Genomic DNA, 49837 nt, shown 5'->3' with positions numbered 1-49837 from the left:
AGCTCCTGTGCGAGTTTGATCACAGCAGCGTCTCTATCAGGCTCGACGATTGGAGTGCCCGTGCCCTGAGCGACTGATGCTCGAATTGCTTCAATGGCCTGTTGTCGTGTCATTGGCGCCTAACACCCAAGTTAAGCCGAGGCGCGCAGTGGAGCCAACCACATGGCAAGCTCTATCTGCCATGTGGTTGGTGGAACGAAGCGGCTTCGGCTTGAACGCATTGTTAGGCGCGCTCGCCGGAGGCCAGCCGACGTGTACGGTTGCTTTTTACGAAGACAAGCCAAAGACCGGCTAGCGCGACACCGACTCCCAAGAGCAACTGCATAGCTAGCGTTCCAGGACCTAGAGCGACGGCATCGACGATGCCGGGATGATTGGGATGTGTAAATCGAGAAACGACGCCAACGACGCCGCCTAGTCCCGCCAAGACGAGAATCAAGCCGATCAGCTTCTGAGTCATCCACATCTGTCATCTCCAGGGCGCAATCGACGCGCCTAACACCTTGAGTTAAGCCGCCCCGCAGCGGCGACGTTTGATGGCCGGAAGCGTACCAGCACCCGTCAACTCAAGAGAAGCGGCGAAGCGGGGTCGGCTTGAACGAACTGTTAGGCGGCAACAGAGCGTCTACGTCGCGGTGCCTTGGTGGTAGACCAATTGCCACTGCTCCTGGGTGAGCTGCCAGATGGAACAACGCCTGGAAGTTGTAGATTGGGCGCCAGAGCGCTTGGTTACAACGTAAGTGACTAAGCCGACAGTGGGGGAGAGCAGCTTGACCTGTAGATCGTCCGCTCTGAACGTGACACCGGCCTGGATGGGCAAGGCAGCTAGCACCTCGCGCTTTCCGAAAGTTGCCCCGCTAGCGCCGACCTCGGTGAACTCATCGGAGATGAGCTTGGTAAGAACGGTCTTGTCATTGCGTCCCGACGGACTCAGCAGGATTAGCTCCAGCTCTTCCAACAGCTTGAGGGGATCATCCATTGCCGCCTAACGCCTAAGTTAAGCCGAGGCGCGTAGTGGAGAAAAGCACATGGCAAGCTGTACCTGCCATGTGGTTTGCGTAACGAAGCGGCTTCGGCTTGAACGCATTGTTAGGCCGCCCCGCCCGACAGCCTGCCCCAAGACTGCCGAAGCCCCACAAGGTGGACGATGCCGATCAGCAGGCAGATTGCAGAGCTTACGACCCAGAACGTCATGCTGTTTCCCGGGAAGTACGCCATGACCGGCGCGAACGCGACGCCCCGGACAATGTAGATGGCGGTAATTGCGCAGAGGGCGGTACGGCGCAACGGCAGCTTGCGAATCACGCCGGCTCCGGACAGGGCGTAAGCACTCCACGCAGCAAGAACGCCGGCAATGACCAGGGTAACGGCGGTGGGATACCAGTGGCCGGCCAAGTACAGCTGCGCCATCTGCTCTCCGGCGCCCAAGAGCCGAAAGAGCGGAGCGCCTACTACCAGACACGCAAGATGCATCAGCGCGGCGAGCCCGCTAAGGGCAGCGCCGAGTACCAGAAGCTTGTTGGTTGGACTGGCCATGAACTCCCCAGCGGCCTAACACCAGAATTAAGCCGTGCCGCGAAGCGGCATCGGCTTGAATGACTTGTTAGGTTTCAGGCTATTGGCCGCTGGGACTGCCAGTGCACTGATACTGGATGTCAACCCGCCTAGCGCCGCAATTGCCGAACCCCCTGCGGGAGGTGCACGTGGTCTTGGCAGAGCCAAAAGAGTCAGCGCCAGAGTAGCCCCAGACTTTGCAACGTTGCTCCGCCATTTCCTGAGCCTTTTGCGCCTCGTACGAAGCCCTCTCAAACTCGTTGCTCTCATATGAAAGTGTGACCACGCCATCGGCGCGGCTCGCACTTGTCACGAGCAACTCCTTCTGAGTAGCGCAGCCAGAGAGCAATAGTGCACCGCACACAACGGATAACAGTACGAGCCTCATTTCCTTCCCCCTTATGATGAAGTCACGATTACGAAACCTAACGCCAGAGTTAAGCCGCGCCGCGAAGCGGCGTCGGCTTGAACGATTTGTTAGCTTTCACTTGCGCTGACGATATGCCTTGCGCGCTCATAAAGCTCATCAAACGTAATCACTTCGGGTTGATGCAGGTTGCGGCGATAGAGTTCAAAGGACCTGAGCTGCGCTTCGCTCACTCCATGGTCTCCTACAAATTCGTCTAGGCTTCCAACGACAACAAAGGACTTTGGCGAGAAGTTGAATGCTTCCTCTGCAGTTGGGAAGCCCTCTTTGTCGGTGAGTTGCAGCTTGCCAGAGATGGATTCGCTTGCGTAGGAAACCGTGCCTTGTACCTGCGCTACTGCGCCGGAGAGCTGTTCCGAGGGCGGCCAGCAGCCGGCTCGATACGCAGCCGATCCCAGGAGTTTCGTCTTGTGAGTCTTAATTTCGACGAAGCATAACGTCGAGGCAATCGCCTTCGTTCTCAAAAGCGCATCGACGCGCTTCCCAGGTTGTCCGATCCGATAGCCGCGAACGACCTGCTCAAGCTTCTTCTCATCTAGTCCTGAGGAGTAGATGTAGCTAAGCCCGTAGCCAAATATCCACGGATTCTTCTCGAAGAATTGCTGCCACAAGGCCTCGTCTTTGCATTTCTTTTTCTGCTTTAGATCATCAAAGTAGCTGTCGTCGGCGAGAAGCTTTGCAAAAACCTCAAGTTGGCGCTTGCGATATCCGAGCGCCACAACGTCGCTCTTGGTCACAGAGTTACGCAAAGCCTCGGCTATAAGCTCTTCGTTATCTGTGACCAACTCCTTGGCTTGATGTGAGGTAAGCGCAATTCTTCGCAACTCCGCATCGGAAATGTTTATCGACCCACCATGGGTAAAGTCAACGGAGTGAATATTTGCCAGGAATTCGCAGAATCGACCGATCTCGGCACCCACGAATGAGAAGCCGGATCCGTATGGCATTCCAGTTTCCGTCGTGAATTTCTGCACCGTGAGAACGAATACGCCCCTAGTGTCTTCTAGGAATTTTGCCGTGATGTGAGTTGCCGCGTCCGGCTTCTTTCGTAGGACGACTTCATCGCGCTCCTTGGCATAGTCATAGCCATCGGCAGATGGTAGAACTTTCGAGGCAATGCGCACCAGACGTGTCTTGTCGCCGAAGGCCGGCAGTGCAGGGCTTATGTACGTCTTACCGGGCTTTGGGTTCTGGTAATTGTCCATGTTCCCCCGAAATGTTCGCCGTGAAAGCTAACACCTAAGTTAAGCCGAGACGCGTAGTGGAGCGAAGCACATGGCAAGCTGTACCTGCCATGTGCTTTGCGGAACGAAGCGGCTTCGGCTTGAACGCATTGTTAGGCGTCATTATTTGTGAGTTCCGCGCTAACCCGTGGATGTTCGCGTCCCGGTGGCGCATACATGGTAGTGACGCGACCTGTGACGCCTTTGCCCGCATCGAGACGTTTAGCTACAGAGCGAGCCGTGCCCTCGCGAAGGTAGCCGATCTGCACCCGGCCGCCGCCGAACAGGCCCAGAATCCGGGGTGCCTCCACCAACACTGCAACTGCGTTTGCATCATGCGGATTGTTTGGCTCTCTCTCCAAGTGGAGAGGAGTCCCGGGCTTGCAGTACCTGCGGATCAGATCTGCCCGACTGCGCCCGTCCGCATTGTTAAATCCTGTGCCTACAACTACGACTGCCTTGCCCATGATGCCTAACACCAGAGTTAAGCCGAGACGCGTAGTGGAGCGAAGCACATGGCAAGCTCTACCTGCCATGTGGTTTGCGTAACGAAGCGGCTTCGGCTTAAACGACTTGTTAGGCCGCGGCCACTACGGCTCATCAGCTACCTCCTGGAAGTCTTGCACGCCAATGGGAACAAAGCGGCGCTCGCCTGATGGGGCAACGCTTATAGTGCCGGTAAATATGCCACTGATGGAGCGCCATGTGAGGTGGGGCGCCTGAGTCGTCAGTGCGCGCAGGAAAAGGGCCACGCTTTGGTCTGCCGAGTCTGATGGAGAGCCCAATCGTAGCCCCGAGTTTGGGCATGCTGGATCTGACAGCGTGACGCCGTGATGTAAGTCTGTGGAAGCCACGGCCTGGAAGGAAATAGCAGAGCCAGGCAGATCAGCAAGCGACCCATGTAATGACCCAGTAATTTCCTGCTCAGGTGTTATTTTGCGAAGGAGACACCCATGAGCGTGATGATGGAAGAAGAGATCAAGCGTTGGACGGCGCGGCGCAAGTCGGCGCTGGTGCTGGAGATCATCCAGGGAAAGACCACTGTTTCGGAGGCGAGCCGTCAGTTCGATCTGGCGCCATCCGAGATCGAGGATTGGATGGAATACGGCAAAGCGGGCATGGAGAACGCCCTGCGGGCCAAGCCGGAGGATGTGCGCGAGCAGTACGAGCGCCAGCTCAAGGATCTGCAGGAAGCCTACGGCGAGGCCATGCTGGAGCTGCGCGCGCGAAAAAAATTGCAGTCCCTGTTGGGCAAGGACGAGAGTTGATCAGCTCGATCCGGCAGGGACTGAAGAACGACGGTTTTGAGGTTTCGATCAGCAAGCTCTGCCGCTGGTTCGGGGTGCCCCGCCGGACGGTGTACTACCGGCCGACCAAGGCGCCGCCGAAGGTGCGGCCGGAACTGGCAGAGCTGATCAAGCAGCTGATCGAAGAGGAGCCATCGTTCGGATATCGCACGGTGGCCGGACTGTTGGGGATGAACAAGAACACCGTGCAGCGGATCTTCCAGCTCAAGGGCTGGCAGGTTCGCAAGCGCGCGGTCGGCCAGCGCCCGCGGATCCAGGCCTTGCCGTCCGTGGCGAGCGCACCCGATGAGCGTTGGGCGACCGACCTGTGCCGCATCTGGGGCGGCCGGGACGGATGGCTGACACTGGCCCTGGTGGTCGACTGCCATACCCGCCAGCTGCTGGGCTGGCAGCTCTCCCGCAGCGGCAAGGCGAGCACGGCGGCCGCGGCCCTGGAACAGGCCCTGATCACTCGCTACGGCTCGCTGGGGCGGGTCCCTGCCCCTTTCCTGTTGCGTTCGGACAATGGACTGGTCTTCACCAGCCGCCACTACACACGCCTGGTGCGCAGCTATGGCCTGAAGCAGGAGTTCATCACCCCGCACTGCCCGCAGCAGAACGGGATGGTGGAGCGGCTCATCCGCACCCTGAAGGAGCAATGCGCGCACCGCCACCGCTTCGAGACGCAGCAGCACGCGATGCGCGTGCTCAGTGACTGGATCCAGTTCTACAACTTCCGGCGCCCGCATCAGGCGCTGGGCATGAAGACACCCGCTGAAGCTTATGCTTTAGCGGCCTGACCTGAGCAGAAACCGCTGGGTCATTACACCCAAGCTGACAAAGGGTCGTAGTGCGTGCTACCGGCTCGCCGGCAAGTGCTGAAACCACTCCACTGGACATCACGAACGCGGCAGCAATGATTCCGGCGATCAGCGTCGTCCTGAGACATTTCATGAATTCACCGCGCCCCATGTGAGCGGCCTAACACCTGAATTAAGCCGACCCGCGAAGCGGGTTCGGCTTGAATGAACTGTTAGGCGGCAAACTAACCAAGCCAGACACGCCACCTACCCTATAGATCGGCGGGGCGCTGCCGCAATCCCCTGACGTCCAATGGCCCAATCTTGGCTGCCAAGTATGCCAATGATGAGAGGACTACGAACCCCGAGACAATCCCGATTGTGACGCCACGAGTGAGTACAAGGAAGAGCGCAAGTAGCGCGATTGGCATGTTTGTAAAGAAATGAAATGCCAACTCAAAGGTTAGCTTGAAGCCGACGCGCCAGCCGCACGACGGGCACCTGGGGCGTCGGAATAGTGCAAGCTGGTATACCGATATAGTCTCGGCCTTACACTGTGGGCAACGACGTTTCATGATTGCCGCCTAACACCTAAGTTAAGCCGACCCGCGCAGTGGAGTGGACCAGGTGGCAAGCTTAATCTGCCGCCTGGGCCGCGTAACGAAGCGGGTTCGGCTTGAACGCATTGTTAGGCGGACACCCGCGATGCCCGCCACTCCTTGAAGAACTGCTCATTGTCAGCGATTAGTTCTGAAAGGTCTCCTTGAGCGTCCAGTTGTTGAAGTGCATCGCGTGCGATCCGCATAGCGTCGTCGCCCTCTTGAATCGTGATGCTGCTGTTCTTGAGAGTGGATCCAAGCGTGTCGATCGCGGACTGGATTGCTTCCTGCCGTTCAACCAGTCCTGCGTTCCGTTGCCTTGTGGTTCCGTTGGCCACAAGTCTTCGATAGGTCATGAGAGCCGCCAGGACTGCGGCGACAAGAGCTACGGGAACGAGAAATTCCATGATGGCCGCCTAACACCAGAATTAAGCCGCGCCGCGACGCGGCGTCGGCTTGAATGAATCGTTAGGCCGCGCCTGCGTCACCGAATCTCAATTTTCTCAAGAACTGAGAGCCGGCGAGCGAACTGGCCAGATGATGCTGCGGTCACCCACACATGTGCGTATCGACCTGCGTGATCTATCTCAATCAAAGTCTCTTGCGAGAAGCTTGGCGGCTCACGAAAGAAGTAGTGTTCGGAAAGTTCGTACCAGGTTACGTGGTGCCCACCGACCATCCCTTGGCCTAGAGCCTTATCAGCCGACGGCTCCAGCCTGGGACTTTCGCCAAGGTAAATCCCAAATGCCTTCTCACCAGATGGCATCTCGATTGCATAGCAGACACCGATATCTCCAGCTTTCCCATAGTCCCATCTCATATGGGAATCCATCGGAAGTACTGGGCAGCCTTTGTCTAGAGCGGTAGCGCCACCCGAGACCTGCAGAAGGATCACTATCAATGTGGCGAGAAACGTCATAAGCGGCCTAACGCCTAAGTTAAGCCGCGCCGCGCAGTGGAGCAAAGCACATGGCAAGCTGTTCCTGCCATGTGGTTTGCGTAACGAAGCGGTGTCGGCTTGAACGCATAGTTAGGGCCCAGTGCGGGAAACCGCGGGATCAGCGGCCTCGGCTGCGCATTGTGGTCTCTTGCGCCCTTCTAGGAGGCCGCAAGCCTTGAGCTGCGGGACTGCCAAAGAGAGGTCCGAGGGCATCGCAGACGTTACCGCAGTGAGACGGCACTGCTCCGCCTTGAACGTCGCATATAAATCGCCATCTAGATCCTGATGCTGGTAAAGCTCATCAACGATCTGGTGCATCAGTTGGAGCTGAGCATTCTTGGGGTTTTCCGGGTCATCTGCGAAATGATCTCGAGGCGGCAACGGGTAGCGGAGCTGCTCTTCGGTCAGCCCTTCGCCGCGGTAAGCGGCCGCGTCCACAGCAAGCTTGCGGACAGCGTCGCAGTCGGTGGCGGCCAAGGCGGAAGCGTTCACCAGAAAAAGGGCTGCGGCTATGAGTAATCTTGTCATGGGCCCTAACGCCAGAATTAAGCCGCGCCGCGAAGCGGCGTCGGCTTGAATGAATTGTTAGGCCGCAGCTTGCCATAGGCCAGCGATGCCAACATTGCGCCCACAGCGTTTGCAACCAGGGTCTTGATGCCGTAAGCGAGGTGACCCGAAACGGTCATTGCAAGGAATACGGCACCGAGAAACGCAGCAATTGACCATGAAGCGCGAGCTCGAAACACCAGGAGCGCCGCAATCTGGACGATTAGCGCGACAAGCGCCGCTCCAAGCCCCAGCACGACAACGGTCTCCCAAATGGTCAGTGACACCCACGACGGCATTACGGATGCGTTGGTGTAGCCCAGTGCTTGGATTGATGCAAAATACGTAGCGATACCTGACAAAACGCCCGCGACGATGCTCTTAATCGGTCCTTGCATGATCCCTTCCTTGCGGCCTAACGCCTAAGTTAAGCCGAGACGCGTAGTGGAGCGAAGCACATGGCGAGCTGTACCTGCCATGTGATTTGCGTAACGAAGCGGCTTCGGCTTGAACGCATTGTTAGGCCTCCCCTAACGGGCCACGTGAACTGTGAAGCTCCATAGCAGAGACGTCAAAGAAGAGGCCATCACCAGTGCGGCGTACCGCTCCGGTAACCCGCACCTCCGCTTCTACGACGCAATACCCCTCTCCGCGCTTCTGGCATTCATGCTCCCACCGTGACCAAAGTGATGTCGCTGAAGGTGAGTTGTTGGTCCCCACTTCAATGGTGTTGCGAACGGGCCCACAGCTCTTGTCAGTGAGCAAGGAGAAGTGTCGCCTGTCGCTTCGGTAGGTCGCGTCGATGCTCACAACCTGACCTGAGAATGCACTTGAGTTGGCTCTCAGCTCACACACGTTTGTTCGGACGGCCGCAGTTGTTCCAAGGTCTTGGACTAACGCGGCACTCACCATATAGGCCAGTTGGAGGAGGGCTTGGAACATGGATTTCTCGTTGTGGAAATGCGCCAGAAGCCGCAGCCAAGAGGCCTAACAACAATTCGCCCCCTGAAATGGAGCGTAGTCCCAAGTATGACCTGCGTGGCGGGGCAGTCCAATAGGAAAAATCCTACCGCTGCTCAACAGGTTGGATGACTGTCTGAGCTTTTCCCTGGCACTAGTCTGAAAGCGTTATCCGGTGCGCAAGGAAGCGCTATGGGCTTAGGCGGCCGAAAAGAGGGTGTAACGGGGCAGGAAGGGAGTGCCGCAACCGGCGAGCCCCGCCTACTGGATCAGGTGCGGGCCCGGCTGAGGGTGCGCCACTACAGCCTGCGGACCGAGCAGGCCTACGTGGGCTGGATTCGCCGCTTCATCCTGGCCAACGGCAAGCGGCACCCGAGGGAGCTGGAAGGGCGGCACGTCGAGGCGTTTCTGACCGGGCTGGCGACGCGGGGGCGGGTGGCCGCTTCCACCCAGAACCAGGCGTTGGCGGCGCTGCTGTTTCTGTACAGGGACGTGCTGCAGGTCGAATTGCCCTGGATGGATTCGGTTGTTCGGGCCAAGCGGCCGCGACGGCTGCCGGTGGTGCTGTCGCAGACGGAAGTGCGGCGCCTGCTGTCGGCGGTGGATGAGCGTGCCTGGCTGATGGTGGCCCTGCTGTACGGCACGGGGATGCGGTTGATGGAGTGCCTGCGGCTGCGGGTAAAAGACGTAGATTTCGAGCGGCGGGAGATCCTGGTCCGGAGCGGCAAGGGCGGCAAGGACCGCCGGGTGCCGTTGCCTGACAGCGTGCGTGAACCGCTGCTGGCCGCGATCGAGCGGGTGGGGATTATCCACGAGGCTGATCTGGCAACCGGGTTTGGTGCGGTGTGGCTGCCCGCTGCGCTGGAGCGGAAATATCCAAACGTTGCCGTCGAATTTGGCTGGCAATATCTGTTTCCCTCGCCGCGGCTCTCCACTGATCCCCGTACCGGGGTCACGCGGCGTCACCACCTGGACGACAGCGTGTTGCAGCGCTCGGTGCGTGCGGCGCGGCAGCGGGCGGGAATCATCAAGCCGGCTACCTGTCACACGTTGCGCCATTCTTTTGCTACCCACCTTCTGGAGTCGGGCTACGACATCCGCACCATCCAGGAGCTGCTTGGTCACAAGGATCTGGCAACCACCCAGATCTACACCCATGTGCTCAACCGCGGTGGACTGGCGGTACGCAGCCCGCTGGATCTGTGATGGGCATGAAGTCCTCGCCTCGCAGGCAGTCGCCGTTCGCGCTGGTGCTGGTGGCGGCGCTGTTGGCAGGTGCGACGCTGGCGCTGCGCCTGCCAGCGTTGCCAACAGCGGGCTGGATGTGGCTCGGGGCTGTGGCCGGATTGGCGGGGTGGCTGTTCGGCCGGCGGATGGCGTTGCGGGTGCCCGCGGCGTTGCTGGCCGGCTTCATGTGGTGTGGGCTGCACGCGACGTGGGCGCTGGCGCTGCAGCTTCCGGTGGAGCACGAGCGCGCCGATCTGCAACTCACCGGGCGGGTGGTGCAACTGCCCGAGCACGATGCAGATCGCACCCGCTTCATGTTCCGGGTGGAACGGTCCGCGGAAAATCCGAAGTTCCTGCAGGGCAGGGCGCTGCGGCTCTCCTGGTACGACGGCTGGGGCGATGAGGTGTCGCGTCGCGACGAGATCGAGCCTGGCGGCCGCTGGCGATTCACGGCGCGTGTGCGGGCGCCACGCGGGCTGCGCAATCCGGGCTGGTTCGATGGTGAAAAGCAGGCGCTGTCCCGGCGCATCGCGGCCGTCGGCTATGTGCGTGACAAAGACCCGGTGGAGCGATTGGGCGATGCGCGCGGAATGGACGCCTGGCGCGATGCAATGGCCACGCGGATCGACAATGCGGTGACCAGCGAATCATCGCGCTATGTGCGGGCGCTGGCGCTGGGCGATACGCGCAGGCTGGCGGAGGCGGACTGGGAGGCGCTGCGGGCCACGGGGCTGACCCACCTGATTGCGATCTCCGGCTTCCACGTGGGGCTGGTGGCAGGGTTCTTCGCGCTGCTGGCTGCGGGCATCTGGAAGCTGCTGCCCGGATTGGGCCGCTGGTTGCCGCGACCCCAGGCGGCGGCGATCGTGGCTTTCGCGGGGTCGCTGGTGTACGCGGCGGTTGCCGGTTGGGAACTGCCGACCGTGCGCACGGTATTGATGATTGGCGTGGTGGTGGTCGCACGGTTGTCGCGGCGCTCGCTGCGGGTGGCTGATTCGTTGGCACTGGCGGCGGCTGCGATCGTGCTGGTGGATCCGCTGTCGCTGCTCACGGCCGGCTTCTGGCTGAGTTTTGCCGGTGTGGCCTGGCTGGTGTGGTGCCTGCCGCAGGTGGCCGAGCAGCGTCTGGTCCCGGGCTTCCTGGGTGCGCAGTGGGTGGCCACATTGGGGCTGCTGCCCTTGACCGCGGTGCTGTTCGGCCAGGCTTCGCTGGCCGGGCCGCTGGCCAACCTGGTGGCCATTCCCTGGTGGAGCCTGGTGGTGGTGCCGCTGTCTCTGCTGGGCACGGGCCTTGAAGCGCTGCACGCCGGGCTGGGCGGCTGGGCGTGGCGACTGGCTGCGTGGTGCTTTGACCTGTCTTGGCCCCTGTTCGGCTGGCTGGCGGACAGCCGGTTTTCGCTGTGGTGGCTGCCCGAGGCCCGCTGGATTGCGCTGCCGCTGGCCCTGATTGGCGCGTTCTGGCTGCTCCTGCCGCGCGGTGTGCCCGGCAAGCCGCTGGCGGCGCTGCTGTGGCTGCCGCTGCTGTGGCCCGATCGGGAGCTTCCCCTGCATGGCGAGGCCGAGCTGATGGTGCTGGACGTGGGGCAGGGCCTGTCGGTGCTGCTGCGGACCGCCAATCACGCCTATCTGTATGACATGGGTCCGGCCGTCCCCGATGGCTACGACGCCGGTGAGCGGGTGGTGGTGCCGGCGCTGCTGGCGCTGGGCGTGCGCAGGCTGGACGGAGCCGTTGTCAGTCACGGCGATGCCGATCATGCCGGCGGCCTGGGCGCGGTGATGCGCCGCTTCCCGACCCGCGCGGTGTTTGCGCCGCACGGGTCGCCGGTGGAGGCCGCGCCCTGTCTGGCCGGAACCGTATGGGAAGCCGACGGCGTCCGCTTCAGCTTCCTGCACCCGACCATGCATTTCCCCTATCTGGGCAACGAGGCCAGCTGCGTGCTGCGGGTGCAAACCGTGCACGGCGTGGCGCTGCTGACCGGTGACATCGGCCACGTAGTCGAGCGCGAAATGACCCGGCGCGATCCCGGATCCGTCCGCGCTGATCTGGTGTTGATGGGCCACCACGGCAGCCGCGGCTCGTCCGATCCCATGTTTATTGCCGCCACCGGCGCCAGCCATGCGCTGGTATCGGCGGGCTACGGCAACCGCTTTGGGCATCCGGACGGCGGTGCGGTGCAGCGCTGGCAGCAGGCCGGCGCCCAGGTGCTGTCCACGGCCACTGGGGGCGCCCTGCGCCTGCGTCTGACGGAAGGCGGCGTGACTGCAGAGCAGCGGCGGCTGGTCCATCGCCGGTTGTGGGATGCGGATCACCGTTTGGCAGCAGCATCGGCCACGGAGGAAGAGGGGTAATCCGCCGGCGGCCAGCCTACCCGGCCGGATAACGGCCTGGCCGCCGCCCTACGCTATCCTATTCGCCGGTTTTATCAGGCCCGCGGGGCCCTGGGGATAGACGTGCTGGAACTGGTCAAGGCTGGCGGCTGGCCGATGATTCCGCTGCTGATGCTGTCGGCGGTGGGGTTGGCGATCGTGGTCGAGCGCCTGTGGGCGCTGCGGCGGCAGGCGGTGATGCCGGCCGGGCTGGGTGCGGAAGTACGCAGCTGGGCCGGGCGCGGGCGGCTGGATCCGGCCCATATCGATTCCCTGCGCAACAATTCTCCGCTGGGCGAACTGCTGGCAGCGGCGCTGGATGTACGCAACCGCCCGCGCGAGGAGATCCGCGAGCGGATCGAGGACACCGGCCGGCACCTGGTGCATCGCATGGAGCGTTATCTGGACGGGCTGGCCACGATTGCCTCCACCGGTCCGCTGCTGGGGCTGTTCGGCACTGTGGTGGGCATGATCCAGATGTTCCTGGGGGCAATGGAATACGGCGTGGGCGATGTCAGCCAGCTGGCCGGCGGCATCGGCAAGGCGCTGGTGTGCGCGGCCATGGGCATGGTGGTGGCAATCCCGGCGCTGATGTTCCACCGCTGGTTCCGCAGCCGCATCGATACCTACATCGTGCAGATGGAAAAAGAAGCCATCCTGCTGCTCGATGTCATGGATCCGCGCTCACGCCGGGTCGGCGCCGCCGCCGCCACGGCTGCTGAAGCGGCGTCGCCCGCCAACCCGCTTCCCGCACGGAGCTGATCCACCGTGCGCATCCGCGACCGCCGTGCCGAGTCCGAGCCCGAGATCAACCTCGTGCCGCTGATCGACGTGATCCTGGTGCTGATCATTTTCTTCGTGGTCACCACCACTTTCGATACCAGCTCGGTGCTCAAGCTGCAGCTGCCCAGCGCCAGCAGCGACCAGACCGAAGCGCCCAGCCAGGCGCTGAGCGTGCTGGTCAACGCCGAGGGCCGTTACTTTATTGATGAACACGAGGCGCTGCGCACCGATGTGGAATCGCTCAAGCGCACCATCATCGAAGTCGCCGGTGACGATCGCCAGCGTCCGGTGCTGCTGCGGGCCGATGCCCGCACTCCGCACCAGGCTGTGGTGACGGCGATGGAAGCACTGGGCCAGCTCGGCTTTCGCCAGGTGTCGATCGCCACCGCGCCCGACCAGGCGGTGGCGCCGTGAGCGCGCAGGCGAAAGAACAGGCGGTGGAAGAGCAGCAGGCGGCCTGGCCGATCTACAAGCGCCTGCTGGGTTACGCCTGGCGCTACTGGCCGCTGCTGCTGGTGGCGCTGGTCGGCATGATCATCGAGGCCATCGCTGGCGCTGCCTTCGTGCAGCTGATGGACCCGCTGGTCAACGACGGCTTTGTGGATCCGCAGCCACGCATGGCGGTCCTGTTGCCGTTGGCAATCGTCGGGCTGTTTGTGATGCGCGGCATCGCCACCTTCGCCACCGACTACGGCATGGCCCGCGCCGGCCGCAGCGTGGTGCGCGACCTGCGCGAGCTGGTGCTGGCCAAGTACCTGCGCCTGCCCAGCGCCAGTTTCGACCGCGAGTCCGTGCCGGTGATGGTCAGCCGCCTGAACTTCGATACCGAGCAGGTCACCCAGGCCAGCGCGGACGCACTCAAGGTGATCGTGGCCGATGGCCTGACCATCCTGCTGCTGCTGGTGATCATGTTCCTCACCAGCGTCAAGGTGACCCTGGCGATGATCGTGATCGCGCCGCTGATCGGGGTGCTGGTGTGGGTGGTGGGCAAGCGCTACCGGCGCATCAGCGGGGGCATCCAGACCGGCATGGGCGACCTGGCCCAGGCGGCCGAGCAGTCGCTGGCCGCGCAGCAGGACGTCAAGGTCTACGGCGCCCAGCAGTTCGAGCGCAGCCGCTATTCCGGCCTGGCCAACCGCATCCTGCGCCTGAACATGAAGGTCGAGACCACCCGCGCAATCGCTTCGGCGATGGTCCAGATCCTGGCTGCGATCGCACTGGCCGGGATTGTTTGGGTGGCCACTCGCGAGGCGCTGGTGGGAGAGCTCAATCCTGGTGAGTTCGTGAAGCTGATGACCGCGATGATGGGGATCATTCCGTCGCTGCGCCGGATCACCAACGTGCAAAGCGTCATCGGGCGCGGCGTTGCTGCGGCCGAGCGCCTGTTCCAGGTGCTGGACACGGAAGAAGAGCGCGACACGGGCAAGGCCACGCTCAACCGCGCCCGCGGCGAGCTGGAGTTCAGGAACGTCGATCTGCGCTACAGCCGCGAAGGCGATGACACGCCGGGCATGGCCCTTGAGGGGATCAGCTTTACCGCCAAGCCCGGTACGGTGACCGCCATCGTCGGTCGCTCGGGCAGCGGCAAGACCAGCCTGGTGCGCTTGGTGCCGCGCTTCTATGAGCCCAGCGGCGGCCGGATCACGCTGGATGGCGTGCCGCTGGATGACTACCGCCTGGCCGATCTGCGTCGCCAGATTGCCCTTGTGGGGCAGCGGGTGATGCTGTTTGACGACACCGTGGCCGCGAACATCGCCTATGCCGCCGAAGCAGATGCGAAGGCGCTGGAGCAGGCGGCGCGCGATGCCAATGCGCTGGAGTTCATCGAGCGCCTGCCGCAGGGCATGGATACGCCGATCGGTGAGAACGGGTCGCTGCTGTCCGGCGGCCAGCGGCAGCGCTTGGCAATTGCCCGCGCGATCCTGCGCGACGCCCCGATCCTGATCCTGGACGAGGCCACGGCGGCGCTGGATACCGAGTCCGAGCGGCTGGTGCAGGACGCGCTCAACCGCTTGATGCCGGACCGGACCACCCTGGTGATCGCCCATCGGCTGTCCACCATCGAACACGCCGACCAGGTGCTGGTGCTCGATCACGGCCGGCTGGTGGAGCAGGGCACCCACGCCGAGCTGCTCGCCCAGGGAGGCCTCTACGCCCACCTGCACAACATGCAGTTCCGCGATGGCGCGTAAGCCCCCTGCCTGGTGGTTCGACGGCGCCCGCGTCCCGGTCGCCGCCCGGGCCCTGTCCAAGGTCTACGCCTGCGCCGTCTCCACCCGGCGCTGGCTCTACGACAAGCGCCTGCGCCGCAGCGCCGGTATCAACGTGCCGGTCATCGTGGTCGGCAACCTCATCGCCGGTGGCAGCGGCAAGACTCCGCTGGCCATCGCCCTGGTGGAGCGCCTGCGCGCCGCGGGTTATACGCCGGGCGTGGCCAGCCGTGGATACGGTCGTGAGGACCAGAAGTCCGCGCGCTGGGTCAAAGCGGATACAGATCCGCGCCTGGGCGGTGACGAGCCCGTGCTGATCGCGTTTCGTACCGGGGCAAAGGTGCGCGTGGACCGCGACCGCGTGGCCGCCGCCCGCGCCCTGGCCGAAGCCGGCTGCAACGTGGTGGTATGCGATGACGGCCTGCAGCATTACCGCCTGCACCGCGATATCGAGATAGAAGTGATCGATGGCCGCCGCCGCTACGGCAATGGCCGCCTGATTCCCGCCGGCCCGCTGCGTGAGCGCGCCGAGCGCAGCGGCAGTTCCGACTTTCGCGTGGTCAACGGCGGCAGGGAAGGCACGGGCGAGCCGGGTTTCGGCGAATGGCCGATGCGCCTGCAGACCAGCCGGGTCCAGCCGTTGCAGGGCGGGCGCCCGCTGCCGCTGGCCATGTTCGTCAACAGCCGGGTGCATGCCGTGGCCGGCATTGGCGATCCGGAGCGCTTCTTCACCACCCTGCGCGGGCAGGGGATCGGCGTGGTGCCGCATGCGTTTCCTGACCACCATCGCTACACCGCCGCCGACCTGCAGTTCGGTAGCGATCTGCCGGTGCTGATGACCGAGAAGGACGCGGTCAAATGCCGCGCCTTCGCCGCCGATCGCCAGTACAGCGTCCCCATCAGCGCCGAGCTGCCGGAGGCGTTCTGGATCGCCCTTCTCGACCGGCTGGCGGGCACAACACCATGACCACAACGCCCGATTTCGTCGTCGCCATTCCCGCGCGCTTCGCTTCCACGCGCCTGCCGGGAAAGCCCCTTCAGCTGATTGCCGGTGAACCGATGATCCTGCACGTCGCCCGCCGCGCACTGGCGGCCGGCGCACGAGAGGTCTGGGTGGCGGCCGATGATGCGCGCATTGGCGCGGTGCTGGAGGGCAGCGGCGCGCGCGTCGCCATGACGGCCAGCAGCCATCAGTCCGGCACCGATCGCCTGGCCGAATGCGCCGACATCGCCGGATGGAGCGATGACGTGGTGGTGGTGAACCTGCAGGGTGACGAACCCTTCGCCCCGGCCGCCGGCATCCGGTCCGTTGCCGGCATCCTGGTGGAGTCCGGCGCTCCGATGGCGACCCTGGCTGTCCCGGTTGAAAGCGCGGAAGCACTGTTCGATCCGAACGCCGTGAAGCTGGTGCGCGCCGCCAATGGGGATGCCATGTACTTCAGCCGCGCGCCGCTGCCGTGGGCGCGCGACGCCTTTGCCAGCGATCGCAGCCGGCTGCCTGCCGGCGGGCCGTGGCTGCGCCACATCGGCATCTACGCCTATCGCGCCGGATTCCTGCGTGCGTTTGCTGCAATGGCGCCGGGCCGGCTGGAGAAGCTGGAAGCGCTGGAGCAGCTGCGGGTGCTGGAAGCCGGATATCGCATTGCGGTTGGCATTACGCCCGAATCCTTCCCCCCGGGGGTGGATACGCCCGCTGACCTGGAGCGCGCACGCAAGCGCGTGGAGCAATCGCAATGACCCGACCCAAGAGCCTGCTGGTTGTATGCCTGGGCAACATCTGCCGGTCGCCCCTGGCCGAAGGCGCGCTGCGCGCCCGTCTGGACGAGACGGGCCTGGGCCACGTGCGCGTGGATTCGGCAGGCACCAGTGACTGGCACGTGGGCAAGCCGCCCGACAGCCGCGCAATCGCCACCGCAGCCCGGCATGGCGTGGACATTTCCGGCCAGCGGGCGCGCCAGCTCCACGACGACGATTTCCAGCGCTTTGACTGGATCCTCTGCGCCGACCTGCAGAACCTTGCCGATGTGCAGGCTCGCAGGCCGCCCGATGCCAGCGGGCGGATCGAGCTGCTCACCCGATGGGCCGGCGTCCACACGGATGTGGATGAAGGGGCGATCCCGGATCCATACACCGGCGGGCGCGAGGACTTCGAGCATGTCTGGCGGATGGTGGACGCGGTAGCCGAAGCGGCCACTGCACGCCTTCGCTCCGGTATTGACGCATAATCTGGCGTCGCCCGTTTCGACCCGTTTCCCATGGATGCACAGGTCGCTCCCGAGTTTCCGGACTCCATTGAATGGCTCAACCTTGCCGGGCCGCTGCGCATGTCGCAGCTGCGCGGGAAGGTGTGCGCGTTGGCATTCGTCAACGCAGGCTCTGCGTGGTCCATCCAGCGGCTGAAAGACCTGGTGACGCTGCGTGGGCGCCATCGTGAGGGGCTCAACGTGGTGGCCGTGCACGTGCCGCGCTTCGAGCACGAGCGCGACGGACGCCGGGTGGCCAAGCGGCTGCGCAGATATGGCTTCGAGTTTCCGCTGGGGCACGATCCCAACTGGACCCTGTGGCAGCACTACGATGTGCAGGCCTGGCCGACGGTGGTTCTGATCGACGGCAGCGGCGTGGTCTGTGGCCGGGTGGTTGGCGATGGCCCGCTGCGCGAGCTGGATGCCCAGGTGGCGGATCTGGTGCGCGCGCGGGTGCCGCAGTCGATCAACCCGGAACCGATCGAGCTGCGGCGCGGCGGCGAGCCGGCGTTGCCGCTGCGCTTTCCCATGGGCCTGGCCCTGGCCGGCAATTATCTCTACGTGGCCGACAGTGCCCACCACCGGGTGCTGGAGTGCGACCACAGCGGACGCATCCTGCGCCAGTTCGGCAGCGGCGGCGTGGGCTTCATCGACGGCCCGATGGAGCTGGCCGCGTTCAACCAGCCGCAGGGCATCGCGGTGGAGCGCGACCTGCTGTACGTGGCCGACGCGGGCAACCACGCGGTGCGCCGGGTGCAGCTGCGCACCGGTGATATCGATACCGTGCTCGGCGCGGGCCGCCCCGGGACGCCGGCCGACGGCACCGTGGCCAATCCGCGTGACATTGTCATGGACCGGCCCACCGGCGTGGCCCTGGCGGCCGGCTCCCTTTACGTGTGCACCAGCGGCGATAACCGGGTGTGGGCTTATGGACTGGGCGACCATTCGCTGCGCTCTCTGGCGGGCTCCGGTCGGCTGGAGGTGACGGACGGCGCAGGGGCCGAAGCCGCGTTCGCCGAACCCGCTGCGCTCGCGGCCGTGCAGCAGACGGTGTACGTGTGCGATGCGGCTGGCTCGGCGGTGCGCAGCGTCAACGCGCGCAGCGGCCAGGTGCAGACCATGATTGGCCGCAGCGCATGGGAATTCGGCAGCCAGGACGGTCGGCGCAGTGAGGTCCTGTTGCAGCAGCCCCAGGCGATTGCCCTGGATCCCGATTCGCCGCGGCTGTGGATCGCGGATTCGGGCAATGATCTTCTGCGCTGCCTGCGCCTTGGCGGCGGCGAGGTGTCCACCTTTGCCCTGCCGCGTCCGCTGCACGGCCCGGCCGGGCTGGCGGTGGGGTCCGGAGTGATCTGGATTGCCGACACCGATGCACACGCCGTGCTGCGTCTGGACACTTCCACCGGGGATCTGCATCACATCCCCCTCGGCGAATGAGCCCGGGCAGGGACAGCGTGTCCGGACCATCACCGGAAGCTTTCGACGGCAAGGCCTATGTAGCTGGCCTGCCCAACGCGCCCGGGGTGTACCGGATGCTCGCCGCGGAGGGCGGGGTGCTGTACGTGGGCAAGGCCGGATCGCTTCGCAAGCGGGTGGCCAGCTATTTCAGCGCCTCGCCCAAGTCGGCGCGGATCATGGCGATGCTGGCCCAGGTGGCGAGCATGGAGGTCACGGTCACCCGCACCGAGATCGAAGCGCTGCTGCTCGAGAACCAGCTGATCAAGTCGCTCAAGCCGCGTTACAACGTGATGCTGCGAGACGACAAGAGCTATCCCTACGTATTGCTGACCGGTGACGAATGGCCGCGACTTGCGTTCCATCGCGGCCCTCGCAGCACGCAGGGCCGCTATTTCGGCCCCTATCCCAACGCGGGCACGGTGCGCGACACGCTGAACCTGATGCACAAGCTGTTCCGCCTGCGCAGCTGCGAGGACAGCGTATTCCGCAACCGCTCCAGGCCGTGCCTGCAGTACCAGATCGGCCGCTGCACTGCGCCCTGCGTGGGCCTGGTGACGGAGCACGAGTACGCGGATGCGGTGCACCGGGTCACCCTGTTTCTGGACGGGCGCAGCGACGAGCTGACCGATGAGCTGGGCGCGGCGATGGAGCGCGCCAGCGTTGATCTGGACTTCGAACTGGCCGCCCGCCTGCGCGACCAGGTTGCGGCGATCCGCAGCTTGCAGTCGCGCCAGTATGTGGACGGAAACGTGGCGGATCTGGATGTGCTGGCCTGCGCCATGCGCGGCAGCGAGGCCTGCGTGCTGCTGCTGGCGTTCCGGGACGGGCGCAACCTGGGCACGCGCGCGTTCTACCCGCAGACCCGCGGCAGCGAGGATCCGGCCGAAGTGCTGTCCGCGTTCGTGTCGCAGTACTACGCCGCACAGCCACCGCCGCCCGAGATCGTGCTGGATCGCCCGATCGAAGACAGCGAGCTGCTGGAGCAGGCGTTCTCGGAATCCGCCGGGCGCCGGGTGCGTATCCGCTCCAGTGTCCGCGGCGACCGCGCAGGCTATCTGGATCTGGCCCGGCGCAACGCCGAGCTGTCGCTGGCCGTGCGGGTGGACAGCCAGTCCGCCCAGCAGGCGCGGCTGGAAGGGCTGCGGGAGCTGCTGGGCATGGATCAGCCCCCGCAGCGGATCGAATGCTTCGATATCAGCCACACCATGGGCGAGGCTACGGTGGCCTCGTGCGTTGTGTTCGATGGCGAAGGGCCGGTGCGTGGACAATACCGCCGCTACAACATCACCGGAGTGATTCCGGGCGACGACTACGCGGCCATGGGCCAGGCCCTGATGCGCCGCTTCCGCCGCGCCGCCGAAGCGGGCGGGGTAGTGCCCGATGTGCTGCTGATCGACGGCGGCGCGGGCCAGGTCCGCCAGGCGAATGACGTGCTGGCCGAGCTGGGTGTGGCCGACGTGATCGTAGTAGGCGTGGCCAAGGGCGTGGAACGGCGCGCGGGCCACGAAACGCTGCTGCTGCCGGACGGGCGCGAGTTGCAGCCGGGCCCCGCCGCGCCCGGCCTGCAGCTCATCCAGCAGGTCCGCGACGAAGCGCACCGGTTTGCCATCACCGGCCATCGTGGCCGTCGCCAGAAGGCGCGCAGCGTCAGTCGGCTGGAGGACATCCCCGGCATCGGTCCACGGCGGCGCGGGAATCTGCTGCGCCACTTCGGTGGACTGATTGGTCTGCGCGCCGCGGGCGTGGAGGAGATCGCCCAAGTGGAAGGGATCAGCAAAGCCCTGGCCAAGCGCATCCATGCCAGCCTGCACGGGATCGACTCGCCTGATGGATCCTGATCCGCACTTCGTCGCAGCAACTCCACTGCCCACCCCGTAGAATGGCGGCGTGCAAATGAAACTGACTATCCCCACCTGGCTGACCCTGCTGCGGATGCTGATGATCCCGCTGCTGGTGCTGGTCTTCTATCTGCCCTTCAGCTGGACCAACCTGGCTGCCGCGGCGATCTTTGCCGTCGCGGCGATCACCGATTGGCTGGACGGCTGGATAGCGCGTCGCTACAACCAGTTTTCCGCCTTCGGGGCATTCCTCGATCCAGTGGCCGACAAGCTGATGGTGGCGGTGGCGCTGTTCCTGATCGTGCAGGCGCATCCCACTCCGTGGATGGCCTTCTGGGCGGCGGTGATCGTCGGCCGCGAGATTGCGGTTTCGGCACTGCGCGAGTGGATGGCCGAACTGGGCCAGCGCGCTACCGTGCGGGTGGCGATGATCGGCAAGATCAAGACCGTGGTGCAGATGGTGGCCATCCTGTGCCTGCTGTATGCGGTCACCCCGCAGAGCCGCCCCGAGGCGCTCAAGCCGTGGTGGAACGACGTGGTGTTCGTTGCTGGCGACTGGATGCTGGCGGGCGCCGCGGTGCTGACCCTGTGGTCCGGTTTGATGTACCTGCGTGCGGCGTGGCCGGTGCTGCGCGGACCGGATGGAAATGGTTGACATACTTTTCTGAACCCGTAAAATAAACGGCTCAACGCGGGAATAGCTCAGTTGGTAGAGCGCAACCTTGCCAAGGTTGAGGTCGCGAGTTCGAGTCTCGTTTCCCGCTCCAGATTTGATCCCTCGAAACCCCGTACGCGGGGTTTCGTTGCGTCAGGCGCTTGAAATTGGCGCCAAGCTGCGCCAGCCTCATGGCGCAGTGTCACCGGCCTGGTGGCAGAGTGGTCATGCAGCGGACTGCAAATCCGCGTACGCCGGTTCGATTCCGACCCAGGCCTCCATATTGAAAAGCAGAAGGCCCGCTTTGGCGGGCCTTTTTGCGTGCTGCGATTGGATCGTGCGTTCTTCGGATCGCGCGTTCTGTATTGGCTGGTGCCCGGAGCGGGGGTCGAACCCGCATGGTGTCGCCACCGAGGGATTTTAAGTCCCTTGCGTATACCAGTTTCGCCATCCGGGCCGGCAACGTACTAGCGTGCCTGAGTGCGACCCGTGAGGAAAGCCCGAAACCCTGAGCGGGCCGGTCAAATCAGCCGAAAGTGGCGACGATTTCGAACTTGCCTTCGTCGTCTTCCGCTTCAACGCTGGCGGGCAGGCCGTGGTACAGGCTCCTGGCATCGGCCATGATCTTGGCGATCTCCAGGCCCTTGGCCCGTTCGGGAAACCAGAAAACAGGACTGCCGGCGTCCAGAAGCTGCCAGCCACCATATGATTTGACCAATTGCAGAGTGGCCGTATTCACGGGCGGGCTCCATGCGGTGAGGAGGGCGCCCCGGCCCAGCTGACGACTTGCTCATGGTCGCGGCCAGAATCCTTTGCAGAGCGGCATCCGTTGCCTAGTGCATGACCGTGCTGCCGGGGCACAGCCAGAGTGGCCCTTCTGCAGCCGTAAGACAGTCGGCGGGGTTCCCGACACGGGGTAGGAAAAGTCTGACCCGTCCTCCGTCCGGATGGACGGATGCGACTGCAGGTCAGTCCGGCACTTCGGCGCTGGGCTTTTCTGCCAGGAAGAAGTCCAGATGGTGGGCGGCTTTCGCGCCCTGTCCACAAATGCGGCGCAGCACGCTGCCGTATTCCAGCACCGCTACCATGCGTCGCGGTGCGATATCGCCGCTGGAGCCGGCTCGCAGCACCGCGGCCTTGAAGTCCTGGTAGACCTCCTCGAACTCAGCCGCCAGGGGGGCGGGTGGTCGCTGCTGCAATCCCGCAGACGGGGCTCCGATCTCCTGCAGCAGGCGCGCGGCGGTTTCGCGCAGTCGATCCAGACTGGCTGCCGCCTCATCCGCCTCCAGGTGGGCGTGTGGGCGCAGCCGGGCCAGCTCCGGCGCCAGATCGGCCAGGTTCATGTGGTACTGGGATACCCGCAATGCGCTCGGCAAGCGGGCCTCAAACACCGGGTCGTGGAGCTGGCCGTGGATGCGCGCGGCGTATTCCCCCACCTCGGTCTGCAGCGATTCGATCACCCGCCTGCCGGCTTCCAGCTGTGACCCGCGCCCGCGCGGTGCTTCCAGCGCCGAGCGGCAATATCCAAGTGCCAGAGCCTCCATGCGCCGCAGCTCCATCCCCAGTGCATCCATTGCCAGCGCGGGGGTCACCAGCAGGTTGGTATCCAGATGACGGGTTCGCGCCTGGTCTTCCCCGGCGCTGCGGAAGCGGCGTTCGAGAAGGGTGACGAAGCGGGGAGTAAGCGGCCACATCACGCCGACGCCAATCAGTTTGGTCAATGTGTGGAACACGGCCAGGGCCAAGGCGATGTGTGGTTGGTGCACCAGCAGCCCGACGATTGCCTGGGCCACCCAAAGCAGGGCCGGCAGCAGGGAAAGGGCGACTGTGGCGGTGACCACATTGAAGGTGACATGCGCGGCAGCCACGCGCTTGGCAGGCGAGGTGGCACCGATGGCGGCCAGCATTGCGGTGGAGGTGGTGCCCACGTTGGCACCAACGATCATGGCGGCGGCAGCTTCAATCGGCATCATCCCGCCGGCGGCCGCGGTGAGGGTGATCGCCAGGGTGGCGCTGGAAGACTGGGTCAGCAGCGTGATCACCATCCCCGACAGCACAAACGTTGCCATGCTCAACAGCCCGTCCTGCACCTGCTCGTGCAGGGCGAATCCGGGACCGATTCCGGCGAAAGCTTCGCGCAATACGTCGATACCCAGAAAGAACAGCCCGAATCCGGCCGCAGCCTGGCCCAGTGCCCCCCAGCGCGAGTTGCGCGACAGTGCCCATGCGATCGCGCCCACGCCGATGGCCGGCAGGGCAAGGACCCGCAGGTTGAGGTTGAAGCCGGCCAGCGCCACCAGCCATGAGGTCAGGGTGGTGCCGAGGTTGGCGCCGTACACCAGGCCAATCGCCTGGCCCAGGCTGAGTAGCCCGGCGTTGACGAAGCCGATGGTGGCGAAGATGACCGCGCTGGAGGACTGCACTGCGGTGGTGATCATCAGGCCCGAGAACAGCGCCCGCCCGCGGCTGCGGGTTGCGCCCGAGAGAATGGTGCGCAGGCCGCCGCCGGCCGATACGGTGAGCCCGTCGGTCATCAGGCGCATGCCCAGCAGGAACAGGCCGATGCCGCCGATCAGGTTGAACAGTCCGTTGCCCATAGCCTTGCCATTATCGCAGCTGGCGACGACAAAACTCCGTCCACGGATGCCGCGTTAGACTTGGGGCGTATCCGCTGTGTGGGACATTGATGAGCCGCTATTTCGCGTGGTGGGCAAGCATTGCGTTGGCGCTGTTATCGGCGGTGCTGGCCCTGACCTGGCCGCAGTGGTGGTGGGGCGTGGCCGGGTTCGGCGCGCTGGCCGTGGTCGGGCTGGCGGACCTGACCCAGCGGCGCAGCACCCTGAGGCGCAACTATCCGCTGTTGGCCCATTTCCGCTACGGACTGGAATCGATCGGCCCGGAGATGCGTCAGTACCTGATTGAAGACGACACCGCCGAAGTGCCGTTTTCGCGCCAACAGCGGGCGCTGGTTTACCAGCGGGCGAAGTCGGTGAGCGACGTGCGTCCGTTCGGGACCCAGCACGATGTATATGCATCGGACTTCGAATGGATCAACCATTCGCTGGCGTCAGTGGAGATCGAGTCGCACGATTTCCGCATTGTGATCGGCGCTGACAGCAAGCAGCCGTACTCGGCCAGCGTGTTCAATATTTCGGCGATGAGCTTCGGCTCGCTGTCGGCCAACGCCATCCTGGCCCTCAATGCGGGCGCGCGGACCGGGGGCTTCTATCACGACACCGGCGAGGGATCGATCTCGCGCTATCACCGCGAGCACGGCGGCGACCTGGTGTGGGAAATCGGATCGGGGTACTTCGGTTGCCGCGACGAATTCGGCAGCTTCAACGAGGAACGCTTCATCGCCAATGCCTGCGATCCGCAGGTGAAGATGATCGAACTCAAGCTCTCACAGGGCGCGAAGCCGGGCATGGGTGGACTGCTGCCGGGAGCAAAGGTCACGCCCGAGATCGCTGCGGCGCGCGGCATTCCGGTCGGCATCGACTGCGAGTCGCCTGCGCGCCATTCGGCGTTCTCGACGCCGGTGGAGCTGCTGCAGTTCGTTGCCCGGCTGCGTGAGCTGTCAGGCGGAAAGCCGGTGGGGTTCAAGCTGGCGATCGGTCACCCGTGGGAATGGTTCGGCATCGCCAAGGCCATGCACGAGACCGGCCTGCTGCCGGATTTCATCGTGGTGGACGGGTCGGAGGGCGGCACGGGTGCGGCGCCGGCAGAGTTCATTGATCACGTCGGAGTGCCGCTGCAGGAAGCACTGATGCTGGTGCACAACACGCTGGTGGGACTGGACCTGCGTGAGCAGGTGAAGATCGGCGCTGCGGGCCGCATTACCAGCGCGTTCGACCTTGCGCGCACGATTGCGCTGGGCGCGGACTGGTGCAATTCCGGGCGCGGCTTCATGTTTGCCCTGGGCTGTATCCAGGCCCAGAGCTGTCACAACGATCTGTGTCCGACGGGCGTGGCCACCCAGGATCCTTCGCGCTGGAAACACCTGGATGTTGCCGACAAGGCGCTGCGGGTGCAGCGGTTCCACGACAACACGCTGGTGGCGTTGCGTGACCTGATCGGCGCGGCTGGTCTGGTGCATCCGCAGCAGCTTGGGCCGGAACACATCCTGCGGCGCGAGTCGCCGACCAGGGTCCGCTCGCTGGGCGCGATGTATCGCTTCCTGGAGCCGGGCGAACTGATCCACGGCGCGCCGGAGCACGCAGTGTTCAAGGCGTTCTGGGCGGATGCGCGCAGCGATTCCTTCCAGCCGCCCGAGCGCATGCGGCGCCTGCGCGAAACCAAATCCCGCTGACAGTGCACCCGTAGGTCGGGGCTACGCCCCCGACGCCACGCGCCCCTCGGCCATCGCGGCTATCACCCCATGAATGATGGTCACGCGGCTTCGCGCGCATGGCGCGCTCCTACGGGTGGGGACGTCGCGACGCCCGTTCAATCCACCAGTTCGAGCACGCGTTCCGGTGGGCGGCCGATCACGGCACGGGCGCCGCGCACAAGAATCGGGCGCTCGATCAGACGGGGATGCGCGGCCATTGCCGCGATGAGCGCGGCGTCGTCCACCGACGCATCGGCCAGGCCCAGGCTCCAGTATTCCTCTTCCCCGGTACGCAGCAACTCCCGCGGCCGGATGCCGAGCTTTTCCACCAGCCCGCGCAACGTATCGGCATCGGGTGGGGTGTCCAGATAACGCAGCACCTGTGGTTGGACGCCACGTTCCTGCAGCAGTTCCAGTGCGCCGCGGGATTTGGAGCAGCGTGGGTTGTGATACAGCACGTATCCGGCCATGGGCACCTCTGAATATGGATCGATCAGCCCGCCATCGTGCCGTGCCGCTCGCGCGGGGGCAACGGTGCCCGGGCCGCAGCTTTCAGGACTCGAGCAGCTGGCGGATTCGGCTGGCGTCGTGGTCAAGCAGCTGCAGCCGCTCCTGGCCGTGCTCACACAACAGCAGGAACACCACGTCCAGCAGCTGCTGCAGCGCCGCCTGGTAGAGCAGCGGCTCCACGTGGGTGCGCTCGTCGTGGCCCGAGATCACCAGATTCAGATCGGCGTGCGCGCGCAGCGGATTGGGAGTGTTGCGGGTCACGCTGACCACCTTGCCCACGCGGGTGCGGAACAGGCGGCTGAGCTCGGTCAACACCGTACGCCGACCGTGTTCGGAGAACACCATCATCACGTCTTCGCGGCTGGCATTGGCCAGGCTGGTAGGCATCAGCACCGGGTCGAAGTGGTAGACCGCCAGGATGCCCAGCTGCGCCAGGCGCAGGGTGAAGGCGCGGGCCACGATGCCGTCCTGGCCCAGGCCGATCACGAACACAGTGCGGGCGCCGCGGATCGCATCCACCACGGCCTCGATCCGGTCGGCCGGGTTGAGCAGCCGCGTTTCGCGCACGGCGTCGGTCTTGGCTTGCCACAGCCGCTCACCCGGACTGGTGTCGTCATCCAGCGCCGCCGGTGCGGGCGTGCCGTTGTTGCCATTGCTGCGCACCAGGTCTTCGCCGATGGCGTATTTCAGATCCGGATAGCCTTTGAAGCCAAGCTTCTGGCTGAACTTCACTACGCTCGACTGGCTGATCTCCAGCGCATTGGCCAGCTGCTGGGAGGAGTAGTCGCGCAGCAGGTGGGCGTTTTCCAGGATGAAGTCCGCGATGCGCCGCTCGATTGCCGACATCTGGTCGCGCTGGGCGCGGATTTTCAGCAGCGACGGCATGGCAATGCTCCGCTCAGGGTGCCAACGGCTCGAGCCCGCGGATCTCGCGGATGCCGAGTCCCGGCGCATCGCTGATGGAGATTTCCGACTCGTTGAAATCCACGCCGCCATCCACGGGGTCAAACGCGCACAGCGACGGTCCGTCCAGATCCACCTTGCGGATGATGTCCGACTTGGCCACCGCCAGGTGCACGGCCGCGGCCACGCTGATGCTGGTCTCGATCATGCAGCCGATCATGCACTCCACGTCGTACAGGGCGGCGATATCGGCGACCCGGATGGCGTTGGAGATGCCCCCGGTCTTCATCAGCTTGATGTTGATGATGTCGGCGGCTTGCTGGCGCAGCAGCTCGATCACCTCGGACGGGCCGAACACGCTCTCATCGGCCATGATCGGCGTGTGCACCCGCTCGGTGACGAACTTCAGTCCGGCAATGTCGCGCGCCTTGACAGGCTGCTCCACCAGCTCCAGCTGCACGCCGGCATCCTCGAGCGTGCGGATGGCGTACACCGCCTGCTTGGCGGTCCAGCCCTGATTGGCGTCCAGGCGCAGCAGGGCACGGCCTTCGACCGCGGCGTAGATCGCCTTGACCCGCTCCAGGTCGACGTTGATCTCCTTGCCCACTTTGATCTTCAGGGATTCAAACCCGCGGTCCACGGCGGAGACGGAGTCGGCCACCATTTTGTCGATGTAGTCGACGCTGATGGTCAGGTCGGTGGTCAGGGCAGGGTCGCCGCCACCCAGCATGCGGTACAGCGGCGCGCCATACAGCTGCGCCCACAGGTCGTAGATGGCGATTTCGACCGCGGCCTTGGCGCTGGTGTTGCGCTCGGCGGAGGTGTGGATGAGCTGCAGGATCGCGTTGAGCTCGGCCACGTCCATGCCGATCAGGCGCGGGGCGATGAGCTTGCGGATCACCTCGATGATCGAGCCGTGGGTATCGCCGGTGATCACCGCCGTGGCGGGCGCTTCGCCATAGCCGATGTTGCCGGTGTCGGTGTGGATGCTGACGATGATGTCTTCCACCGTATCGACGGTGCGCAGCGCGGTCTTGAATGGGGTCTTGAGCGGGACCCGGAGCATGCCGAGCCGGACTTCAGTGATTTTCATGAGTGTGGCGGCTTCCGCGGCTCAGGGCCGGATACGCTGGATGTTGGTGATTCGGTCGGTGGTGCGGGTGGTGGCGTTGGACATCATCGGCAGCATCGGGGTCACCACTACGCCGTTGAGCTTCAGCCGGACCAGCTCGCCGTCCGGGTCGGGCAGCCAGCTCATGCCGGCGGTGTCGTGGATCGCCACCGGCTCGCCGTCGACATGACCGATGATCATCACCACGTGGCCGGGGATGAACACCAGGTCGCCCGGGCGCGCTTCGGCCAGCGCGTCGATCCGGGTCTGGTGATCGTCTTCGGCCGAGAACGCCAGGCGGTTGAGTGCGGGGGTGATCGACTGCCGGCTGGTGTTGCGCGGCAGCAGCACGCCGAAGCTGCGATAGATTTCGGATACGAAACCGCTGCAGTCGCGGGTGTTGTAGGAATGGCCCCAGCCATAGCGCTCGCCCAGGAACTTGAACGACTGGCGGATCAGGTTGGCTTCGGTGAGCGGCAGGTAGTCGTCGGCCACGTCGGCCGAACGTGGCAGCAGCGCCGGTTCAAATGCCAGCGTGCCGTCATCATTGCGCACCGGCAGTTCGATCACGTGGTGGGCCGAGGCCAGCTGGCCGTTGATCACTTCCAGCGGGGAGCGATCCAGCAGCACCGGAACGCGCAGGCCCATTTCCAGCTGCACCTGTGAGACGCGCGGGTTTTCCGGGGTGTGCACGGTGTGCGCCGTGGCGCCGGTCACCACCAGAAAGCTTTCGCTGCGACCCCAGGCAAAGATCTGCTGGCGGTCGCCTTCCGCCACAGACTGGCGCTCGACCCACGCGGCATAGCGCTGGCTGACCACGAACAGCCATTCGCCGTCCGCGCTCTGATGGGTGATCACCACTGGATCGCCCGGGAACAGGGCGCTTTCCTGGAAGCGGTCGATGTCGCTGTCACCCGCGGAATGGAACACCCGGAGTGAGGTAGGGAAGGCGCGCAGGTCCGCACGCTGCACGGCCATGCCGTAGCGGGTCGCCTGGTCCGCGGGCACCGAGTCCAGGGCGCGATTGGCGTCAATCCGGACCAGTACGTTCGGGTCTATCTGCTGCCCATGCTCATCAAACAGGTCGCGGCTGGGCAGGGAGGAAAGATCTTCGATCCAGGTGCGCACCTGTTCGCCCGACAGTCGCGCCGGCAGCGCTTCCAGATCAAAGATGGAAGATTCTTCGGCCACCATCCGCGCGTTCTGCTCGGCAATCTGCGCCGGAGTCAGGATCACCCGATCGGCGTCGGGCAGCGCATCGATCCAGTAATCCGGTGAGAACTGGGCTTCGGTCAGCCCCGGTACGGCGAACGGGGGCGTGGAGGCCGTGGGCCCGCGCGCTGACAGCGTGCCAGGCATCGTGAACACCAGGCCCAGGAGCAGGATCGCAAGGCGCATGGATTACTTCCAAGAGTGGGATGTTGCACCATCATGGAATACATCATTCAGCAAAAGCAACAATCGAGAATAAATTATTGACGAAGCTTTGACGCCCATGTTACACAGCTTTAACAGTTTCCCTGGGGAGGAGAGAACTGCAGTGAGCACGGCGAATTCAACAGCCATCAGCTTGCCATCGGCTCCGGGCCAACAGCCCCGCCGTTCCCCCGATCAATACAACTACTACCCCGAATATCTGTACCGGAGAGCATCCAAATGAAGGCCAGTCGTACCAACCTCCGCCGAGCTGCCTTGAGCCTCGCCCTGGGCGCGTGTCTGACCGCCGTGGTGCCAGTGGTGGTCGCGCAGAGCGTCACCGGCGCGGTGGCCGGCCGTGCCACCACCGGCGACCAGATCGTCGTCAACAATCCGGCAACCGGGCTGACCCGCTCGGCCACGGTCGGTGCCGATGGCAGCTACCGCCTCGGCCAGCTGCCGGTCGGTGATTACACGCTGAGCGTCCGCCGCGATGGCCAGTCGGTGGGTGAGCCGGTCTCGGTCAACGTATCGCTGGGTGGCACCACCACGGTGAACCTGGGCGCGGATGCCGGCGTATCCAACCTCGCCGCGGTCCAGGTGCTGGGCAGCCGGGTGATCAACCGCGTGGACGTGCGCTCGACCGAGTCGGCCACCAATATCACCCGCGAAGAGTGGGCACGCGTGCCGGTGGCGCAGAGCCTGTCGGCCGTGGCGATGATGGCTCCCGGCGTGATGGGCGGCAATTCCAGCCTTGGCGGCATGTCCTTTGGTGGCTCGTCGATCGCAGAAAACTCGGTCTTCATCAACGGCTTGAACGTGACCGACTTCTACCGTCGCCACAGCTACTCGGCGGCGCCGTTTGCCTTCTTCCAGGAATTCCAGGTCAAGACCGGCGGCTACTCGGTGGAGTTCGGCCGCAGCACCGGTGGCGTGATCAACGCGGTCAGCCGCTCGGGTACCAACGAGCTGCAGGGCGGCGTGGAAGTGACCTTCGAGCCGGAAGCCTGGCGCGCAACCGCCGATGACCACGAGTTCACCAACGTGGACGCCAATGGTGATCCGGTGCCGGTGCGCTACCGCCGCTCGCGCAACAGCCAGACCTTCAACAAGGCGAACGTGTGGGCCTCCGGACCGCTGATCCGCGACCGGCTGTTCCTGTTCGCGATGTACGAGTTCCGTGACAACAACGAGCGCAGCAGCGCGCTCAATGGCAACAGCTGGACCAACGGCGGTTCCGACAACGGATTCTGGGGCACCAAGCTCGACTGGAACATCACCGACAACCACACGCTGGAACTGCTGGCTTTCTCGGACGAGGGTGAGTACGAGAGCACCACGTACGCCTACAACTGGGATACCGGTGAGCGTGGCGGCGAGACCGGCATGCAGACCACCGAGAGCGGTGGCAAGAGTGGTTCGGTGACCTACACGGGCTACTTCGGCGAGGCGTTTACCGCCAAGGCCATGTACGGCATCAATCAGAGCCAGGCCATGTCGCGTTCGCCGGCCGACGGGCCCTGCGCGCAGATTTTCATCGACAGCAGCTACAACAATGTCTATGACGGCTACCGGCCGCTGCCGGCGGGTTGCCACCCGGGCTCCGGCTCCATCGTGACCCACGAGGACGAGCGCGAAGTCGCCCGACTGGACTTCGAGTGGGCGCTGGGCGATCACATGCTGCGCTTCGGTGTGGATCACGAAGTCATGACCACCGACCGGACCACCGGTTACCCGGGTCCGAACGCGATGCGCTATACCGCGTTCGGCATGAACCCGGGCGACGTGCTCGACAACGGCGCGGTCGTGCCGGCCGGCGTTGACGCGATCATGATGGGGCGTCGTCGCATCGACGGTGGCGTGTTTGAAACCACTGCGACTGCCTGGTACGTCGAAGACATCTGGAACGTCACCCCCAACCTGATGGTCAACCTGGGCGTGCGGTTCGACAACTTCAACAACAAGACCGCGACGGGCGACAGCTTCATCAAGATGGACAACCTGTTCTCACCGCGCCTGGGCTTCTCCTGGGACATGAAGGGAGACGGGACCACCAAGCTGTTCGGTAACCTCGGCCGCTACTACCTGCCGGTCACCAGCATCATCAACTACAACTTCGCGGGCGGGTTGATTGACGAACGTACGTTCTACGCGATTGAAGGCTGGAACCAGGGCAGCAACCCGGTCACGGGTGCCCCGTACATGGTGCCGGTGCTCGGCGCGCAGATCGGCGGCGTGGATGATTCCTACAACCTGCCGGTGAACGACCTGCGCCAGAGCGTGAGCCGCGACCTGGATGCTGTTTACCAGGACGAAGCGATCCTCGGCTTCCAGAGTGCGATCAACCAGGCCTGGTCCTGGGGCGTCAACGCCACCTATCGCCGCATGCCAAACGCCATGGATGACCTGCGCATCAACCACACCCCGTGTGGTCCGTTGAGCAGCAGCCTGTGGCCGATCGGCAACCCGGGTGAGAACGTGACCATCTGGGGCGATGCCAGCATCGGCTGCGACACCGAAGGCTGGATCACCATCGATACCTCCAAGGACGGCTATATCAAGGCTGGCAGCGGGGAAGTGACCGGTTACTACGACCCCAAGCGCACCTACAAGTCGGTCGAACTGCAGATCGACCGGGCCTGGGATGAGAAGTGGGCGTTCAACGCGTCCTACCTGTGGTCGAAGTCGCACGGCAACCATGAGGGCCCGGTCAACTCGGACACCAACTACGGTGATACCGGCATGGTCCAGCACTGGGATCACCCGGCCAACAACCAGGACTACGGTCCGCTGTTCAATGACCGTCGCCACCAGATCAAGCTGCGCGGCAGCTACGCCCTGAACGAGCAGTGGTCGTTTGGCGGCATCGTCACTGCCATGTCGGGTGGGCCGATCAACCAGTTCGGCGTGACCTGGCCTGGTGACTCGCTGGGGGCCGGCAGCTTCGTGACCGAAGGCTCGGGCGGTGGGTCGTTCTGGCACTGCGTGGCCAACTGCGACGGCCCGGTCGACGGCCGGGTGCACGAGTACGCGGGTCGTGGCGCGGGTGGGCGCCTGCCGTGGACCTACGACGTGGGCGCCAACGTAACCTGGACGCTGCCGGTGGACGGCATCGACCTGAAGGCACGGTTCTCGGTCTACAACCTGCTCAACGACCAGGAAGTGATCAACGTGCGCCAGCGCTACGAGGGCAACCCCGGCCAGGTGCGCCCGCTGTACGGCACCGGTACCCGCTGGCAGTCGCCGCGCTACGCGCAGCTGGTGGTGACCTGGAACTTCTGATCCCCGATAAAGCAGCAAACAGCTACCCCGCCGGCTGCGGCCGGCGGGGAGCCTTCAAATCAAGGAGCAGCTCTGACTGTGATCCGTTATCCATCTCTCGTCGCGGCCGCTTTCACGGCTGCGATTTTTTTTGCCCCGGCTGCGGCAAGCGGCCCGATCCCGGAAGTCACCGCCGCGGTCGACGATCTCATTGAGCGCTACGGCCTGCCCGGCATTGCCGTCGGGGTGGTGGTGGATGGCCAGGTGCGGCAGATCGAGGTCCGCGGTGAGACCGCCGCCGGCAGCGGAGAGCCAATCCGCAGCGATACGCTGTTCAAGGTGGCTTCCAACACCAAGGCGATGACAGCGGCGCTGCTGGCACGCCAGGTGGATGCTGGCCTGCTGGCCTGGGATGACCCGGTCATCCGCCATCTGCCCGGGTTCCGGATGTACGAAGACTGGGTGACGCGTGAGATCCAGGTGCGCGACCTGCTGATCCACAACAGTGGCATGGGCCCCGGGGCCGGCGACCTGATGCTGTGGCCCGAGCCCAACCACTTCACCCGCGAGGACGTGATTGCCGGGCTGGCGCATCTCAAGCCGCTGTGGAGTTTCCGCTCGCGCTATGCCTATGACAACACGCTGTACATCGTGGCGGGCGAAGTGGCCGCGGCCGCTGGTGAGGCGCCGTTTGATGCGCTGTTGCGGCGTGAAGTGTTCCAGCCGCTGGGCATGCAGGGCTGCCGGGTTGGTGAGTGGCGGGTGGACCAGGCGGGCAGCGTAGCGGAACCCCATGCACATCGTGACGGTGCCTGGGTGGCGCGTCCGGATGGCGAGGTGGTGACCGACATGCCCATGGCGGCCGCCGGCGGTGTGCGCTGCGGACTGGATGACATGTTGCGCTGGGTGGAAGTCTGGCTGGATCCGGATACCGCCAGCGAGGCAAAAGGCAGCAGCCCATGGCTGTCCGCGGAGCAGCGCGAAGCGGTCTGGACCGCGCACATGCCAATGCCCATGAGCCAGCGCATGCGCGACTGGAACGACAGTCACTTTTCCGCGTATGGCTACGGCTGGCGGCTGACCGATGTGGATGGCACGAGCAAGGTCTCGCACACCGGGACGCTGTCCGGCATGTATTCCGCGGTCACGTTGCTGCCGGAACTGGATGTGGGCTTCGTGATCCTGATCCATTCCAATGCGGGCCAGGCGCGAACGGTGCTGGAGCAGACCCTGGCCAAACACTTCACCGATCCGGACGCTGGCAGGACGGTGGCGTACTACGCCGAAGCCATGGCACGCGATCGCGAAGCGGCGCTGGCTGCAGGTACCGCCGGGTTGCCAGCGGACGCCAGGGCGCCACGCAGCCCGGCGCTAGCCGAAGACATGGCGCAATGGCTTGGCCACTATCGCGATCCTTGGTTCGGCGATGTCAGCATCTGCGCGGCCGCTGATGGCGTGCGCTTCGAGTCGGCCAAATCTCCGCGTCTGGCAGGCCCGGTGCATGCCGCGGGCGGACGCCTGCTGGTTGATTTCGACACCCTCGGCGCGGATGCCGATGCGTGGTTGGAGTTCAGCCTGGACGAAGATGGCGCGGCCCGCCTGACGATGGCCAAGGTCGATCCGGAAGCGGACTTCAGCTACGACTACGAGGACCTCGGCTTTGTTCGCATGGGCGAGTGTGCGTTGGAGTAGGCGCGGCTGATCCGTGCGCTTTGACCCATTACGGGGGGCGTGCTACATAAGTGTGAATGGGCGGGCATGCGGTAGGGGATCGCAGGCCCTCGCCCTGGCAAGGGGAGCAAGGCTTTACCGCAGGAGCGGTTGAACTGGACATGGCACTGCCGGCACGCCCGTCAATGGCGCCGTGCACGGCAGCGCGTGTCACCCGCTGCTGTCCGGCTGCCCGTGTCTGTTGATCAGCAGCATCACTTCACCGGAGAGCACGAATGCATGCGAATCAGTCGTTCCTGAAGCACAGTCACCTTGCCGTTGCCGTATTGCTTGGTCTTGCACTGCCGGGGATCGCGGTGGCCCAGGAGTCGGAGGCCGAACCGCCTGCGCGGTCCGCAGCGCAGACTCTCGACACGGTCAGGGTGACCGGGTCCCGGATCAAGCGCACCGATGTGGAAACTGCGCTTCCGGTGACGGTGATCCAGCGGGAACGGATCGAGGCGCAGGGAATTTCCTCGGCCGAGCAGCTGCTGAGCTATCTCAACATCGGCGGCAACGGATCGGACAACCTGTCGGCCAACGCCGGCATCGCGCCGGCAGACCTGCGTGGCAACAACGGGGTGTCGGGTGCCAACCTGCGCGGGCAGGGTGCGGACGCCACGCTGGTGCTACTCAACGGCCGCCGTGTCGCTGCCCACGGTCTGCGCGGCACGACGGTTGACCTGAACTCCATTCCGTTTGCAGCGATCGACCGGGTCGAGGTGCTGCGCGACGGCGCATCGGCGGTGTACGGCACCGACGCGATTGGCGGGGTAATCAACTTCATTACCCGCAACGATTTCACCGGTGCGCAGATCAGCGGCTTCGTCGACCTGCCCGAGGAGGGCGGCGGCAATATCTACAGCTCCAACCTGCTGGTTGGCGGCGGCGATCTGGATACTCAGGGCTGGAATGCGTTTGCCACCATCTCGGTGAAAAAGAACGACATCCTGCGCGGCAACGCCCGCCACTTCTCCAACAGCTTCCAGCCCAGTCGCGGCCTCTCGCCGGATACGCGCGGCACGCCGTTCGCCACCATTTTCAACCTGGCCGACTCGCTGACTGGAGCGGGCCTGATCGATCCGGACACCGGACAGGTCGTGAACGGGGTCAATACCCTGAACCTGCCTGGCGGTCCGGGCTGTGAAGCCGGCGACGACATGATGGGGCCGTATGACTACCGCCTCTGGGCCACCACTGCCACCAACGTTGCTTCCAGGTACGGCTGCTCCTGGGACTACCCCGCTGCGGCGGTGATGCAGCAGCCACAGGAGAGCGTGCAGTTCATCGGGCGGGCCACCTTCAAGGTTGGCAATGCGGGCCAGGCGTTCGTGGAGTTCATGGGCTCGGACGTGGATGTGAACCGCCAGTTCGAACCGAACCAGATTTCCTCCAGCGCTACCGCCACGGCCACGTTCAACCCTGGCACCTGGTTCCCGCTCAATGACCTGACCCGGGACACCTACGACATGGTGTACGGGTCGCTCGAGGATTTCTTCGGTCCCGACCAGCTCGAGTACGGCGCGCCGATCGCATACCGGTGGCGCTGCTACGCCTGCGGACCGCGCGAGGTGCTCACCAATACCAAAGCCTACCGGGTGATGGCGGGCTTTGAAGGCGAGGTCGGGCGCTGGGAGTACAGCGCCGGCCTGTCGCGGGCCTCCAGCGAATCCGAATCGCGCCTCGGCAGTGGATACCACTACGTGGATGGCCTGCAGCAGGTGCTCGGCAGCGGCCTGATCAATCCGTTCCTGATGCCGGGACAGCAGCAGAACCCACAGGGACTGGCTGCGCTGGAAGCCGCTTCGGCCTCGGGTGTGGTGCTTTATGGCGGCCGTTCCACAGTGACCAACCTGGACGCCGTGGTCTCCACCAGCTTCTGGAACCTCGCCGGCGGTCCGCTGCAGGTGGCCTTCGGCACCGACCTGCGACGTGAGCAATTCGCGTTCAACGGCGACCAGCACGAAGTGCAAGCGCGTCCCGCGATCTTCAACGCGCCGTTTGATGCGGCCAATACCCTGCCATCTGTCAGCCGTGACGTAAAGGCGGTGTTCGCCGAGGTCTACCTGCCTCTGCACGACACGCTGGAGGTCACGGTGGCCGGCCGCTACGACCACTACGATGGCTTCGGGGGCACCACCAACCCGAAGGTTTCCTTCATGTGGAAACCGATCGACGCGGTGGCTTTCCGCGGCGCCTACAGCACCGGCTTCAAGGCGCCGGAGTTCAGCAAGCTGTTCAGTGGCGCCACCGCAACCCAGAACACCGCCCTGGATGTGGCCGACCCGGAGAAGTGTCCGGGCGGAGTGGTGGATGATTCACGGCCGGGGTGCGAATCCATCCGTCCCGACATCCTGGTGGGTGGCAAGGAGGACCTGCAGCCGGAAGAGGCGCGCCAGAAGAGCTTCGGCGTGGTGTTTGCGCCGGTGGACTGGTTCAACGCGAGCCTCGACTGGTGGGAAATCGAACGCACCAATACCATCCGCACCGGCCCGGACTTGGACGTGCTGCGTGACAATTACGAGCTGTTCCGCAACAACTGGATCCGCGACGCCAGCGGTGAAGTGGAACTGATCGACCGCCGCTTCATCAACTCCGGCGGCTCGTTGATGAGTGGTTTTGAGTTGGATGCCAACATCATGGGCGACCTGGCGGGCGGCAGCTATCGGGTCAACTTCAACGGCAGCTACCTGGACAACTATCAGGAGAAGCTGCTGGAGTCCCAGCCGTATTCGGACAACCTGGTGGGCAATTACCTTCGCTACTGGAGCCTGCCCCTGAAGTGGAAGCACACGCTTGGCTTCTCCTGGGCCAAGGGCGACTGGGCCCACAGCCTGACCCAGATCTACCGGCATGGTTACAAGGATGAAGAACCGACGAGCGTTGCCAACGACCATTACATTCCGAGCAACTGGGATCCGGATGTGGGTCGCTATGTCACCTATAACTACAGCCTGAGCTACACCGGCTTCGAAGGCCTGAGGCTGGTGCTCGGGGTGAAGAACCTGACCGACCGCGATCCCCCGTTCACTGCGCACAAGAACGACTGGGCCAGCGGTGCGGGTTGGGAGCCCCGGGTCGCCGATCCGCGTGGACGGGCCTATTCGCTGCTGGCCGAATACCGCTTCTGAACCACGCTCCACTTTGCCGGCCGCACACCTCATGGGTGCGGTCGGCTTTTTATTTGGATGACAACATGACCCAACAGCGCATGACCCCACTGCTGAAGCGCACCTGCGCACTTGCACTCCTTTCCGCTGTTGTCCTGACGCCGGCCTGGGCCAATCCCCAGCTCGACGAGCTGTTCGACCAGGCCATGGAGCGCTGGAACCTGCCCGGCATGGCGGTGGGCGTGGTGCAGGACGGCGAGGTCATCTACATGCGCGCAGATGGCGAGCTGCGCGCAGGCGAGGGCGATCGGATCGATGAGGACACGCTGTTCAAGATCGCCTCCAACGGCAAGGCCATGACCACTGCGCTGCTGGCGCGGCTGGCAGACCAGGGCAAGCTGGCATGGAATGATCCGGTCACCCGGCACCTGCCGGACTTCCGCATGTACGACCCGTGGGTCAGCGAGCAGATCCAGGTGCGAGACCTGGTGATCCACAACAGCGGCCTGGGGCCGGCCGCCGGCGACCTGATGCTGTGGCCGGAGCCCAACCTGTTCACCCGTGAGCAGGTGGTTGCCGGCATTGCCCACCTGCCCCCGGCATCCAGCTTCCGCACGCGCTACAACTACAGCAACGTGATGTATATCGTCGCCGGCGAAGTGGCTGCGGCGGCATCGGGTGCTGGATCCTACGAGCAGGCGCTGCGAGAGGAATTGTTCGAGCCGCTGGGTCTGGAGCGCTGCCAGGTGGGCGAGTGGCAGCGCGACGAGGTGGGCAACGTAGCCCAGCCGCACATGCAGCTGGACGGGCGAAACGTGGTCATCCGGGCGGACGGTGAGCTGGTTCCCGCAGTGCCGATGGCAGCCGCCGGCGGCATCCGCTGCAGCTTGCGCGACATGACGGCGTGGATCCAGATGTGGCTGCAGCCGGACACCCACGGGCTGACGGATGGACAGCCGTGGCTGTCGCAGGAACAGCGCCGCAACCTGTGGAGCGTGCACATGCCCATGCCGCTGGGTCAGCGCATGCGCGACTGGGAGGGCGCCAACTTCTACGCCTACGGCCTGGGGTGGCGGATCAGCGACAGCGACGGCACGTTCAAGGTTGGGCACACCGGAACCCTTTCAGGAATGTTCTCGGCTCTGACCCTGCTGCCGCAGAAGGGCGCGGGTTTCGTGTTGATGATCAACGGCTCGGGCGGTGACGCCAGGACCGCGTTGGGGCAGGCACTGAGCATGTATTTCACCAGTCCGGACAGCGGCCTGGACGTGAACCACTACGCCGACTTGATCGAACAGGATCGGGCGGCAACGGCCGGTCAGACTGATGATGGTGAAGCGGTGCCGGACACCAGCGACCGGGTCCCGGCCGAGCCCGCATCCATCGCACGCTGGCTGGGCGTGTATGAAGACCCCTGGTTTGGCCGCGCATCGGTATGCGCTGTGGAAGGGGGTCAGGTGCAGTTCGCTTCGGAACGCTCGCCCATGCTTACTGGTACGGTCATGGAGTCCGGTGGGCGGCTGCTGGTGGACTGGAGCGAAGTGACCGTGAGCGCCGAGCCGTGGCTGGATTTCAGCCAGCCCGAGCAGGGCGGCCAGCCCACCCTGAAAGTGACCCGGATCAATCCACGTGTCGGCTCCAGCTACAACTTCCAGGACCTGGCTTTCGTGCGCATCGGCGACTGCCGGTAATAGCCCGCAAACAAAAAACCCCCGCGCCAATGGCCGGGGGCTTTTGATGGATCTGGTGGGCGGTAGTGGGATCGAACCACTGACCCTTGCCGTGTGAAGGCAATGCTCTACCGCTGAGCTAACCGCCCTGATGCTGCGTGCCGGGGCTGTTTGGGCCTCGGCGGGCCGGCTAGTTTACGGTGCCTTTGTCCAAGGGACAAGTACTGACCCTTGCCGTGTGAAGGCAATGCTCAAAGGCTTGCCCAAATGCAGTTCGCTACGTATCATTCCCGCTTTCACGGTTCGGCCGTGGCATGTATTCCGGCCAGGTAGCTCAGTTGGTAGAGCAGGGGATTGAAAATCCCCGTGTCGGGGGTTCGATTCCCTCCCTGGCCACCATGGAATTTCAAGCCCCGCACTGGTTCGCCAGCGCGGGGCTTTTTTTGGTTCATCATCCAACGGGTTCCTTGCAATCTGCAGGAGATGACCATGCACAGATCCATCAAGGCGGTATCGACGGGGCTGCTTTCGGCAATGCTGCTGGCCGGCTGCGCCAGCACCCGAATGGACAGCGGCGAGAAGCTGGCCATGTATCGGGCCAACGCGGGCGAGCCGGTGCGCAGCTTCCATTTCTTCGGCCGCCTGCACAGCTGGGCGCCGCTTGGCGATCGGGCATTGGCGGTATGGACCAAGCCGCGTGAGGCGTGGCTGCTGGAGCTGACGGGCGGCTGCCCGGATCTGGCCTTCGCCCACTCCGTGTCGATCACCAGCAGCCTCAACAGCGTGCACGCCCGGTTTGATCGGGTGCGTCCGGTGGGTGCCGGACCAATGGCGATTGCCTGTCGGATCGATGAGATCAGGCCGCTGGACGTCGGTGCGCTGCGCGATGCGGAGCGCGACTGGCGCGAGGGCGGCGAAGTGATCGACCAGCCGCCGGAAGATGCGCCGGATCAGTCGCCGGGTGCAGGTACGTAGCCAGCGGGTTTTTCGGCACCGCCTTCGAACAGGAATTTGCGCATCTCGGTTTCCAGAAAGGCGCGGTGCTTGGGGTCCAGCGGCGAGAGGCGATTCTCGTTGATCAGCATGGTCTGATGGGCCAGCCATGCAGACCACGCGCTCTTGCCGATGTTGGCGTAGATCCGCTTGCCCAGTTCACCGGGCCAGGGCGCGAAATCCAGACCTTCGGTGTCGACCTGTTCTCTCTGGCAGAAGACGGTGCGCATGATGATCAGCTCTCAATGGGGGATGTCCCATTGTAGGACGCTGGCGCTGGGCCGGCCTGCACGCCCCTTGATGCGCGCGCTCAGAAGCCGCCTGACAGAAGCCTGCGCACAGGGGCCGGGATGCCCAGGGCCTCCAGCTGATCCATCGCTACCCAGCGATGGTTGTCTCCATCGCGAACAGTTGGTCGCGCTGCGACGCCCTGCCAGCGCAATGGATGCAGCGTCAGCCGGTAATGGGTGAAGGCGTGGGCAACCGGCTCCAGCGCGTGGGCGGCTGCGTAGTCGCCTTCCACGTTGATCTTGAACCAGCTGCGTGCTTCTTCGTCGCTGCCTGCTTCCGGCAGTGACCACAGCGAGCCCCAGATGCCGGTAGGCGGACGCCGCTGCAGCAGTACGCGGTTGGCGCTGTCGTAGAGCAGCAGCACCGTCGCTTCCCGTTCTGGGAGCGGCTTGCCCGGTTTGGGTGTGGGCAGTTCGGCCACCCGTCCCTGGGCGAGGGCGGCGCAGTCTGCGCTGATCGGGCACAGCATGCAGGCGGGATCGTGGCGGGTGCAGAGGGTGGCGCCAAAATCCATCTGCGCCTGGGTGTAGTCGGCCAGGCGCGCGTCAGGCAGATGCGATTCGGCGAACGTCCACAGTTGTTTCTCGACCCTGGAGGTGCCGGGCCAGCCATCGACCGCGTGCCAGCGTGACAGCACGCGTTTGACATTGCCATCCAGGATCGCGTGGCGGTCGCCCCAGGCCTGGGCAAGGATGGCGCTGGCGGTGCTGCGACCAATGCCGGGCAGGGCCACCAGGGCGGCATGATCGCGCGGCAGCTCACCGCCGTGGCGTTCCACGCAGGCCTGGGCGGCGGCGTGCAGGTTGCGTGCGCGTGCGTAATAGCCAAGCCCCGACCAGAGCGCGAGCACCTCATCCAGCGGCGCTGCGGCAAGCGCGGGAAGATCCGGCAGGGCAGCGACGAAGCGCTCGAAGTAGGGCATCACCACGCGCACCTGAGTCTGCTGCAGCATGATTTCCGACAGCCACACCCGGTAGGGCGTGCGCGGATGCTGCCAGGGCAGGTCGTGGCGGCCGTTGATATCGAACCAGGCCAGCAGGCGCGATGCGAAGCGGTCGGTCACGGCTGCGGCTCCGCCTGCCTGGGGTCGTCCTGGATGGTGATCTCCACGCCGTGCAGGCTGGCGCCGGCGATGTCCACGCGCGGTGCCACCAGCCGGCCTTCAAGCGGCGGCAGCGGGGATCCGCTGGCGATGCCATCTATCCACGCCAGCACCTCCGGCAGGCGGAGGCGGCCCTCGAAGTGCGCCTGGTCGCGGGCCAGCTGCAGCTGCAGGGGATCGGCCAGGTTGGGCGCGCCCCGGTAGGTGAGCTCGAACGGCAGCGGCGTATCGGGATCGTCGAAGGGCGCGGGCAGGGTCGGCCAGGCGGACGGCCAGCGTTCGATTTCCCCCATCACGGCCAGAATCAGCTGCTGGCCCACGGCGAGGTGGCCGCGACCGCGCAGGCGTGGAATCAGGTGCTGTCCGCGAAGCGCGATGGCAGCGGGATCCAGGGTGAGCGTGCCGTCCGCAAATGTGCCTTCGCCGGCCAGGCCAAGCGCAAACGGGCTGGTCTGGTCTGCGGTTACGTGCTGCGCGCTGGCAGAAGCCCGCAGTCCGGCCAGTCCGAAGCCGGCTCCTGCAGGCAGTTCCTTCAGCCGGGTGGACAGCACCGCGCGGGCCGGCAGCTCCCAGCGCTCGGCCTGCAGAGTGAAGGTGCCGGCCACGCCGACACCCGCATCGGTTTCCGGGCGCGTCATTGCCACGTGCAGACGGAAAGGCGCATGCAGCGTTTCCGCGAGGTAGCGACCGCTGACGTCCGCCCCCAGGCGTGCCTGCGGAGCGAACAGCGGCAGCTGGATGGAAAGGTCCTCAACCGCCCAGCCGTCCGCCAGCAGCTGCCCCTGCCGCACATGCAGGCCCTCGGCGAGGGTGGGCAGCGGGCCATCACCACGGGGGCGCTGTGCCCACCAGCTGAGCGTGGGCTGCAACTGCACGCGCGGGCCGTCAATCTCGATGCGGGTGATCAACAGGTTGGCGCCGCGCGAGCGCAGCGTGGACCAGGGCACGGAAACGAAGACGCGCTTGGCTTCCAGCAGCGGCTCAGCCCCGCCCGGCAGGCGTGCGCTCACGCCGTGGACCACGAGCTGAGGCGTGCCGCGCAGGCGGTAATCGAATTCATCAGCGCTGATATCCAGCCCCGTGGCCTGTCCGGCCAGGGCCATTACCCGGGGGCCCAGTACCTGCGGGCGCATCGCCCAGCGCAGCGCGAGGGCGGACAGCAGCAGAAGGGCGACGACCACGACCAGCGCGATCGCGGAGCGACGCTTCACCCGCCCAGCGCCTCCGGCAGCAGGGCGTCAACAAAGGCTTCGGCGTCGAATACGCGCAGGTCTTCAGACCTTTCGCCGATACCCGCGTAACGGATCGGAATGCCGAACTCGCGGGCCAGGGCGAACACCACGCCACCCTTGGCGGTGCCGTCCAGCTTGGTCACCACCAGTCCGGTCACATTGACCGCGGCGTTGAACTGGCGCACCTGCGATACCGCGTTCTGTCCGGTGGTTCCGTCCACCACCATCAGCACTTCGTGCGGGGCTGTCGGGTCGATCTTGCCCAGCACGCGCCCGATCTTGCCCAGCTCGCCCATCAGGCCCTGCTGGGTGTGCAGGCGTCCGGCGGTATCGGCAATAAGAATGTCGGTGCCGCGCGAACGGGCCGACTGCAGCGCGTCAAAAGCCACCGAAGCCGCATCCGCGTTCTGGCCCTGGGCAACCACCGGCACGCCATTGCGCTCGCCCCAGGCCTGCAGCTGGGCCACGGCGGCGGCGCGGAAGGTATCGCCCGCGGCCAGCATCAGGGCGTGGCCTTCTTCCTTGTAGCGCCGGGCGAGCTTGCCGATGGTGGTGGTCTTGCCCACGCCATTCACGCCTACGGTGAGGATCACGAAGGGCTTGGCGGAAGTGTCGATCTGCAGCGGCCGGGCAACCGGCTGCAGCAAGGCGATCATCTCCGCGCGCAGGCCGGCCAGCAATGCGGCGGAGTCGGCAAACTCGCGCGCCTTCATGCGCTTGCGCATGGTCTCCACCAGCCCGGTGGTGGCAGCCACGCCCACGTCGGCCATCAGCAGCGCGGTTTCGATCTCGTCCAGCAGATCGTCATCCAGGCGCGGATTGCGCGAGAACAGGCCGCTCAGGCTGACCGCAAAGCCACTTCCGCCCAGGCGCTGTCGCCAGCCGGTTTTACCGGGTGCAGCCGCGGGCGCGGATGCCGGTTCGGGTGCTGGCGTCGCCGGGGTGGGGGTTGGCGGGACCGGGGCAGGAACGGGTGGCGCAGCGACGGAGGTCGGTGCGACAGGCTTCGGCACGGGTGCCCGGGCGACCGGAGCCGCCGCTGGCGGAGCAGCTACGACAGCCGCTTTAGAGACGGGTTCTGCCGATGCCGGCGGTGCTTCGCTGGTCGGAGCAGCCGGTGGGATTGCGACCGGCTCCGTGGCCGCGGGCAGGTCGGCTTCAGGCGGCTGCGGCGGCGCAGTCTCCGCGGCAGGAAGCGCTGTCTGATGACTCTCCGGAAATGCTGCAGCCAGCTCCTCGATGCTCAGCCGGCGACGGCCGTCGGACTGGTCTGCATCGGATTTTTTACGTCGAAACCAGCTGGACATGCCGCGATCAGGTCCTTGATGGGGGAGAATGGCCGAATGGTATCACTGAGCCCCCAGCCTCCCGCCGTGAAAAGCGCGCCATGAAGCCGGTCCCGGGCAGGGTCAGGATCATTGGCGGGCGCTGGCGCGGGACCCGCCTGCCGGTGGCCGATGCGCCCGGCCTGCGGCCCACTTCCGACCGTGCCCGCGAGACCCTGTTCAACTGGCTGCAGCCGGTATTGCCGGGAGCGCGGGTGTTGGACCTGTTTGCGGGCAGCGGAGCGCTTGGGCTTGAAGCGCTTTCCCGCGGCGCTGCCGAAGCGCTGTTGGTGGAGCGGGATCCGCATCTGGCCCGGGGCCTGGAAGAGACCCTGCAGCGGCTGGACGCTGGCGCAGCCGCACGCGTGGTGCGTGCCGATGCGCTGCAGTTTCTGGCCGCGCCGCTGCACGGCCGCTTCAATCTGGTGTTCGTTGACCCTCCGTTTGATGCGGACCTGTGGCAGCCGGTGCTGGCACAGCTGGATCCGTGGCTTGCCGACCAGGCATGGCTATACCTTGAATCGCCGGTGGATGGATGGGTGGAGCCGGGCGTGGGCTGGCTTGCGCATCGCGAATCACGCACCCGCGACGCACGTCACGCGCTGTACCGGCGCGCGGCGTCGCGTGCCGGATAGGGGTTCAGCATGATGCGACGCTGTTACACTGGCCGCCCACCGACCCGGCCGTTTCCGACAGGCGAATTGCTGACATGAGCGTGGCGCGCAACCGCATCGCGGTCTATCCCGGAACCTTCGATCCGATCACCAACGGGCACATCGATCTGATCCACCGTGCCTCGCCGTTGTTCGCGAAGATCGTGGTGGGCATTGCCGAGAGCCCGGGCAAGGGGCCGACCCTGGAACTGGATCTGCGCCTGGAGCTGGCGCGGCTCGCACTGCGTGGACACGACAACGTGGAAGTGTGCAGTTTCAACTGCCTGTTGGCGGACTTCGTGCGCCAGGTGAGCGGCGGCGTGCTGCTGCGCGGCCTGCGGGCGGTGTCGGATTTCGAGTACGAATTCCAGATGGCAAGCATGAACAGACATCTCATTCCCGAAGTGGAAACCCTGTTCCTGACTCCTGCCGAACAATACGGTTTCATATCCTCGTCGCTGGTCCGCGAGATATCCCGCCTTGGCGGCGATGTCTCCGCGTTCGTGCCGGCGGCGGTGGCCGAAGCGCTGCAGACCGAATGGCAGCGCAAAGCATCAACCTGACCTTGAAAACCCTGAAGGGAACGCTGAAATGAAGATCATGACCCGACTGCTGCTGTGCGCCAGCCTTGCCCTGCCGCTGGCAGCCTGCCAGAAAGAAGAGGCCGTGGAGCAGGTGGAAGCCGCTCCGATGACTGCGCCGCAGAGCGGCGATCGCGAAGAGTGGCGCGCGTATCTGAACGACGCCGTGGGCCGCAACATGGACGGCATCTACAGCCAGCCCTTCGTGTACCTGGTGCCGGCCGAAAGCGTCGACAACTTTGAAGACGAGTACGAGCGGCTGGCCGAGCGCGCCGAGAACGACCTTGCCCGCGGCATCGTGCGCGGCAACCTGCTGGCCTACGCCGGTCACAACTCCAACCGCGTGGCGGACCTGGCGGTGCGTGCGTTCGAAGGCGTGCCCGAAGGCACCATGGAAGGCGTGCGCGTGCTGTTCATCGGCGACGCCGTGGACAACCCGCGGGTTGAAGCCGCTGTGGCGCCGGCCAAGGTTGAATACGTTTTCATTGAAAAGTAAGTCGCGGAGAAACAAGTCGCGCCAGGTCGCGCGGGAAAGCAGATGTCGCTGAAGATCAACGAGCTGTGCATCAACTGCGACGTCTGCGAGCCCGCGTGCCCGAACAACGCGATCTCACAGGGCGAGGTCATCTACGTGATCGACCCCGCCCTGTGTACCGAGTGCGTCGGCCACTTTGAAGAGCCGCAGTGCATGGAAGTGTGTCCGGTGGAATGCATCGACCCGGACCCCGAGCATCCCGAGACCGAAATCCAGCTCCTGGCCAAGCTGCGCAGGCTGCAGGCGCAGGGTGCCGCACCGGCGGATACCGGTGCCGGCGAAATGGCCGGAGCGTGATGCGCAACTGATTCCCGAGTGGTGGAGCAAACATGAAGTTCTGGTCCGGTGTGATCATCGCGGTGGCCCTGGTGGCCACCCCTGCCTGTGGCCGCGATGCGGTCGCCCAACCTGAAGGCACCAGCCAGGCCCATGCCCGCACGGCCACGCCGCCGGGCGTTGCCATTGCTTCGGCGCATTCGCTGGCAACGGAAGCCGGACTTGAAATCATCCGCGAGGGTGGCAACGCGTTCGACGCGGCCATCGCCGTGTCCGCCGCGCTGTCGGTGGTGGAGCCGATCAGCTCCGGCATTGGCGGCGGCGGGTTCTTCCTGCTGCACACGGCCGAGGATGGTCGTGATGTATTTCTCGACGCGCGCGAGACTTCGCCGGCTGCGGTGAGCTCGGACGATTACCTGACCGAAGACGGTGAGTTCAACCGCGACCGCGCTACCAATGGGCCGTGGGCTGCGGGCATTCCGGGTCTCCCGGCGGCCTTCGTGCATATGGCCGACAAGTACGGTCAGCTGCCGCTGGCCCGCTCGCTGGCACCGGCGATCCGCCTGGCCGACGAGGGCTTCCCCGTCTATGGCCGCATGGAGCGTGGCTACGCAGGCCGGGCCGAAGTGATGGAGCGCTACGCGGGCACCCGCGATGCGTTCCTGATCGATGGCCGCGCGATGCGCGAGGGCGACACCTTCCGCCAGCCGGATCTGGCCCGCACCCTGGAGCGCCTGGCCGCAGACGGCTTTGACGGCTTCTATCGCGGTCGTACCGCGGAGCTGCTGCTGCAGGGCGTGCAGGACGAGGGCGGCGTGTGGAGCGCGGATGACCTGGCGTCCTACAAAGTGGTGGAGCGCGAGCCGCTGCGCCTGAAGTACCAGGACTGGGACATCGTGACCGCGCCGCCGCCGTCTTCGGGTGGGGTGGCGCTGGCCCAGATGCTGCAGATCCTGGGTGGTTGGGAACTGGAAGAGCTGGACCCCGCGCTGCGCGCTCACCTGACGGTGGAATCCATGCGCCGCGCTTTCCGCGACCGCACCTTCTACCTGGGTGATCCGGACTTCGTCGACATCCCCATGGAGACCCTCACCAGCCGCGACTACGCCTCCGGGCTGCGCGCCACCATCCACCCCGGGCGGGCCACGCCGAGCGACATGCTCTCCGGCGAGCCGACCCCGCTGGAAGGCGACGAAACCACCCACTTCTCCATCATCGACGCCGAAGGCAACCGCGTGGCCGCCACGCAGACGGTGAACCTGCTGTTCGGCTCCGGCCTGGTCCCGCCGGGCACCGGCGTGCTGCTGAACAACGAGATGGACGACTTCGCCCTGCAGCCGGGCGAGGCGAATGCCTTTGGCGTGATGGGCTTTGATGCCAATGCTCCGGAGCCGGGCAAGCGCATGCTCAGCTCCATGACGCCCACCTTCATGTTGTCCGACGACCGCATCGCGGTGCTGGGCACGCCGGGTGGCACCCGCATCATCACCATGGTGATGCTGGGGATCCTCGGTTACGACGCCGGCCTGGATGCCCAGGCAGTGGCCGCGCTGCCGCGCTTCCACCACCAGTGGCTGCCGGACCGTATTTCCGCCGAGCGCGGCGCGTTCAGCCCGGAAGTCATCGCCCGCCTGCGGGAGATGGGCCACACCGTGGATGCGCCTGACGAAGAAGACGAGATGCGTCGCAGCGGTGGTCGCACCTCCAGCCACAGCTGGGGCAACCTGCAGACGGTGGCCTGGAACCTGCGCGACAACACCCTGGAAGGCGGCACCGATCCGCGCAACGAAGTCGGCTCCGCCGAAGTGCAGCTGACCCCTGAACCGTAGGTCGGGGCTACGCCCCCGACGCAATGGAGTCCAAGCCATGAAACTCTGGTCGCTGGAAGGCAACACCCAGAAGCTCGACGGCGGCGCGATGTTCGGCAACGCGCCGCGCGCCCTGTGGACGCGCTGGATGCAGCCGGATGAATTGAACCGCATTCCGCTGGCATGCCGCGCGCTGCTGGCCCAGCCGCTCAATGGCAAGACGGTGTTGTTCGAGACCGGCGTGGGCGCGTTTTTCGAGCCCAAATACCGCGATCGCTACGGCGTGGTCGAAGAGCGTCACGTGCTGCTGGACTCTCTGGCTGAAGCAGGCTTCTCGCACGAGGACATCGACGTGGTGGTGCTTTCGCACCTGCACTTCGACCATGTGGGCGGGCTGCTGCGCGAGTACCGCGAAGGCGAGCCGCACGAGCTGCTGTTCCCCAACGCCATCTACCTCACCAGCCGGCCGCACTGGGAGCGCGCGTGCAATCCGCACGCCCGCGACCGGGCCAGCTTCATTCCGGAACTTCCGGCGCTGCTGGAGGCCAGTGGCAGGCTGCAGTTTGTCGAAGGCGGCCGCTCGGACGTGCTGGGTGATGCGGTCAGCTTCACCTACAGCGATGGCCACACCCCGGGCATGATGCTGGCGGAAATCCACGGTGCCCCCGGTGCCGACGGCCGGCCGCGCGGCGGCATTGCCTTCTGCGCCGACCTGGTTCCGGGGCGGCCCTGGGTGCACCTGCCGATCACGATGGGCTACGACCGCAGCCCCGAGGTGCTGATCGACGAGAAGCGCGCCTTCCTGGAGGACAAGTTGGAGCGGAACGTGCACCTTTTCCTGACCCATGATCCGGACGTCGCGCTGGTCCAGATCACCCGTGACGATCGTGGCCGCTACGCCCCGACCCACGAAACCGCCAGACTCCAAGCAAGACCCCTCCCGTAGGAGCGCGCCATGCGCGCGAAGCCGCGTGACGTTGATCGTCGCATCGGGGCTTCGGACAGGTTGCCGCGTCCGGCGCCACGCAGCATAGCCTGGGTTCACGCGGTTTCGCGCGCATGGCGCGCTCCTACGGGGGCCTCTGCAGCCTCCGTCAGCCGCCGGGGGTGCCGAAGATCTTGTCGCCTGCGTCGCCCAGGCCCGGCAGGATGTAGCCGCGTTCGTCCAGACGCTCATCGACCGACGCGGTGTAGATCTCGATGTCTGGATGTACGGCTTCCACCGCACGCAAGCCCTCTGGCGCAGCCACCAGGAACAGGCCCTTGATCTGCTTCGCGCCGGCCTTCTTGAGCAGGTCGATGGTGGCGATCAGCGTGCCGCCGGTGGCCAGCATTGGATCCAGAATCAACGCGGTGCGGTCGGCCATGTTGTCGACCAGATTTTCGTAATAGGTCACCGCGGCGAGGGTGCTCTCATCCCGCGCCAGGCCGACCACGCTCACCTTGGCCGCCGGAATCATCTCCAGCACCCCCGGCAGCATGCCGATGCCGGCCCGCAGGATCGGCACCAGGGTCACCTTGCGGCCCTTGATCCTGCGTACCTGTACCGTCCCGGCCCAGCCATCCACTTCGGCGTCTTCGGTTTCCAGGTCCGCCGTGGCCTCATAGGTCAACAGCGCGGCCACCTCGGCCGACAGCTCGCGGAACGTCTTGGTGCTGTTGTCGGCCCGGCGCATCAGGCCGAGCTTGTGTTGCACCAGCGGATGTTGGACTTCAACGATTTTCATATTGGCCAGAGGCGACGAAGGCGTCTGCCAGTGTCGCCCAAAACCCACCGAAGTTGCAGCAGCCACCCGAGTAGGAGCGCGTCATGCGCGCGAAGCCGCGTGAATTCCACCCAAGGAGTGTTGAAGGTCCGGTGAGGTGTTGCCGGGCGGGACTGTCGGCGCCAGGGACGGCGCCGAC

At 65.1% G+C, this 49837-nt stretch carries 44 protein-coding genes and 5 tRNA genes; 29 read left to right on the top strand and 20 right to left on the bottom strand.

Translation table 11 applies throughout. The features are described from left to right. Nucleotides 1-625: 625 nt before the first annotated feature. The 5 genes from WCE59_RS13390 to WCE59_RS13805 all read right to left on the bottom strand — a co-directional run bounded on the left by WCE59_RS13390 (nucleotide 626) and on the right by WCE59_RS13805 (nucleotide 3671). Nucleotides 626-979 (bottom strand): nuclear transport factor 2 family protein, encoded by a 354-nt coding sequence (locus WCE59_RS13390; protein ID WP_343259272.1) that lies wholly within the window; start codon nucleotides 977-979, stop codon nucleotides 626-628. Nucleotides 980-1089: 110 nt separating this feature from the next. Then, nucleotides 1090-1536, bottom strand: coding sequence for a hypothetical protein (locus WCE59_RS13385; RefSeq protein ID WP_343259271.1), 447 nt, complete (start codon nucleotides 1534-1536; stop codon nucleotides 1090-1092). 79 nt (nucleotides 1537-1615) lie between these two features. Then, nucleotides 1616-1942, bottom strand: coding sequence for a YecR family lipoprotein (gene yecR / locus WCE59_RS13810; protein ID WP_422894201.1), 327 nt, complete (start codon nucleotides 1940-1942; stop codon nucleotides 1616-1618). 89 nt (nucleotides 1943-2031) lie between these two features. Further along, entirely contained in the window at nucleotides 2032-3186 is a 1155-nt protein-coding gene (locus WCE59_RS13380) for a Shedu immune nuclease family protein (RefSeq protein ID WP_343259270.1), read from the bottom strand. A 131-nt stretch (nucleotides 3187-3317) separates the two neighbouring features. Continuing rightward, nucleotides 3318-3671 carry an HIRAN domain-containing protein gene (locus tag WCE59_RS13805; protein ID WP_449284173.1) on the bottom strand — a complete coding sequence of 118 codons (354 nt, stop codon included), beginning with the start codon at nucleotides 3669-3671 and terminating at the stop codon, nucleotides 3318-3320. 486 nt (nucleotides 3672-4157) lie between these two features. Between WCE59_RS13805 and WCE59_RS13375 the strand changes: the two genes are divergently transcribed. Continuing rightward, the gene (locus WCE59_RS13375) at nucleotides 4158-4472 is read left to right on the top strand and encodes a DUF1153 domain-containing protein (RefSeq protein ID WP_343259269.1); all 315 of its coding nucleotides are present in this window, start codon (nucleotides 4158-4160) and stop codon (nucleotides 4470-4472) included. After that, on the top strand, nucleotides 4469-5290 hold the full coding sequence (locus tag WCE59_RS13370) for an IS3 family transposase (RefSeq protein ID WP_343259268.1): 822 nt from the start codon (nucleotides 4469-4471) through the stop codon (nucleotides 5288-5290). Before WCE59_RS13375 ends, WCE59_RS13370 begins: the two co-directional genes overlap by 4 nt. Nucleotides 5291-5978: 688 nt before the next feature. Here WCE59_RS13370 and WCE59_RS13365 read toward each other — a convergent pair. Further along, complete coding sequence (locus WCE59_RS13365) at nucleotides 5979-6296, bottom strand: hypothetical protein (RefSeq protein WP_182825512.1); 318 nt, start codon at nucleotides 6294-6296, stop codon at nucleotides 5979-5981. Between the two features lie 818 nt (nucleotides 6297-7114). Here WCE59_RS13365 and WCE59_RS13360 point away from each other — a divergent pair. After that, nucleotides 7115-7348, top strand: a complete 234-nt coding sequence (locus tag WCE59_RS13360; RefSeq protein ID WP_343259267.1) for a hypothetical protein — start codon at nucleotides 7115-7117, stop codon at nucleotides 7346-7348. A 26-nt stretch (nucleotides 7349-7374) separates the two neighbouring features. Here WCE59_RS13360 and WCE59_RS13355 read toward each other — a convergent pair whose 3' ends face one another. Beyond that, nucleotides 7375-7773, bottom strand: coding sequence for a hypothetical protein (locus WCE59_RS13355; RefSeq protein ID WP_343259266.1), 399 nt, complete (start codon nucleotides 7771-7773; stop codon nucleotides 7375-7377). Between the two features lie 835 nt (nucleotides 7774-8608). On the opposite strand from WCE59_RS13355, the gene WCE59_RS13350 reads away from it, so the two are divergent. From WCE59_RS13350 to WCE59_RS13290, 13 genes are all read left to right on the top strand, one after another. Beyond that, complete coding sequence (locus WCE59_RS13350) at nucleotides 8609-9541, top strand: integron integrase (RefSeq protein WP_343259265.1); 933 nt, start codon at nucleotides 8609-8611, stop codon at nucleotides 9539-9541. A 5-nt stretch (nucleotides 9542-9546) separates the two neighbouring features. Continuing rightward, nucleotides 9547-11910, top strand: coding sequence for a DNA internalization-related competence protein ComEC/Rec2 (locus WCE59_RS13345; protein ID WP_343259264.1), 2364 nt, complete (start codon nucleotides 9547-9549; stop codon nucleotides 11908-11910). Nucleotides 11911-12012: 102 nt separating this feature from the next. Beyond that, nucleotides 12013-12690 (top strand): MotA/TolQ/ExbB proton channel family protein, encoded by a 678-nt coding sequence (locus WCE59_RS13340; protein WP_343259263.1) that lies wholly within the window; start codon nucleotides 12013-12015, stop codon nucleotides 12688-12690. 6 nt (nucleotides 12691-12696) lie between these two features. Beyond that, on the top strand, nucleotides 12697-13125 hold the full coding sequence (locus tag WCE59_RS13335) for an ExbD/TolR family protein (RefSeq protein ID WP_343259262.1): 429 nt from the start codon (nucleotides 12697-12699) through the stop codon (nucleotides 13123-13125). 23 nt (nucleotides 13126-13148) lie between these two features. After that, entirely contained in the window at nucleotides 13149-14903 is a 1755-nt protein-coding gene (msbA, locus tag WCE59_RS13330) for a lipid A export permease/ATP-binding protein MsbA (protein WP_449284175.1), read from the top strand. Continuing rightward, entirely contained in the window at nucleotides 14893-15888 is a 996-nt protein-coding gene (gene lpxK, locus WCE59_RS13325; RefSeq protein WP_343259260.1) for a tetraacyldisaccharide 4'-kinase, read from the top strand. The genes msbA and lpxK overlap by 11 nt, the downstream gene beginning before the upstream one ends. Further along, a complete protein-coding gene (gene kdsB, locus WCE59_RS13320) occupies nucleotides 15885-16658 on the top strand; it encodes a 3-deoxy-manno-octulosonate cytidylyltransferase (protein ID WP_343259259.1) in 774 nt (257 codons plus the stop codon). Before lpxK ends, kdsB begins: the two co-directional genes overlap by 4 nt. After that, entirely contained in the window at nucleotides 16655-17146 is a 492-nt protein-coding gene (locus WCE59_RS13315) for a low molecular weight protein-tyrosine-phosphatase (RefSeq protein WP_343259258.1), read from the top strand. Before kdsB ends, WCE59_RS13315 begins: the two co-directional genes overlap by 4 nt. 30 nt (nucleotides 17147-17176) lie before the next feature. After that, nucleotides 17177-18601 (top strand): thioredoxin-like domain-containing protein, encoded by a 1425-nt coding sequence (locus tag WCE59_RS13310; protein ID WP_343259257.1) that lies wholly within the window; start codon nucleotides 17177-17179, stop codon nucleotides 18599-18601. A 17-nt stretch (nucleotides 18602-18618) separates the two neighbouring features. After that, entirely contained in the window at nucleotides 18619-20460 is a 1842-nt protein-coding gene (uvrC, locus tag WCE59_RS13305) for an excinuclease ABC subunit UvrC (RefSeq protein WP_449284174.1), read from the top strand. A 55-nt stretch (nucleotides 20461-20515) separates the two neighbouring features. Beyond that, entirely contained in the window at nucleotides 20516-21115 is a 600-nt protein-coding gene (gene pgsA, locus WCE59_RS13300; protein WP_343259255.1) for a CDP-diacylglycerol--glycerol-3-phosphate 3-phosphatidyltransferase, read from the top strand. Between the two features lie 36 nt (nucleotides 21116-21151). Beyond that, nucleotides 21152-21227 (top strand) — tRNA-Gly (locus tag WCE59_RS13295). A gap of 95 nt (nucleotides 21228-21322) precedes the next feature. Beyond that, nucleotides 21323-21396 (top strand) — tRNA-Cys (locus tag WCE59_RS13290). An 89-nt stretch (nucleotides 21397-21485) separates the two neighbouring features. Here WCE59_RS13290 and WCE59_RS13285 read toward each other — a convergent pair. The 3 genes from WCE59_RS13285 to WCE59_RS13275 all read right to left on the bottom strand — a co-directional run bounded on the left by WCE59_RS13285 (nucleotide 21486) and on the right by WCE59_RS13275 (nucleotide 23712). Then, a tRNA-Leu gene (locus tag WCE59_RS13285) sits at nucleotides 21486-21572 on the bottom strand. Between the two features lie 69 nt (nucleotides 21573-21641). Further along, entirely contained in the window at nucleotides 21642-21854 is a 213-nt protein-coding gene (locus tag WCE59_RS13280) for a hypothetical protein (protein WP_343259254.1), read from the bottom strand. Nucleotides 21855-22083: 229 nt separating this feature from the next. Continuing rightward, nucleotides 22084-23712 (bottom strand): Na/Pi cotransporter family protein, encoded by a 1629-nt coding sequence (locus tag WCE59_RS13275; RefSeq protein WP_343259253.1) that lies wholly within the window; start codon nucleotides 23710-23712, stop codon nucleotides 22084-22086. Nucleotides 23713-23801: 89 nt separating this feature from the next. Here WCE59_RS13275 and WCE59_RS13270 point away from each other — a divergent pair, with 89 nt between their 5' ends. Next, nucleotides 23802-25424 carry an FMN-binding glutamate synthase family protein gene (locus WCE59_RS13270; RefSeq protein WP_343259252.1) on the top strand — a complete coding sequence of 541 codons (1623 nt, stop codon included), beginning with the start codon at nucleotides 23802-23804 and terminating at the stop codon, nucleotides 25422-25424. Between the two features lie 137 nt (nucleotides 25425-25561). Here the strand turns inward: WCE59_RS13270 and arsC are convergent, their stop codons facing one another. The 4 genes from arsC to WCE59_RS13250 all read right to left on the bottom strand — a co-directional run bounded on the left by arsC (nucleotide 25562) and on the right by WCE59_RS13250 (nucleotide 29367). Beyond that, nucleotides 25562-25915 (bottom strand): arsenate reductase (glutaredoxin), encoded by a 354-nt coding sequence (gene arsC / locus WCE59_RS13265; RefSeq protein ID WP_343259251.1) that lies wholly within the window; start codon nucleotides 25913-25915, stop codon nucleotides 25562-25564. Between the two features lie 82 nt (nucleotides 25916-25997). Beyond that, entirely contained in the window at nucleotides 25998-26840 is an 843-nt protein-coding gene (locus WCE59_RS13260; RefSeq protein ID WP_343259250.1) for a MurR/RpiR family transcriptional regulator, read from the bottom strand. Nucleotides 26841-26853: 13 nt separating this feature from the next. Next, complete coding sequence (locus tag WCE59_RS13255) at nucleotides 26854-27951, bottom strand: dipeptide epimerase (RefSeq protein WP_343259249.1); 1098 nt, start codon at nucleotides 27949-27951, stop codon at nucleotides 26854-26856. 21 nt (nucleotides 27952-27972) lie between these two features. Then, nucleotides 27973-29367: a C40 family peptidase gene (locus WCE59_RS13250; RefSeq protein WP_343259248.1), complete on the bottom strand. Its 1395-nt coding sequence runs from the start codon at nucleotides 29365-29367 to the stop codon at nucleotides 27973-27975. Nucleotides 29368-29625: 258 nt separating this feature from the next. Between WCE59_RS13250 and WCE59_RS13245 the strand changes: the two genes are divergently transcribed. The 4 genes from WCE59_RS13245 to WCE59_RS13230 all read left to right on the top strand — a co-directional run bounded on the left by WCE59_RS13245 (nucleotide 29626) and on the right by WCE59_RS13230 (nucleotide 39157). Then, nucleotides 29626-32667 carry a TonB-dependent receptor gene (locus tag WCE59_RS13245; protein ID WP_343259247.1) on the top strand — a complete coding sequence of 1014 codons (3042 nt, stop codon included), beginning with the start codon at nucleotides 29626-29628 and terminating at the stop codon, nucleotides 32665-32667. A 78-nt stretch (nucleotides 32668-32745) separates the two neighbouring features. Then, complete coding sequence (locus WCE59_RS13240) at nucleotides 32746-34338, top strand: serine hydrolase (RefSeq protein WP_343259246.1); 1593 nt, start codon at nucleotides 32746-32748, stop codon at nucleotides 34336-34338. Nucleotides 34339-34592: 254 nt separating this feature from the next. Next, nucleotides 34593-37487 (top strand): TonB-dependent receptor domain-containing protein, encoded by a 2895-nt coding sequence (locus WCE59_RS13235; protein WP_343259245.1) that lies wholly within the window; start codon nucleotides 34593-34595, stop codon nucleotides 37485-37487. A 65-nt stretch (nucleotides 37488-37552) separates the two neighbouring features. Further along, nucleotides 37553-39157 (top strand): serine hydrolase domain-containing protein, encoded by a 1605-nt coding sequence (locus tag WCE59_RS13230; protein WP_343259244.1) that lies wholly within the window; start codon nucleotides 37553-37555, stop codon nucleotides 39155-39157. Nucleotides 39158-39210: 53 nt separating this feature from the next. Here WCE59_RS13230 and WCE59_RS13225 read toward each other — a convergent pair. Next, a tRNA-Val gene (locus WCE59_RS13225) sits at nucleotides 39211-39285 on the bottom strand. 174 nt (nucleotides 39286-39459) lie between these two features. Between WCE59_RS13225 and WCE59_RS13220 the strand changes: the two genes are divergently transcribed. Both WCE59_RS13220 and WCE59_RS13215 read left to right on the top strand, forming a co-directional pair. Then, nucleotides 39460-39535 (top strand) — tRNA-Phe (locus WCE59_RS13220). A 90-nt stretch (nucleotides 39536-39625) separates the two neighbouring features. Continuing rightward, nucleotides 39626-40111, top strand: a complete 486-nt coding sequence (locus tag WCE59_RS13215) for a DUF6491 family protein (protein WP_343259243.1) — start codon at nucleotides 39626-39628, stop codon at nucleotides 40109-40111. On the opposite strand, the gene WCE59_RS13210 is transcribed toward WCE59_RS13215, so the two are convergent. The 4 genes from WCE59_RS13210 to ftsY form a co-directional block, all read right to left on the bottom strand. Then, complete coding sequence (locus WCE59_RS13210; protein ID WP_343259273.1) at nucleotides 40087-40362, bottom strand: oxidative damage protection protein; 276 nt, start codon at nucleotides 40360-40362, stop codon at nucleotides 40087-40089. The genes WCE59_RS13215 and WCE59_RS13210 overlap by 25 nt on opposite strands. Before the next feature lie 77 nt (nucleotides 40363-40439). Continuing rightward, nucleotides 40440-41483: an A/G-specific adenine glycosylase gene (gene mutY / locus WCE59_RS13205; RefSeq protein WP_343259242.1), complete on the bottom strand. Its 1044-nt coding sequence runs from the start codon at nucleotides 41481-41483 to the stop codon at nucleotides 40440-40442. After that, nucleotides 41480-42733: a hypothetical protein gene (locus WCE59_RS13200; protein ID WP_343259241.1), complete on the bottom strand. Its 1254-nt coding sequence runs from the start codon at nucleotides 42731-42733 to the stop codon at nucleotides 41480-41482. Before WCE59_RS13200 ends, mutY begins: the two co-directional genes overlap by 4 nt. Next, nucleotides 42730-44061: a signal recognition particle-docking protein FtsY gene (gene ftsY, locus WCE59_RS13195; protein WP_343259240.1), complete on the bottom strand. Its 1332-nt coding sequence runs from the start codon at nucleotides 44059-44061 to the stop codon at nucleotides 42730-42732. The genes WCE59_RS13200 and ftsY overlap by 4 nt, the downstream gene beginning before the upstream one ends. Nucleotides 44062-44141: 80 nt before the next feature. Between ftsY and rsmD the strand changes: the two genes are divergently transcribed. The 6 genes from rsmD (at nucleotide 44142) to WCE59_RS13165 (ending at nucleotide 48878) form a co-directional block, all read left to right on the top strand. After that, on the top strand, nucleotides 44142-44714 hold the full coding sequence (gene rsmD / locus WCE59_RS13190) for a 16S rRNA (guanine(966)-N(2))-methyltransferase RsmD (RefSeq protein ID WP_343259239.1): 573 nt from the start codon (nucleotides 44142-44144) through the stop codon (nucleotides 44712-44714). Between the two features lie 74 nt (nucleotides 44715-44788). Further along, nucleotides 44789-45295 carry a pantetheine-phosphate adenylyltransferase gene (coaD, locus tag WCE59_RS13185; protein WP_343259238.1) on the top strand — a complete coding sequence of 169 codons (507 nt, stop codon included), beginning with the start codon at nucleotides 44789-44791 and terminating at the stop codon, nucleotides 45293-45295. Nucleotides 45296-45332: 37 nt separating this feature from the next. Further along, complete coding sequence (locus tag WCE59_RS13180) at nucleotides 45333-45809, top strand: hypothetical protein (RefSeq protein WP_343259237.1); 477 nt, start codon at nucleotides 45333-45335, stop codon at nucleotides 45807-45809. A 42-nt stretch (nucleotides 45810-45851) separates the two neighbouring features. Then, nucleotides 45852-46145 carry a YfhL family 4Fe-4S dicluster ferredoxin gene (locus WCE59_RS13175; RefSeq protein WP_343259236.1) on the top strand — a complete coding sequence of 98 codons (294 nt, stop codon included), beginning with the start codon at nucleotides 45852-45854 and terminating at the stop codon, nucleotides 46143-46145. 32 nt (nucleotides 46146-46177) lie between these two features. Continuing rightward, nucleotides 46178-47953 (top strand): gamma-glutamyltransferase, encoded by a 1776-nt coding sequence (gene ggt, locus WCE59_RS13170; RefSeq protein ID WP_343259235.1) that lies wholly within the window; start codon nucleotides 46178-46180, stop codon nucleotides 47951-47953. A gap of 37 nt (nucleotides 47954-47990) precedes the next feature. Continuing rightward, nucleotides 47991-48878, top strand: coding sequence for an MBL fold metallo-hydrolase (locus WCE59_RS13165; protein WP_343259234.1), 888 nt, complete (start codon nucleotides 47991-47993; stop codon nucleotides 48876-48878). Nucleotides 48879-49026: 148 nt separating this feature from the next. Here WCE59_RS13165 and upp read toward each other — a convergent pair whose 3' ends face one another. Next, nucleotides 49027-49659: a uracil phosphoribosyltransferase gene (gene upp / locus WCE59_RS13160; protein ID WP_343259233.1), complete on the bottom strand. Its 633-nt coding sequence runs from the start codon at nucleotides 49657-49659 to the stop codon at nucleotides 49027-49029. Between the last annotated feature and the right edge of the window lie 178 nt (nucleotides 49660-49837).

Source organism: Luteimonas qiangzhengi (assembly GCF_039548515.1).
Lineage (GTDB): Bacteria > Pseudomonadota > Gammaproteobacteria > Xanthomonadales > Xanthomonadaceae > Luteimonas.
This window is presented reverse-complemented; position numbering and strand designations above follow the sequence as displayed.

Excerpts from the sequence above, each read along its gene's own strand:
- WCE59_RS13390 (WP_343259272.1), bottom strand. The coding sequence starts at position 979 with ATGGATGATCCCCTCAAGCTGTTGGAAGAGCTGGAGCTAATCCTGCTG.
- WCE59_RS13385 (WP_343259271.1), bottom strand. The coding sequence starts at position 1,536 with ATGGCCAGTCCAACCAACAAGCTTCTGGTACTCGGCGCTGCCCTTAGC.
- yecR (WP_422894201.1), bottom strand. The coding sequence starts at position 1,942 with ATGAGGCTCGTACTGTTATCCGTTGTGTGCGGTGCACTATTGCTCTCT.
- WCE59_RS13380 (WP_343259270.1), bottom strand. The coding sequence starts at position 3,186 with ATGGACAATTACCAGAACCCAAAGCCCGGTAAGACGTACATAAGCCCT.
- WCE59_RS13805 (WP_449284173.1), bottom strand. The coding sequence starts at position 3,671 with ATGGGCAAGGCAGTCGTAGTTGTAGGCACAGGATTTAACAATGCGGAC.
- WCE59_RS13375 (WP_343259269.1), top strand. The coding sequence starts at position 4,158 with ATGAGCGTGATGATGGAAGAAGAGATCAAGCGTTGGACGGCGCGGCGC.
- WCE59_RS13365 (WP_182825512.1), bottom strand. The coding sequence starts at position 6,296 with ATGGAATTTCTCGTTCCCGTAGCTCTTGTCGCCGCAGTCCTGGCGGCT.
- WCE59_RS13360 (WP_343259267.1), top strand. The coding sequence starts at position 7,115 with ATGCTGGTAAAGCTCATCAACGATCTGGTGCATCAGTTGGAGCTGAGC.
- WCE59_RS13355 (WP_343259266.1), bottom strand. The coding sequence starts at position 7,773 with ATGCAAGGACCGATTAAGAGCATCGTCGCGGGCGTTTTGTCAGGTATC.
- WCE59_RS13345 (WP_343259264.1), top strand. The coding sequence starts at position 9,547 with ATGAAGTCCTCGCCTCGCAGGCAGTCGCCGTTCGCGCTGGTGCTGGTG.
- lpxK (WP_343259260.1), top strand. The coding sequence starts at position 14,893 with ATGGCGCGTAAGCCCCCTGCCTGGTGGTTCGACGGCGCCCGCGTCCCG.
- kdsB (WP_343259259.1), top strand. The coding sequence starts at position 15,885 with ATGACCACAACGCCCGATTTCGTCGTCGCCATTCCCGCGCGCTTCGCT.
- WCE59_RS13315 (WP_343259258.1), top strand. The coding sequence starts at position 16,655 with ATGACCCGACCCAAGAGCCTGCTGGTTGTATGCCTGGGCAACATCTGC.
- WCE59_RS13310 (WP_343259257.1), top strand. The coding sequence starts at position 17,177 with ATGGATGCACAGGTCGCTCCCGAGTTTCCGGACTCCATTGAATGGCTC.
- pgsA (WP_343259255.1), top strand. The coding sequence starts at position 20,516 with ATGAAACTGACTATCCCCACCTGGCTGACCCTGCTGCGGATGCTGATG.
- WCE59_RS13275 (WP_343259253.1), bottom strand. The coding sequence starts at position 23,712 with ATGGGCAACGGACTGTTCAACCTGATCGGCGGCATCGGCCTGTTCCTG.
- WCE59_RS13270 (WP_343259252.1), top strand. The coding sequence starts at position 23,802 with ATGAGCCGCTATTTCGCGTGGTGGGCAAGCATTGCGTTGGCGCTGTTA.
- arsC (WP_343259251.1), bottom strand. The coding sequence starts at position 25,915 with ATGGCCGGATACGTGCTGTATCACAACCCACGCTGCTCCAAATCCCGC.
- WCE59_RS13260 (WP_343259250.1), bottom strand. The coding sequence starts at position 26,840 with ATGCCGTCGCTGCTGAAAATCCGCGCCCAGCGCGACCAGATGTCGGCA.
- WCE59_RS13255 (WP_343259249.1), bottom strand. The coding sequence starts at position 27,951 with ATGAAAATCACTGAAGTCCGGCTCGGCATGCTCCGGGTCCCGCTCAAG.
- WCE59_RS13250 (WP_343259248.1), bottom strand. The coding sequence starts at position 29,367 with ATGCGCCTTGCGATCCTGCTCCTGGGCCTGGTGTTCACGATGCCTGGC.
- WCE59_RS13245 (WP_343259247.1), top strand. The coding sequence starts at position 29,626 with ATGAAGGCCAGTCGTACCAACCTCCGCCGAGCTGCCTTGAGCCTCGCC.
- WCE59_RS13235 (WP_343259245.1), top strand. The coding sequence starts at position 34,593 with ATGCATGCGAATCAGTCGTTCCTGAAGCACAGTCACCTTGCCGTTGCC.
- WCE59_RS13230 (WP_343259244.1), top strand. The coding sequence starts at position 37,553 with ATGACCCAACAGCGCATGACCCCACTGCTGAAGCGCACCTGCGCACTT.
- WCE59_RS13215 (WP_343259243.1), top strand. The coding sequence starts at position 39,626 with ATGCACAGATCCATCAAGGCGGTATCGACGGGGCTGCTTTCGGCAATG.
- ftsY (WP_343259240.1), bottom strand. The coding sequence starts at position 44,061 with ATGTCCAGCTGGTTTCGACGTAAAAAATCCGATGCAGACCAGTCCGAC.
- rsmD (WP_343259239.1), top strand. The coding sequence starts at position 44,142 with ATGAAGCCGGTCCCGGGCAGGGTCAGGATCATTGGCGGGCGCTGGCGC.
- coaD (WP_343259238.1), top strand. The coding sequence starts at position 44,789 with ATGAGCGTGGCGCGCAACCGCATCGCGGTCTATCCCGGAACCTTCGAT.
- WCE59_RS13180 (WP_343259237.1), top strand. The coding sequence starts at position 45,333 with ATGACCCGACTGCTGCTGTGCGCCAGCCTTGCCCTGCCGCTGGCAGCC.
- WCE59_RS13175 (WP_343259236.1), top strand. The coding sequence starts at position 45,852 with ATGTCGCTGAAGATCAACGAGCTGTGCATCAACTGCGACGTCTGCGAG.
- ggt (WP_343259235.1), top strand. The coding sequence starts at position 46,178 with ATGAAGTTCTGGTCCGGTGTGATCATCGCGGTGGCCCTGGTGGCCACC.
- WCE59_RS13165 (WP_343259234.1), top strand. The coding sequence starts at position 47,991 with ATGAAACTCTGGTCGCTGGAAGGCAACACCCAGAAGCTCGACGGCGGC.
- upp (WP_343259233.1), bottom strand. The coding sequence starts at position 49,659 with ATGAAAATCGTTGAAGTCCAACATCCGCTGGTGCAACACAAGCTCGGC.